Origin of the sequence: Roseateles agri, assembly GCF_034043675.1 — a bacterium.
GTDB lineage: Bacteria > Pseudomonadota > Gammaproteobacteria > Burkholderiales > Burkholderiaceae_C > KK5.
In genome coordinates this window covers 218,793-272,487 of record NZ_JAXCLA010000010.1, presented here as the reverse complement: position 1 = coordinate 272,487, position 53,695 = coordinate 218,793, and the positions used below count along the sequence as shown (strand labels likewise).

General features: G+C 68.1%; 58 protein-coding genes (1 of these 58 running past the window's edge). 28 read left to right on the top strand and 30 right to left on the bottom strand.

From position 1 onward, the window contains the following. The 7 genes from SNE35_RS28490 to SNE35_RS28460 all read left to right on the top strand — a co-directional run. Positions 1–647 carry the 3' portion of an amidohydrolase family protein gene (locus SNE35_RS28490; protein ID WP_320426439.1) on the top strand. It extends 214 nt beyond the left edge of the window, so the window shows 647 of its 861 coding nt (coding positions 215–861); its start codon lies beyond the left edge, outside the window; the stop codon is at positions 645–647. Continuing rightward, positions 644–1,540 (top strand): substrate-binding domain-containing protein, encoded by an 897-nt coding sequence (locus tag SNE35_RS28485; protein ID WP_320426438.1) that lies wholly within the window; start codon positions 644–646, stop codon positions 1,538–1,540. The genes SNE35_RS28490 and SNE35_RS28485 overlap by 4 nt, the downstream gene beginning before the upstream one ends. 74 nt (positions 1,541–1,614) lie before the next feature. Then, positions 1,615–2,943: a C4-dicarboxylate transporter DctA gene (dctA, locus tag SNE35_RS28480; protein ID WP_431312800.1), complete on the top strand. Its 1,329-nt coding sequence runs from the start codon at positions 1,615–1,617 to the stop codon at positions 2,941–2,943. A 102-nt stretch (positions 2,944–3,045) separates the two neighbouring features. Then, complete coding sequence (locus tag SNE35_RS28475; protein WP_320426437.1) at positions 3,046–4,074, top strand: porin; 1,029 nt, start codon at positions 3,046–3,048, stop codon at positions 4,072–4,074. Positions 4,075–4,095: 21 nt separating this feature from the next. After that, positions 4,096–5,115, top strand: a complete 1,020-nt coding sequence (locus SNE35_RS28470) for an amidohydrolase family protein (RefSeq protein ID WP_320426436.1) — start codon at positions 4,096–4,098, stop codon at positions 5,113–5,115. Position 5,116: 1 nt separating this feature from the next. Then, on the top strand, positions 5,117–5,800 hold the full coding sequence (gene ligK / locus SNE35_RS28465; RefSeq protein WP_320426435.1) for a 4-carboxy-4-hydroxy-2-oxoadipate aldolase/oxaloacetate decarboxylase: 684 nt from the start codon (positions 5,117–5,119) through the stop codon (positions 5,798–5,800). 108 nt (positions 5,801–5,908) lie between these two features. After that, positions 5,909–7,177, top strand: coding sequence for an MFS transporter (locus tag SNE35_RS28460; RefSeq protein ID WP_320426434.1), 1,269 nt, complete (start codon positions 5,909–5,911; stop codon positions 7,175–7,177). A gap of 10 nt (positions 7,178–7,187) precedes the next feature. Here the strand turns inward: SNE35_RS28460 and SNE35_RS28455 are convergent, their stop codons facing one another. Continuing rightward, a complete protein-coding gene (locus tag SNE35_RS28455; RefSeq protein WP_320426433.1) occupies positions 7,188–8,189 on the bottom strand; it encodes an aldo/keto reductase in 1,002 nt (333 codons plus the stop codon). A gap of 135 nt (positions 8,190–8,324) precedes the next feature. Here SNE35_RS28455 and ssuE point away from each other — a divergent pair, with 135 nt between their 5' ends. The 9 genes from ssuE (at position 8,325) to SNE35_RS28410 (ending at position 16,704) form a co-directional block, all read left to right on the top strand. Next, positions 8,325–8,873: an NADPH-dependent FMN reductase gene (gene ssuE, locus SNE35_RS28450; RefSeq protein WP_320426432.1), complete on the top strand. Its 549-nt coding sequence runs from the start codon at positions 8,325–8,327 to the stop codon at positions 8,871–8,873. Positions 8,874–8,890: 17 nt separating this feature from the next. Further along, complete coding sequence (locus SNE35_RS28445; RefSeq protein ID WP_320426431.1) at positions 8,891–9,847, top strand: sulfonate ABC transporter substrate-binding protein; 957 nt, start codon at positions 8,891–8,893, stop codon at positions 9,845–9,847. Then, positions 9,844–11,019, top strand: a complete 1,176-nt coding sequence (gene ssuD, locus SNE35_RS28440) for an FMNH2-dependent alkanesulfonate monooxygenase (RefSeq protein WP_320426430.1) — start codon at positions 9,844–9,846, stop codon at positions 11,017–11,019. The genes SNE35_RS28445 and ssuD overlap by 4 nt, the downstream gene beginning before the upstream one ends. Positions 11,020–11,027: 8 nt before the next feature. Beyond that, positions 11,028–11,786 (top strand): aliphatic sulfonate ABC transporter permease SsuC, encoded by a 759-nt coding sequence (gene ssuC / locus SNE35_RS28435; RefSeq protein WP_320426429.1) that lies wholly within the window; start codon positions 11,028–11,030, stop codon positions 11,784–11,786. Between the two features lie 163 nt (positions 11,787–11,949). After that, the gene (locus SNE35_RS28430) at positions 11,950–12,738 is read left to right on the top strand and encodes an ATP-binding cassette domain-containing protein (RefSeq protein ID WP_320426428.1); all 789 of its coding nucleotides are present in this window, start codon (positions 11,950–11,952) and stop codon (positions 12,736–12,738) included. 93 nt (positions 12,739–12,831) lie between these two features. Then, the gene (locus SNE35_RS28425; protein WP_320426427.1) at positions 12,832–13,884 is read left to right on the top strand and encodes a UDP-glucose--hexose-1-phosphate uridylyltransferase; all 1,053 of its coding nucleotides are present in this window, start codon (positions 12,832–12,834) and stop codon (positions 13,882–13,884) included. Next, positions 13,881–15,053 carry a galactokinase gene (gene galK / locus SNE35_RS28420; RefSeq protein ID WP_320426426.1) on the top strand — a complete coding sequence of 391 codons (1,173 nt, stop codon included), beginning with the start codon at positions 13,881–13,883 and terminating at the stop codon, positions 15,051–15,053. Before SNE35_RS28425 ends, galK begins: the two co-directional genes overlap by 4 nt. Continuing rightward, positions 15,050–16,069 (top strand): aldo/keto reductase, encoded by a 1,020-nt coding sequence (locus tag SNE35_RS28415; RefSeq protein ID WP_348539330.1) that lies wholly within the window; start codon positions 15,050–15,052, stop codon positions 16,067–16,069. Before galK ends, SNE35_RS28415 begins: the two co-directional genes overlap by 4 nt. Before the next feature lie 119 nt (positions 16,070–16,188). After that, entirely contained in the window at positions 16,189–16,704 is a 516-nt protein-coding gene (locus SNE35_RS28410; protein ID WP_320426425.1) for a GAF domain-containing protein, read from the top strand. On the opposite strand, the gene SNE35_RS28405 is transcribed toward SNE35_RS28410, so the two are convergent. From SNE35_RS28405 to SNE35_RS28395, 3 genes are all read right to left on the bottom strand, one after another. After that, positions 16,701–16,859, bottom strand: a complete 159-nt coding sequence (locus SNE35_RS28405; RefSeq protein ID WP_320426424.1) for a hypothetical protein — start codon at positions 16,857–16,859, stop codon at positions 16,701–16,703. The genes SNE35_RS28410 and SNE35_RS28405 overlap by 4 nt on opposite strands. Before the next feature lie 111 nt (positions 16,860–16,970). Beyond that, positions 16,971–18,098: a GGDEF domain-containing protein gene (locus tag SNE35_RS28400; RefSeq protein ID WP_320426423.1), complete on the bottom strand. Its 1,128-nt coding sequence runs from the start codon at positions 18,096–18,098 to the stop codon at positions 16,971–16,973. A 37-nt stretch (positions 18,099–18,135) separates the two neighbouring features. After that, positions 18,136–19,101, bottom strand: a complete 966-nt coding sequence (locus SNE35_RS28395) for a GlxA family transcriptional regulator (protein WP_320426422.1) — start codon at positions 19,099–19,101, stop codon at positions 18,136–18,138. A 121-nt stretch (positions 19,102–19,222) separates the two neighbouring features. Here SNE35_RS28395 and SNE35_RS28390 point away from each other — a divergent pair, with 121 nt between their 5' ends. Together SNE35_RS28390 and SNE35_RS28385 are read left to right on the top strand one after the other, a co-directional pair. Next, positions 19,223–19,516 (top strand): hypothetical protein, encoded by a 294-nt coding sequence (locus tag SNE35_RS28390; protein ID WP_320426421.1) that lies wholly within the window; start codon positions 19,223–19,225, stop codon positions 19,514–19,516. Positions 19,517–19,523: 7 nt separating this feature from the next. Further along, on the top strand, positions 19,524–19,925 hold the full coding sequence (locus tag SNE35_RS28385; RefSeq protein ID WP_320426420.1) for an MAPEG family protein: 402 nt from the start codon (positions 19,524–19,526) through the stop codon (positions 19,923–19,925). A 19-nt stretch (positions 19,926–19,944) separates the two neighbouring features. On the opposite strand, the gene SNE35_RS28380 is transcribed toward SNE35_RS28385, so the two are convergent. The 9 genes from SNE35_RS28380 to SNE35_RS28340 form a co-directional block, all read right to left on the bottom strand. Continuing rightward, positions 19,945–20,250 carry a DUF5056 domain-containing protein gene (locus SNE35_RS28380; protein WP_320426419.1) on the bottom strand — a complete coding sequence of 102 codons (306 nt, stop codon included), beginning with the start codon at positions 20,248–20,250 and terminating at the stop codon, positions 19,945–19,947. Beyond that, complete coding sequence (locus tag SNE35_RS28375; protein ID WP_320426418.1) at positions 20,247–20,819, bottom strand: RNA polymerase sigma factor; 573 nt, start codon at positions 20,817–20,819, stop codon at positions 20,247–20,249. Before SNE35_RS28375 ends, SNE35_RS28380 begins: the two co-directional genes overlap by 4 nt. Further along, a complete protein-coding gene (locus SNE35_RS28370; protein WP_320426417.1) occupies positions 20,812–21,186 on the bottom strand; it encodes a DUF6249 domain-containing protein in 375 nt (124 codons plus the stop codon). The genes SNE35_RS28375 and SNE35_RS28370 overlap by 8 nt, the downstream gene beginning before the upstream one ends. Beyond that, on the bottom strand, positions 21,183–22,697 hold the full coding sequence (locus SNE35_RS28365) for a serine hydrolase domain-containing protein (protein ID WP_320426416.1): 1,515 nt from the start codon (positions 22,695–22,697) through the stop codon (positions 21,183–21,185). Before SNE35_RS28365 ends, SNE35_RS28370 begins: the two co-directional genes overlap by 4 nt. 370 nt (positions 22,698–23,067) lie before the next feature. Continuing rightward, complete coding sequence (locus SNE35_RS28360) at positions 23,068–23,628, bottom strand: NUDIX hydrolase (RefSeq protein WP_320426415.1); 561 nt, start codon at positions 23,626–23,628, stop codon at positions 23,068–23,070. A 40-nt stretch (positions 23,629–23,668) separates the two neighbouring features. Continuing rightward, a complete protein-coding gene (locus SNE35_RS28355) occupies positions 23,669–25,036 on the bottom strand; it encodes a sigma 54-interacting transcriptional regulator (protein ID WP_320426414.1) in 1,368 nt (455 codons plus the stop codon). Then, positions 25,033–25,611 (bottom strand): hypothetical protein, encoded by a 579-nt coding sequence (locus SNE35_RS28350; protein ID WP_320426413.1) that lies wholly within the window; start codon positions 25,609–25,611, stop codon positions 25,033–25,035. Before SNE35_RS28350 ends, SNE35_RS28355 begins: the two co-directional genes overlap by 4 nt. Then, positions 25,572–27,026, bottom strand: a complete 1,455-nt coding sequence (locus tag SNE35_RS28345) for a sensor histidine kinase (RefSeq protein ID WP_320426412.1) — start codon at positions 27,024–27,026, stop codon at positions 25,572–25,574. Before SNE35_RS28345 ends, SNE35_RS28350 begins: the two co-directional genes overlap by 40 nt. 55 nt (positions 27,027–27,081) lie before the next feature. Beyond that, positions 27,082–27,417 carry a BON domain-containing protein gene (locus tag SNE35_RS28340; protein WP_320426411.1) on the bottom strand — a complete coding sequence of 112 codons (336 nt, stop codon included), beginning with the start codon at positions 27,415–27,417 and terminating at the stop codon, positions 27,082–27,084. An 18-nt stretch (positions 27,418–27,435) separates the two neighbouring features. Here SNE35_RS28340 and SNE35_RS28335 point away from each other — a divergent pair, with 18 nt between their 5' ends. Continuing rightward, positions 27,436–27,681 (top strand): hypothetical protein, encoded by a 246-nt coding sequence (locus tag SNE35_RS28335; protein WP_320426410.1) that lies wholly within the window; start codon positions 27,436–27,438, stop codon positions 27,679–27,681. 390 nt (positions 27,682–28,071) lie between these two features. On the opposite strand, the gene SNE35_RS28330 is transcribed toward SNE35_RS28335, so the two are convergent. From SNE35_RS28330 to SNE35_RS28310, 5 genes are read right to left on the bottom strand one after another with little or no spacing between them, the layout of a single operon-like run. Next, positions 28,072–28,335: a hypothetical protein gene (locus SNE35_RS28330; RefSeq protein WP_320426409.1), complete on the bottom strand. Its 264-nt coding sequence runs from the start codon at positions 28,333–28,335 to the stop codon at positions 28,072–28,074. Positions 28,336–28,385: 50 nt separating this feature from the next. Then, positions 28,386–29,618 (bottom strand): cytosine permease, encoded by a 1,233-nt coding sequence (locus tag SNE35_RS28325; protein ID WP_320426408.1) that lies wholly within the window; start codon positions 29,616–29,618, stop codon positions 28,386–28,388. Between the two features lie 6 nt (positions 29,619–29,624). Next, on the bottom strand, positions 29,625–30,719 hold the full coding sequence (locus SNE35_RS28320; protein WP_320426407.1) for an S-methyl thiohydantoin desulfurase family protein: 1,095 nt from the start codon (positions 30,717–30,719) through the stop codon (positions 29,625–29,627). Then, positions 30,716–32,272, bottom strand: coding sequence for a hydantoinase/oxoprolinase family protein (locus SNE35_RS28315; RefSeq protein ID WP_320426406.1), 1,557 nt, complete (start codon positions 32,270–32,272; stop codon positions 30,716–30,718). The genes SNE35_RS28320 and SNE35_RS28315 overlap by 4 nt, the downstream gene beginning before the upstream one ends. 29 nt (positions 32,273–32,301) lie before the next feature. After that, entirely contained in the window at positions 32,302–34,455 is a 2,154-nt protein-coding gene (locus SNE35_RS28310; protein ID WP_320426405.1) for a TonB-dependent receptor, read from the bottom strand. Positions 34,456–34,627: 172 nt separating this feature from the next. Between SNE35_RS28310 and SNE35_RS28305 the strand changes: the two genes are divergently transcribed. Further along, on the top strand, positions 34,628–37,291 hold the full coding sequence (locus tag SNE35_RS28305) for a LuxR C-terminal-related transcriptional regulator (protein WP_320426404.1): 2,664 nt from the start codon (positions 34,628–34,630) through the stop codon (positions 37,289–37,291). A gap of 201 nt (positions 37,292–37,492) precedes the next feature. On the opposite strand, the gene SNE35_RS28300 is transcribed toward SNE35_RS28305, so the two are convergent. From SNE35_RS28300 to SNE35_RS28290, 3 genes are all read right to left on the bottom strand, one after another. Continuing rightward, positions 37,493–38,827, bottom strand: a complete 1,335-nt coding sequence (locus SNE35_RS28300) for an Lcl C-terminal domain-containing protein (RefSeq protein WP_320426403.1) — start codon at positions 38,825–38,827, stop codon at positions 37,493–37,495. A gap of 241 nt (positions 38,828–39,068) precedes the next feature. Next, entirely contained in the window at positions 39,069–39,419 is a 351-nt protein-coding gene (rbp, locus tag SNE35_RS28295; RefSeq protein WP_320426402.1) for an RNA-binding regulator, read from the bottom strand. Positions 39,420–39,524: 105 nt separating this feature from the next. Further along, positions 39,525–39,734, bottom strand: coding sequence for a hypothetical protein (locus tag SNE35_RS28290; protein ID WP_320426401.1), 210 nt, complete (start codon positions 39,732–39,734; stop codon positions 39,525–39,527). Positions 39,735–39,793: 59 nt separating this feature from the next. Between SNE35_RS28290 and SNE35_RS28285 the strand changes: the two genes are divergently transcribed. The 5 genes from SNE35_RS28285 to SNE35_RS28265 are packed head-to-tail and all read left to right on the top strand — an operon-like array spanning position 39,794 to position 43,199. Further along, a complete protein-coding gene (locus tag SNE35_RS28285; RefSeq protein WP_320426400.1) occupies positions 39,794–40,213 on the top strand; it encodes a hypothetical protein in 420 nt (139 codons plus the stop codon). Positions 40,214–40,257: 44 nt separating this feature from the next. Continuing rightward, complete coding sequence (locus SNE35_RS28280) at positions 40,258–40,440, top strand: helix-turn-helix domain-containing protein (RefSeq protein WP_320426399.1); 183 nt, start codon at positions 40,258–40,260, stop codon at positions 40,438–40,440. A 22-nt stretch (positions 40,441–40,462) separates the two neighbouring features. Next, entirely contained in the window at positions 40,463–40,642 is a 180-nt protein-coding gene (locus tag SNE35_RS28275) for a hypothetical protein (RefSeq protein ID WP_320426398.1), read from the top strand. Positions 40,643–40,648: 6 nt separating this feature from the next. Further along, entirely contained in the window at positions 40,649–42,592 is a 1,944-nt protein-coding gene (locus SNE35_RS28270; RefSeq protein ID WP_320426397.1) for a helix-hairpin-helix domain-containing protein, read from the top strand. 16 nt (positions 42,593–42,608) lie between these two features. After that, positions 42,609–43,199 carry a hypothetical protein gene (locus SNE35_RS28265; RefSeq protein ID WP_320426396.1) on the top strand — a complete coding sequence of 197 codons (591 nt, stop codon included), beginning with the start codon at positions 42,609–42,611 and terminating at the stop codon, positions 43,197–43,199. Between the two features lie 48 nt (positions 43,200–43,247). On the opposite strand, the gene SNE35_RS28260 is transcribed toward SNE35_RS28265, so the two are convergent. Beyond that, positions 43,248–43,760 carry a GGDEF domain-containing protein gene (locus SNE35_RS28260; protein WP_320426395.1) on the bottom strand — a complete coding sequence of 171 codons (513 nt, stop codon included), beginning with the start codon at positions 43,758–43,760 and terminating at the stop codon, positions 43,248–43,250. A gap of 260 nt (positions 43,761–44,020) precedes the next feature. Between SNE35_RS28260 and SNE35_RS28255 the strand changes: the two genes are divergently transcribed. From SNE35_RS28255 to SNE35_RS28245, 3 genes are all read left to right on the top strand, one after another. Then, the gene (locus SNE35_RS28255) at positions 44,021–44,566 is read left to right on the top strand and encodes an ECF-type sigma factor (RefSeq protein ID WP_320426394.1); all 546 of its coding nucleotides are present in this window, start codon (positions 44,021–44,023) and stop codon (positions 44,564–44,566) included. Next, the gene (locus SNE35_RS28250) at positions 44,563–47,166 is read left to right on the top strand and encodes a protein kinase domain-containing protein (RefSeq protein WP_320426393.1); all 2,604 of its coding nucleotides are present in this window, start codon (positions 44,563–44,565) and stop codon (positions 47,164–47,166) included. The genes SNE35_RS28255 and SNE35_RS28250 overlap by 4 nt, the downstream gene beginning before the upstream one ends. Positions 47,167–47,245: 79 nt before the next feature. Beyond that, on the top strand, positions 47,246–47,626 hold the full coding sequence (locus tag SNE35_RS28245) for a hypothetical protein (RefSeq protein ID WP_320426392.1): 381 nt from the start codon (positions 47,246–47,248) through the stop codon (positions 47,624–47,626). Positions 47,627–47,646: 20 nt separating this feature from the next. Here SNE35_RS28245 and SNE35_RS28240 read toward each other — a convergent pair whose 3' ends face one another. Genes SNE35_RS28240 through SNE35_RS28205 form a run of 8 tightly spaced genes read right to left on the bottom strand, consistent with a single transcriptional unit; the run spans position 47,647 to position 53,615 of the window. Next, entirely contained in the window at positions 47,647–49,347 is a 1,701-nt protein-coding gene (locus SNE35_RS28240; protein ID WP_320426391.1) for a hypothetical protein, read from the bottom strand. 11 nt (positions 49,348–49,358) lie between these two features. Continuing rightward, on the bottom strand, positions 49,359–50,123 hold the full coding sequence (gene fliR, locus SNE35_RS28235; RefSeq protein ID WP_320426390.1) for a flagellar biosynthetic protein FliR: 765 nt from the start codon (positions 50,121–50,123) through the stop codon (positions 49,359–49,361). Positions 50,124–50,142: 19 nt separating this feature from the next. After that, positions 50,143–50,412: a flagellar biosynthesis protein FliQ gene (fliQ, locus tag SNE35_RS28230; RefSeq protein WP_320426389.1), complete on the bottom strand. Its 270-nt coding sequence runs from the start codon at positions 50,410–50,412 to the stop codon at positions 50,143–50,145. A gap of 8 nt (positions 50,413–50,420) precedes the next feature. Continuing rightward, a complete protein-coding gene (fliP, locus tag SNE35_RS28225) occupies positions 50,421–51,182 on the bottom strand; it encodes a flagellar type III secretion system pore protein FliP (RefSeq protein WP_431312799.1) in 762 nt (253 codons plus the stop codon). Continuing rightward, positions 51,172–51,522: a FliO/MopB family protein gene (locus SNE35_RS28220; protein ID WP_320426388.1), complete on the bottom strand. Its 351-nt coding sequence runs from the start codon at positions 51,520–51,522 to the stop codon at positions 51,172–51,174. The genes fliP and SNE35_RS28220 overlap by 11 nt, the downstream gene beginning before the upstream one ends. Before the next feature lie 30 nt (positions 51,523–51,552). Next, complete coding sequence (fliN, locus tag SNE35_RS28215) at positions 51,553–51,999, bottom strand: flagellar motor switch protein FliN (RefSeq protein ID WP_320426387.1); 447 nt, start codon at positions 51,997–51,999, stop codon at positions 51,553–51,555. Next, positions 51,989–52,993 (bottom strand): flagellar motor switch protein FliM, encoded by a 1,005-nt coding sequence (fliM, locus tag SNE35_RS28210; RefSeq protein ID WP_320426386.1) that lies wholly within the window; start codon positions 52,991–52,993, stop codon positions 51,989–51,991. The genes fliN and fliM overlap by 11 nt, the downstream gene beginning before the upstream one ends. Positions 52,994–53,015: 22 nt before the next feature. Continuing rightward, complete coding sequence (locus SNE35_RS28205) at positions 53,016–53,615, bottom strand: flagellar basal body-associated FliL family protein (RefSeq protein WP_320426385.1); 600 nt, start codon at positions 53,613–53,615, stop codon at positions 53,016–53,018. Positions 53,616–53,695: the final 80 nt, after the last annotated feature.

Below are 53,695 nucleotides of genomic sequence, written 5' to 3'. Positions count from 1 at the left end.
TGAAGGCTTACCCTGACCGCTTCTGCGGCGTGTTCTCGATCGACGTGCTGGCGCCCGATGCGGTCGAGCGTTTCAAGTACTGGCTGGGCGAGGGCCTGAGCGGCCTGCGCCTCTTCCTCACCGGCACGACGATGCCCGGCCAGGCCCAGTGGCTGGACGACGAACGCTCCTACCCGGTGTGGGAGTACGCGCAGTCCAACAACATCTCCATCTGCCTGCAGATGACCGCCGCCGGCATCCCGGCGCTGCGCCGCATGCTGGGCCTGTTCCCGCGCAGCCGCGTGCTGCTGGACCACCTGGCCCGCCCGGACCTTGCCGACGGCCCACCCTACGCATCGGCCAAGACGCTGTTCGACCTGGCCGACCATCCGGGCGTCTACCTGAAGCTGACGAACCGCACGATCGCCGAGGCCTCGCGCGGCGCGTCCACGCCGCAGGCCTTCATGCCCGCCGTGCTTGCCGCCTTCGGCGCCAGGCGCATTGCCTGGGGCTCCAACTACCCGTCGGCCGAGGGCTCGCTGAAATCGCTGCTGGCCGAGGCGCAGGCGGGCCTGGCGATGCTGTCCGACGAAGACCGCGCCTGGATCTTCGGCGACACCGCACGTTCCATCTATCCAGAGCTGAACCGCATGGGAGCGCCGGCATGAGCACGCCGCTCAATGCGGTGGTGAAGCGCTACGCGCACACCGAGAAGCTGATCAGCGGCGAGCTGAGCGAGCCGGGCCTGCAGCTGAACTGGCTGGACGTCGAGCCGATCTACCGCGCCTTCGCCCCGATGGCGCGCCAGCAGGTCTACGACGTCAGCGAGCTGGCCATTGCCACCCTGCTGCAGGCCAAGGCCTACGACAAGCCGCTCTTGATGCTGCCCGTCGTGCTGGCGGCGCGGCTGCAGCAGGGCTGCCTGATCTACAACCGCCGCCATCGTCCGGGCCTGAGCGTGAAGGACCTGGTCGGCGCCCGCGTCGGCGTGCGTGCCTACACGCAGACCACCGGCATGTGGCTGCGCGGCATCCTCGACGAGACCTACGGCATCGCGCCGGAGCAGATCCGCTGGACCACCTTCGAGGGCGGCCACCTGGAGGAGTACCAGGATCCCGCCTTCGTCGAGCACGCGCCGGCCGGCAAGGGCATGCTGCAGATGCTGATGGACGGCGAGCTGGACGCGGCCATCTTCGGCAACGACCTGCCCAAGCACGAGGACATCCTGCCGGTCATCGCCGACCACGCCGAGGCCGACCGTCGCTGGCAGGCCGAGCATGGCTTCGTGCCGATCAACCATGTGCTCACGATGCCGCTGGCGGTGGCCCGCGCCCAGCCCGACAGCGTGCGCGCGATCTACCGCCTGTTCAAGCAGGGCAAGGCCGCGGTGGCCGATCCGGCGGCGGTGCACAAGCGCCTGCCCGACGGCATCGACGCGCTGCGCGGGCCGCTGGCCAAGACGCTGGCCTTCTGCGAGCGACAGGGCCTGATGCCCCGCGCGCTGAGCGTCGACGAACTGCTGGCGGACAGCATCGAATTCCTCGGCGACGAGGCGAGGTGAACGTCGCCGCGAGAGCGATGAAACCGGACGAGCCCGAGAGGGCTAGCGCAGGGAATCCCGAAGGAGACAATCACGTGAACATGAAAGACCTGCCTGTCCCCCGACAGCCAGCCAGGAAGAAGCCCTTCTACCGGGACATCTCGTTCCAGGTGTTCGTGGGCATCGTGCTCGGCGTGGCCGTGGGCCACTGGTGGCCCGATGCCGGCAAGGCCTCGCAGCCGCTGGGCGATGCCTTCATCCGGCTGATCCAGATGGTGGTTGGGCCGATCATCTTCTGCTCGGTCGTCAGCGGCATCGCGAACGCCGGCGACATGAAGAAGGTCGGCCGCGTGGCGATCAAGGCGCTGATCTACTTCGAGGTGATCACCTCGTTCGCGCTGCTGATCGGCCTGGTCACGATCAACCTGCTGCAGCCCGGCGCGGGCATGAACATCGACGTCAGTTCGCTCGATGCCGGCGCGGCCGACAGCTACATCAGCCAGGCCAAGCACTTCGAGTCCACCAGCATCTTCCTGCTGAACCTGATCCCGAAGACCATGGTCTCCGGCTTCGCCAGCGGCGACATCCTGCAGATCCTGTTCGTCTCGGTGCTGTTCGGCTTCGGCCTGGCTGCGGCCGGCCCGCGGGCCAAGCCGATGCTCACTGTGCTGGAGAGCTTCTCGCAGGGCGTGTACTGGATCATCGGCCTGGCGATGAAGGTCTCGCCGATCGCCGCCTACGGCGCCATCGCCTTCACCGTCAGCAAGTTCGGCGTGGGCTCGCTGGTGGCCCTGGGCAAGCTGGTTGGCGAGTTTTACCTGACCTGCCTGCTGTTCTTCGTGCTGGTGCTCTGGCCGGTGGCGCGCATGGCCGGTTTCAGCCTGCTCAAGCTGATGCGCTACATCCGCTCCGAGCTGCTGCTGGTGATCGGCACCAGTTCGTCGGAGAGCGTGTTCCCGCAGCTGCTGACGAAGCTGGAGCAGCTCGGCTGCCAGCGCTCGGTCGTGGGCCTGGTGCTGCCCGGCGGCTACGCCTTCAACCATGACGGCACCTGCCTGTACTTCGCCGCGGTCTCGGTTTTCCTGGCGCAGGCCACCAACACGGCGCTGGGTTGGGAACACCAGTTGGCCCTGCTGCTGGTGCTGCTGATCACGTCCAAGGGCGGTGCGGGCGTGGCAGGTTCGGCGATCGCCGTGCTGGCAGCCACCTTGGGTGCCACGAACACGATCCCGGTGTCCTCGATCGCGCTGGTCCTCGGCGTGCATCGGCTGCTGTCCTCCGCCTTCGTGTTCGTCAACATCACCGGCAATGCCGTCGCCACCGTCGTCGTGGCCCGCTGGGAAAAGGCGCTGGACACGAACCGCCTGCGGATGGAGCTGGACACCGGCTACATCGAGCCCGAGACGGCGCTCGCCACGCACTGACACCCGCACACACCTGTTTGCCTGCGGTCCATGCGGCACCGCTGGCCTTGCTCGCCCTTTTTTTGCAACCATGCCGGCAAAGACCGGCGCACGGAGACATCGATGAATCACCAATCTGCCCGATCCCTTGCGGTACTGGCCCTGATCGCATCCGCCACCGCGGCCCAGGCCCAGACCGAAGTCAAGATCTTCGGCACCGCGGACGGCGGCGTGCGCCACCTGACGCACGTCAACCCTGCCGGCGACAGCAAGACCTTCATGGGCTCGAACGGCTGGAACAGCTCCAACAAGCTCGACATTGGGGGCGCTGAGCAGCTCGGCGGCGGCCTGGATGCGCACTTCCTGCTGGAGCACGGCTTCAACCTGGCCACCGGCGCGCTGGACAACACCACCAACACGTTCTGGCAGCGCCAGGCCTTCGTCGGCCTGAAGGGCTCCTGGGGCTCGATCGACGCGGGCCGGCAGTACACGATCTCGCACGACTTCATCCTCGACTACGACCCCTTCCACTTCAACTACACGCCGTTGATCCCGCTGACCCAGGCCTCCAGCGGCACGCGCTTCAGCAACGACCTCAAGTACGTGGGCGAGTTCGGCGGCTTCAAGCTCGAGCTGGAGAATGCCTTCGGCGAGGTTGCCGGCAGCAACAGCAATGGCTCGGCCCACGGCGTCGGTCTGCAGTACTACGGCGAGGGCTTCACCACCGGCGCCTCCTACAACCGCCGCAGCGTGCTGGTGGGCAGCGTCTACCGCGACGAGGACTACTACCTCGTCGGCGCCGCCTTCAAGTACGGCGACTGGGCCGTATCCGGCGGATACATGCTCGACACGATCGACCTCGAAGGCACGGCCCCCAACACCGCGACGCGCAATACCTTCGGCGGCGGCGGCTACTCATTCACCCAGAACCTGAAGCTGACGGCCGGCTTCTACCGCACCACCTCCACCACCGACAAGGCGCGCGGCAAGGACATGACCATCGCCGGCCTCGACTACCTGCTGTCCAAGCGCACCAAGCTCTACGTCGAGCTCGACCGCACCAAGTACAAGACCGCCGTGGTGACGGCGCTCAACACCGCCGGCGCGTCCAACCAGATGGGCTGCACGGTGGGCATCAACCACCGCTTCTGATTCGTTCCCGGAGAGTTCCCGATGATCATCGACGTCCACGGCCACTACACGACGGCACCGGCAGCGCTGGGCGCCTGGCGCGACAAGCAGATCGCCGCCTTGCCCGGCCGCGGCCCCTCGGCCTCCGAGCTGCGGATCAGCGACGACGAACTGTGCGAGTCCATCGAGCTGAACCAGCTGGCCAAGATGCGCGAGCGCGGCAGCGACCTCACCATCTTCAGCCCCCGCGCCAGCTTCATGGCCCATCACATCGGCGACTTCGAGACCTCCGCCACCTGGGCCGCCATCTGCAACGAGCTGTGCTTCCGCGTCAGCCAGCTCTTCCCGGACCACTTCGTGCCCGCCGCCATGCTCCCCCAGAGCCCCGGCGTCGACCCGGCCACGTGCATCCCCGAACTGCTGCGCTGCGTCGAACAGTACGGCAACGTCGGCCTCAACCTGAACCCCGACCCTTCCGGCGGCCACTGGACCAGCCCGCCGCTGACCGACCGCCACTGGTACCCGATCTACGAAAAGATGGTCGAACTGGACATCCCCGCGATGATCCACGTGAGCACCAGCTGCAACGCCTGCTTCCACACCACCGGCGCCCACTACCTGAACGCCGACACCACCGCCTTCATGCAGTGCCTGCAGGGCGATCTCTTCAAGGACTTCCCCACGCTGAAGTTCCTGATCCCCCACGGCGGCGGCGCCGTGCCCTACCACTGGGGCCGCTTCAGGGGCCTCGCGCAAGAGATGAAGAAGCCCCTGCTCAGCGAACACCTGCTGAACAACCTCTTCTTCGATACCTGCGTCTACCACCAGCCCGGCATCGACCTGCTCACCCAGGTCATCCCGGTGAAGAACGTGCTCTTCGCCTCCGAGATGATCGGCGCCGTGCGCGGCATCGACCCCGAGACCGGCCACGCCTACGACGACACCCGGCGCTACATCCAGGCCGCCGCCATCAGCGCAGAAGACCGCCATGCGATCTTCGAAGGCAATGCCCGCCGCGTCTTCAGCCGCCTGGACGCACAACTGAAAGCCAAAGGACTCTGAGATGTACGAACTCGGCGTTGTCTACCGCCACATCCAACGCGCTGATGCTACGGCCACCGAACAGCTCGCCGCCCTCGGCACCGCGACCGTGCACGAAGCCATGGGCCGCGTCGGTCTGCTCCAACCCTATATGCGACCGATCTACGCCGGCGCCCAGATCTCCGGCACCGCCGTGACCGTGCTGCTGCAACCCGGCGACAACTGGATGCTGCACGTCGCCGCCGAGCAGATCCGGCCCGGCGACATCGTCGTCGCCGCCGTCACCGCCGAATGCACCGACGGCTACTTCGGCGACCTGCTGGCCACCAGCTTCCAGGCAAGAGGAGCGAAGGCGCTGATCATCGACGCCGGCGTGCGCGACGTGAAGACGCTCACCGAGATGGGCTTCCCGGTGTGGAGCAAGGCCATCAGCGCCAAGGGCACGGTCAAGGCCACGCTCGGCTCGGTCAACGTGCCCATCGTCTGCGCCGGCATGCTGGTGACGCCCGGCGACGCGGTTGTGGCGGACGACGACGGCATCGTCTGCGTGCCGGCTGCGCGGGTCGCCGAAGTGGCCGTGGCCGCAGCGAAGCGCGAAGCCTTCGAGGGCGAGAAGCGCGCGAAGCTGGCCTCGGGGGTGCTGGGCCTGGACATGTATGCGATGCGCGAGCCGCTGGCGAAAGCTGGGCTCCGTTATGTCGACTGACATTCGCTGCTCAATAGTCGGGCGATCTGCGCACGACGCTGCGTTGCAGCCACGCCCGAATTGACCCCAGGTGCCCGCAGGAATGCTGCTATGCAGCAAAATTGAGGGATGGACCCCATCATCAGCAAGCCCCTGGCGCCGGCTTTGGCGAGCGCCGCCGCTCCGATCAGCCAGTCTTTCGCGCGTCGCCGGGCGCAGCAGCGCGAGCTGTTCTGGCCGGCGGTGCTGGCGCTGGGCGTCGGTGGCTTCGCGATTGGTACCGGTGAGTTCGTCATCATGGGCCTGCTGCCCGAGGTGGCGCGCGACCTGGGTGTTTCCATCCCCGAGGCGGGCCATGTGATCAGCGCCTATGCGCTGGGCGTCGTCGTCGGTGCGCCGGTGCTGGCGGTGGCGACGGCCAACTGGTCGCGCCGCACCTTGCTGATCGCGCTGATGGCGCTGTTCGCGCTGGGCAATGTGGCCAGCGCGATGGCGCCGGGCTACCTCTCACTGAATCTGCTGCGCCTGCTGACCGGCCTGCCGCACGGCACGTACTTCGGCGTCAGCGCGCTGGTGGCTGCGGCCCTGGCGCCGCCCGACCGGCGCGCGAGCGCGGTGGGCCTGGTGATGCTGGGGCTGACCACCGCCACCCTGGTGGGTGTGCCGCTGGCCGCCTGGCTGGGGCAGCACTGGGGCTGGCGTTCGGCCTTCCTCCTCGTCGGCGCGATCGCAATGCTGGCCGCTGTGCTGGTGTACCGCTGGGTGCCCGACCTGAAGGCGGCGCCGGGCGCGAGCCCCTGGCGGGAGCTGGGCGCGCTGGCCAAGGCCCAGGTCTGGCTGACCTTGGGCATCGGCGCGATCGGCTTTGGCGGCATGTTCGCCGTGTTCAGCTACGTGAAGCCGATCCTCACTGAAGTGGCGGGCCTGTCGGTGGGCGCCGTGCCGCTGGTGCTGGCGCTGTTCGGCGTCGGCATGGTGGCGGGCAACCTGGTCGGCTCACGGCTAGCCGACAAGGCGCTGATGAAGACGATCGGCGGCGTGCTGGCCTGGAGCGCGCTGGTGCTCGGCTCGCTGGTGTTCACCGCCCAGCACCCGGCCACGGCGGCGCTGTCGGTCTTCCTGCTGGGCACGGTCGTCGCGGTGGGCCCGGCGCTGCAGATCCGGCTGATGGACGTGGCCGGCGACGCGCAGACGCTCGCCGCCGCGCTGAACCATTCGGCCTTCAACATCGCCAACGCGCTGGGCGCCTGGCTCGGCGGCGCGACGATCGCGGCCGGCCTGGGCTGGACCTCGACCGGCTGGGTCGGCGCGCTGCTGTCGCTGGCTGGCATGGGCGTGTTCGCCGCCTCGCTGTGGCACGCAAGAGTGCACGGCGAGTCGATCGAACACAAGCACTGAGCTGAGCTGATCAGGCCCGGCGCGGATACAGCGGATAGGCCGGGTCGGTGTAGCCCGGCGTGGACGGGTGCCCCGGCGGCACCAGCGAGTCGACCAGGGTCTCGTCGTCCTCGGTGATCTTCAGGTCCAGCGCACCCAGGTAGTCCTGCCACTGCGCCAGCGTGCGCGGGCCGGCGATCACGCTGCTGATGGCTTGGTGCGCCAGTACCCAGGCGGTGGCGAAATGGGCCAGCGAGATGTCCTTGCCCTCGCAGTGGCCCTTCAAGGTTTGCGCGATCTGCAGCGATTCCTCGCGGAACTCGGTTTCCAGGATGCGCTTGTCGCCGCGGCCGGCGCGCGTGTCGGCCGCCGGCGGCTGGCCGGGTGCGTACTTGCCGGTCAGCACGCCGCGGGCGATCGGGCTGTAGGGCACGACGCCGATGCCGTGGTGCTGGCAGGCCGGCAGGATCTCGACCTCGGGCATGCGGTTCAGCAGGTTGTAGTAGGGCTGGCAGACGACTGGGCCGGGCATGTTGAGCTGCCGCGCCAGGTGGACGGCCTCGGCGATGCGCCAGCCGCGGAAGTTCGAGAGGCCCCAGTAGCGGATCTTGCCGGCCTGCAGCAGGTGCTGGATCGCGCGCAGCGGCTCCTCCAGGTCCATGCCGGTGAAATCGCGGTGCAGGTAGTAGATGTCGATGTGCTCGGCCTGCAGGCGCCGCAGGCTGGCCTCGCATTCGCGGATCACCCAGGCGCGCGAATACTGCGATTCGTTCGGCCGCTCGCTCATCTTGTTGCCGAGCTTGGTGGCGAGCACCCAGTCGTGGCGGCGCGGCTTGATCAGCTCCCCGACCATGATCTCGGACTGGCCGGTCGTGTAGACGTCGGCGGTGTCGATGAAGTTCACGCCGTGGTCTTGCGCGTGTTCGACGATGCGGCGCGCCTCGGCGATGTCGGTCGGGCCGGCGAACATCATCGTGCCCAGGCACAGGGTGGAGACTCTCAGCGGGCTCTTGCCCAGGTTGCGGTATTGCATGGCGGTCGTGCTCCTAGCTTGCTGGCGAAGGAGCCTAGCAGCGACCGACTAAGCACATGCGAAGTTCTTCGTTCACGGTGCGAACTGCGCTTTCTAGAGTGCGTCCATCGCATCCCGGAAGAACGAAGAACAACCATGAGCATCCTGCTGATCGCTGCCAGCCCGAGCGCCCGTTCGCGCTCCGGCGCCTTGCTCGCCGCCGCCAGCGAGCGCCTGCAGCACCTGGGCCTGACCTCGCAGACCTTGCGCCTGCGCGAGCTGCCGCCTGCGGCGCTGCTGCATGCCGATTTCGAGCATGGCGGCATCCAGCAGGCCGTGCAGACCGTGGCCCAGGCGCAGGTCATCGTGCTGGCCACGCCGATCTACAAGGCGGCCTACAGCGGCCTGCTGAAGGTCTTCCTCGACCTGCTGCCGCAGGACGGCCTGAAGGGCAAGACCATCTGGCCGCTGGCCACCGGCGGCAGCCTGGCCCACCTGCTGGCGCTGGACTACGCGCTGCAGCCGGTGCTGTCCTCGCTGGGCGCGCGCTCGCCGCTGGACCCGGTCTTCGCGACCGACGCGCAACTGCCACGCGCCGATGACGGCAGCTACCAGGTCGGCGACGAGATCGCGCGGCGGCTGTCCGTCGGCGCCGCCGCCGTCTTCGAACGTCTGCCGCGCACCGAACCCGCGCTTGCCCAGTGACCCCGGAGCCCCATTCGATGCTGAACCGCCGCCACACCCTCTCGCTGATCCTCACCGCCGCGCTGGCGAGCACCGGCGCCCAGGCGCAGGGCAACCCGTCCGAACTGCGCATCGGCTTTCAGAAGTACGGCACGCTGACCTTGCTGAAGGCCAAGGGCGACCTGGAGAAGCGCCTCGCCCCCTTGGGCATCAGCGTGCGATGGATCGAGTTCCCGGCCGGTCCGCAACTGCTGGAAGGGCTCAACGTCGGCTCGGTCGACTTCGGCACCGTCGGCGAAGCGCCGCCGATCTTCGCGCAGGCCGCCGGTGCGGACCTGGTCTACGTCGCCAACCAGCCGCCCGCACCGAGCTCGGAGGCCATCGTCGTGCCCAAGGACTCGGTGCTGAAGAGCGTGGCCGAGCTGAAGGGCAAGCGCATCGCGCTGAATAAGGGCTCCAACGTCCACTACCTGCTCGTCAAACTGCTGGAAAAGCACGGCGTGAAGTACAGCGACGTGCAGACCGTCTACCTGGCACCGGCCGATGCGCGCGCCGCCTTCGAGCGGGGCGCGGTGGACGCCTGGGTGATCTGGGATCCGTTCCTGGCGGCAGCCGAGCGGCAACTGAACGCCCGCGTGCTGGCCGATGGCCGCGGCGTGGTCGCCAACACGCAGTTCTACCTGGCCGCCCGCGGCTACGCGGAGAAGAACCCGCAGACCATCCAGGCCATCGTCGATGAACTCGCCAAGCTCGATCGCTGGGCCCAGGGCAACGACAAGGCCGTGGCCGCCGTGCTGGCGCCGCAGATCGGGCTCGACCCGTCCACCACCGAGCTGGCCGCCGGCCGCTTCGCCTACGGCATCCAGCCGATCACCACGGGCGTTGCCGCCGAGCAGCAGAAGATCGCCGATGCCTTCTACGAGCTGAAGCTGATCCCCAAGCCCATCCGCATCGTCGACGCGCTGCCGACCTCGCTCAAGACTGCACAGAAATGAAGATCTTCTGGTTCATCCCCACCCACGGCGATTCGCGCTACTTGGGTACCTCGCACGGCGCCCGCGTGGCCGACGTCAACTACTACCGGCAGGTGGCGATCGCTGCCGATTCTCTCGGCTACGAGGGCGTGCTGCTGCCCACCGGCCGCAGTTGCGAGGACAGCTGGATCGTCGCCGCCAGCCTGATCGAGGCGACGCGGCGGTTGAAGTTCCTGGTCGCGCTGCGGCCGGGCCTCGTGCAGCCGGTGCAGTCCGCCCGCATGGCGGCCACGCTGGATCGCCTCTCGGGCGGCCGGCTGCTGGTCAACCTCGTCACCGGCGGCGATCCGGAGGAACTGGCCGGCGACGGGCTGTTCCTCTCGCACGCCGAGCGCTACGAGCTGTCGCGCGAGTTCCTGCAGATCTGGCGCGAGGTGCTGGCCGCCAGCCATGAGGGCGAGGCGGTGGACTTCGACGGCGAGCAACTGCGCGTGAAGGGCGGCAAGCTGCTGTACCCGCCGATCGCCAAGCCCTATCCGCCGGTCTTCTTCGGCGGATCGTCCGAAGAGGCGCACGACCTGGCCGCCGAGCAGGTGGACACCTACCTGACCTGGGGCGAGCCGCCGGCCGCCGTCGCCGCCAAGCTGGCCGACGTGGGCGCCCGCGCGGCTGCCAAGGGCAGGGCGCTCAGCTACGGCATCCGCCTGCACGTGATCGTGCGCGAGACCGAGGACGAGGCCTGGGCCGCCGCGGCCAAGCTGGTGAGCCATCTCGACGAGAGCGTGATCGCCACCGCGCAGGCCAAGTTCTCGCAGATGGACTCGGTCGGCCAGCGCCGCATGGCCGAGCTGAACAAGGGCAAGCTGAACAAGGCCAATGTGCGCGAGGGCCTGGAGATTGCGCCGAACCTGTGGGCCGGCGTGGGCCTGGTGCGCGGCGGTGCCGGCACAGCCCTGGTCGGCAACCCGCAGCAGGTGGCCGATCGCATCAAGGAATACGCGGCGCTGGGCCTGGACAACTTCGTGCTCTCGGGCTACCCGCACCTGGAGGAGGCCTACCGCTTCGCCGAGCTGGTGTTCCCGCTGCTGCCGCTGCAGTTGCAGGAGAAGCTGCAGTCGCCCAAGCTCACCGGCCCGTTCGGCGAGATCGTCGCCAACCACCACGTGCCCGGCAAGCTGGCCGCGGCGAGCTGAGCACGGCGATGAAGCTCGAAAGACTGGTTCCCTGGCTGCTGCCCATCGCGACGATCGTGCTGTGGCAGGCCGCCGCGCAGCTCGGCTGGCTTTCCACCCGCGTGTTGCCGGCGCCCTGGGCCGTGCTGCAGGCGGCGGTCTCGCTGGCCGAATCGGGCGAGTTGTGGCGGCATCTGTGGGTCAGCACCGTGCGGGCGTCCACGGGCTTCGCGATCGGTGCAGGCCTGGGCTTGGCGCTGGGCTTGCTGACCGGCTCGTTGCGCTGGGCCGAGACGGCGCTGGACACCTCGCTGCAGATGCTGCGCAACATCCCGCCGCTGGCGCTGATCCCGCTAGTGATCCTGTGGTTCGGCATCGACGAGACGGCCAAGCTCTTCCTGGTGGCGCTGGGCGTGTTCTTCCCGGTCTACCTGAACACCTTCCACGGCATCCGCAACGTGGACCGCGACCTGATCGAGATGGCGCGTTCCTACGGCCTCTCGGGCTGGAAGCTCTACGCCCAGGTGATCCTGCCGGGCGCCACGGCCTCCATCCTCGTCGGGCTGCGCTTCTCGTTGGGCCTGATGTGGGTGCTGCTGATCGTGGCCGAGACGATCTCGGCGCAGTCCGGCATCGGCTACATGACGATGAACGCCCGCGAGTTCCTGCAGACGGACGTGGTGCTCGTCGGCATCCTCGTCTACGCACTGCTGGGCAAGGCCGCCGACGTGCTGGCGCGCGCTCTCGAGCGTTCCTGGCTTCGCTGGCACCCGGGGTATCAGACATGAAGCCCCTCGTCCAACGAGTACGTTGGCCGGTCCCCCGAGGGGACGGCGGCACTCGCGGCATCGAGCCGCGAGCATGCCGCCAGACGGGCCGGCTTGGGAGCGGCCCGGCGCTCGGCCCGGAATACCGAGCAGCCTGTTCATCGGGACATCCTGGAAAACCGACATGACTGTCTTCACCGAAATCGACCTGCTCGGCGCAGCCGCCCGCGCCCCCAACGCCACCGAGCGCTCGCCGCTGACCCCGGCGCGTGGCGGCGTGCCGCTGAAGCTGCGCGGGCTCGCCAAGTCCTTCGGCGAGCGGCAGGTGCTGCAGGGGCTGGATCTGGACGTGCGGCCCGGCGAATTCCTCGCGGTGATCGGCCGCAGCGGCTGCGGCAAGAGCACGCTGCTGCGCCTGCTGGCGGGGCTGGATGAGCCCAGCGCCGGCACGCTGGACGGCGCCGCCCGTGCGCACACCCGCTTCATGTTCCAGGACGCGCGGCTGCTGCCCTGGGCCCGCGTGCTCGACAACGTGGCGCTCGGGCTCGTGGGCGACGACGCGCGCGAGCGCGCTCGCCAGGCGCTCGCCCAGGTGGGCCTGGCCGAGCGTGCGGACGACTGGCCGGCGCGCCTTTCCGGCGGGCAGCGTCAGCGCGTGGCACTGGCCCGGGCGCTGGTCCACTCGCCGCGCCTGCTGCTGCTGGACGAGCCGCTCGGCGCGCTGGACGCGCTGACCCGCATCGAGATGCAGCGGCTGATCGAACGCCTGTGGTTACGGCATGGTTTCACCGCCGTGCTGGTGACGCACGAGGTGGGCGAGGCGCTGACGCTGGCGGACCGCGTCTTGCTGGTGGAGGAGGGCCGCATCGCGCTGGACGAGGCGGTGGACCTGCCGCGGCCGCGCCGGCGCGATGCCGCTTTCGGCGCGCTGGAGCAGCGCCTGCTGGACCGCGTGCTGGGCGACGCGCTGTAACCCGACCGTAGCGAATTACCCTCGCTGCCCGCGGGCGCGAGGTCGATTTGCGCCGACACTTGCGGGTGGCATCACCGACCCACCCGCAGGACCATGACAGCCTTCGACCCGACCGAACATTCGCACCGCCGCCGCAACCCGCTCAGCGGCCAATGGGTGCTGGTCTCCCCGCACCGAGCCAAGCGCCCCTGGCAAGGCCAGCAGGACAAGCCCGAGACCGGCGAGAACCCGCGCTACGACCCCACCTGCTATCTCTGCGCCGGCAACAAGCGCGTCACCGGCGAGCAGAACCCGGCCTACACCGGCACCTTCGTCTTCACCAACGACTTCGCCGCGCTCCAGCAGGACGCACCGGCCGCGCCGCCGGCCGCCGACCCGCTCTTCACCACGGTGGATGCACGCGGCACCAGCCGCGTCATCTGCTTCTCGCCTGACCACGGCAGGACCTTGCCCGAACTCGCGCCGGCGCAGATCGTCGGCGTGATCGACACCTGGTGCGAGCAGACCGCCGACTTGGCCCAGCGCTACCCCTGGGTGCAGGTGTTCGAGAACAAGGGCACGATGATGGGCTGCTCCAACCCGCACCCGCACGGCCAGGTCTGGGCCACCAGCTATGTGCCCAACGAGCCCGCCGCCGAAGACGTGCAGCAGCGCGCCTACTTCGCGGAGCACGGCCGCCCGCTGCTGATGGACATCGTGGAGCGCGAGCTGGCGGCGCAGGAGCGCATCGTCGTGCAGACCGAGCACTGGCTCGCCGTCGTGCCTTTCTGGGCGACGTGGCCCTTCGAGACCCTGCTGCTGCCGCGCTTCCCGGTCTCGCGCCTGCCCGAGCTGAACGCCGAACAGCGCGCCGATTTGGCCCTCGCGCTTAAGCGATTAACCTCGCGCTACGACAACCTCTTCAAGTGCTCGTTCCCGTATTCGATGGGCTGGCACGGCGCGCCGTTCGATGGCTCGGAAACCACGCCGTGGCAGCTCCATGCTCACTTCTATCCGCCGCTGCTGCGCTCGGCCTCGGTGCGCAAGTTCATGGTCGGCTTCGAGATGCTGGCCGAGGCCCAGCGAGACCTGACCCCCGAGCAGGCGGCCGCGCAGCTGCGCGCCGTCAGCGATGTGCACTACCGTGAAGAACAAGCATCCGCATGAATAACTCGTTAGCTGAGCGCGCTTCCGCCGCGTTCCAGACCGCCTTCGGCGCCGCGCCGGCCACCTTCGTCCAGGCCCCCGGCCGGGTCAACCTGATCGGCGAGCACACCGACTACAACGACGGTTTCGTGCTGCCCTGCGCGATCGACTACGGCACCGTGATCGCCGGCAGCCGTCGCGACGACCTGACCGTGCGCGTCTGCGCCGCCGACTACAGCAACGCCGTGGACGAGTTCAGGCTCGATCAGCCGATCGTCCCGCGCGACGATGCACTGTGGGCCAACTACGTGCGCGGCGTCGTCAAGATGCTGCTGCAGCGCGGCTACCCGCTGCGCGGCGTGGAGCTGGCCGTGGCCGGCAATGTGCCGCAGGGTGCGGGCCTGTCCTCGTCGGCCTCGCTGGAGGTCTGCGTCTCGCAGGCCTTCAAGACCTTGGCAGGCCTGACCGACGAAGCGCTGAGCCCCAACGAGATGGCGCTGCTGAGCCAGGAGGCCGAGAACAAGTTCGTCGGCTGCAACTGCGGCATCATGGACCAGCTCATCTCCGCGCGCGGCCAGGACGGGCACTCGCTGCTGATCGACTGCCGCAGCCTCGACGCGAAGCCGGTGCCGATGCCCTCGCAGCTCGACGTGATGATCATCAACTCCAACGTCAAGCGCGGCCTGGTCGAGAGCGAATACAACACGCGCCGCCAGCAGTGCGAGGCCGCGGCCGCGCACTACGGCGTCAAGGCGCTACGCGACCTGAACGAAGCGGCGCTGCTGGCCGGCCGGGCCGGGCTCGATGAAGTCACCTTCCGCCGCGCCCGCCATGTCGTCACCGAGAACCAGCGCACCTTGGACGCCGCCGCCGCGCTGGCCGCGAACGACGTGTCGATGCTGGCGCGGCTGATGGCCGAGTCACACGCCTCGATGCGCGACGACTTCGAGATCACGGTTCCGCCGATCGACCGGCTGGTCGAGATCGTCAAGGCCGTCATCGGCGAGAGCGGCGGCGCGCGCATGACCGGCGGCGGCTTCGGCGGCTGCGTCGTCGCGCTGCTGCCGCGCGAGCAGGTCGAGGCCGCGCGCGCCGCCATCGCCGCTCAGTACCGCGCGCCGAATGGCGAGCCGGCCACCGTCTACGTCTGCCACGCGAGCGTTGGCGCCTCCGAACTCAAAAAAGCATGAGCACGATCGATCCGACCTTCACGCCCTACGTCGCCGCCGAGAGCCGCTACGACGGCACGATGCCCTACCGCCGCAGCGGCCGCAGCGGCCTGCAACTGCCCGCCGTCTCGCTGGGCCTGTGGCACAACTTCGGCTTCGTCGACCGCTTCGACACGGCCGAGCAACTGGTGCGCCACGCCTTCGACCGCGGCATCACCCACTTCGACCTCGCCAACAACTACGGCCCGCCACCCGGCTCGGCCGAGACGGTGTTCGGCCGCATCCTGCAGCGCGGCCTGGCGGCCTACCGCGACGAGATCATCGTCTCCACAAAGGCCGGCTACGTGATGGGCCCCGGCCCCTACGGCGACGGCGGCTCGCGCAAGTACCTGGTCTCGAGCCTGGACCAGAGCCTCAAGCGCATGGGCCTGGACTACGTGGACATCTTCTATCACCACCGGCCCGACCCGAACACGCCGCTGGAGGAGACGATGGCCGCGCTGGACTACACGGTGCGCAGCGGCCGCGCGCTGTACGTCGGCGTGTCCAACTATCCGGCGCCGCTGCTGCGCGAAGCCACGGCCATCCTGCGTCGCCTGGGCACGCCCTGCGTGATCCACCAGCCGCGCTACAACATGTTCGACCGCAAGATCGAGCCCGAGCTGCTGCCGGCGCTGGCGGACGAAGGCGTCGGCTGCATCGCCTTCTCGCCGCTGGCCCAGGGCATGCTCACCGACAAGTATCTGTCTGGTGACATCCCGGCCGATTCGCGCGCCGCACGCGGGCACTTCCTGAAGGCCGGCGATGTGACGGCGGAGAAGCTCGCCGTCATCCGCAAGCTCGACGCCATCGCCCGCGAGCGCGGCCAGAAGCTGGCGCAGATGGCGCTGAGCTGGGTGCTGCGCCATCCGGGCATGACTTCGGTGCTGATAGGCGCCAGCCGCGTCGGACAGATCGAGGACGCCGTCGGCGCGCTGGCGAAGCTGGATTTCTCCGCGGAGCAGCTCTGGGCCATCGAATCGGCGCTGGCGGCGTGAAATAGGGCCGGAAATAGGCCCATTGCCACTGTCGGAACAGGCTTCCCATTTGCCCCGAGAGGTCGGAACATCCGACCTTGACGCCGTCAGAGCGTCTTTCTTCAGGGAGAAGAGAAGCCATGAAAGAAGACGACACCGCCACCGCCTTTGCGGCCGAGCCCAGCCCGCTGAAGTCATGGACGCCGCCGGAACTGCTCATCCAGTGCCTGCGGCGCATTCGCCAGCACCTCGGCATGGAACTCGCGTTCATCGCCGAGTTCACCGAGGGCCGCCGCGTATTCCGCTACGTCGACTCCGGCGCCAGCGACTTGAAGATCCTCGCCGGCGATTCCGACCCGCTGGAAGAGAGCTACTGCGCCCGCGTGGCAGACGGCCGCCTGCCGGAGCTGATGCACAACGCCTGCCTCAACGCCGAGGCCCTGACCCTGCCGGCCACGCTCGCGCTACCGGTAGGCGCCCACCTCAGCGTGCCGATCCGGCTGGCCGACGGCCGCGTCTTCGGCACCCTGTGCTGCTTCAGCCGGCGCCCGGACGAGTCGCTGCAGGATCACGACGTGGCCACGATGCGCGTGCTGGCGGACGTGATGGCAGACTACTTCGAGCACGAACTGGCCATCCGGCAAACCGACACTTAGGCAAATGCCTGGGCGATGTGAACCGATAGCCAGATGACCAACGCGCCGCCCGTGGCAATGACTGCCACGTAGGCCAGGCCGGCAGCGAGGACCAGGGCTGCGAAGGTGCCGATCAGGCGGATGGCAGGTCGGGTGGCGGGTGGAAGTCCGAACATGGCGGTGACAGCGCTGAATTTCAGTGCTGCATGGATACCACCTGATCGCGCCGCCGCCGGCTCGGTCCGGCGCCTGAAGTAGGGATGGACTTCGCCCTCTGCGACTGACCCTCAGGCCGTCTCGACCCGATCCCGCCCCTGCGCCTTGGCGCGGTACAGCGCCTGGTCGGCGCGGCCCAGCAGGTGGTCGGCCGTATCGCCCGGCTGCCAGACGGCCACGCCCAGGCTGGCGGTCTGTGCGGGCATGCCCTCCTGCGCGGCCAGCGCGACCTGCTGGTGCAGGCGCTCGGCCATCGTCCTGGCGCCGGTGGCGTCGGTGGCGGGGAGCAGCACGCAGAACTCCTCGCCGCCGTAGCGGAAGCCCAGGTCCTGCGCCCGCAGGCCGCGGCGCAGGCGCTGCGCGAAGGCGGCGAGCGAGGCATCGCCCGCGCGGTGGCCGAAGCGGTCGTTGATCGACTTGAAGTGGTCCACGTCGACCATCACCACCGAGAAAGGCTGGCCGCTGCGTGCGCCCTGGGCCAGTGCGGCGTCCAGCGAACTGTCCAGCGCACGGCGGTTCGCCAGGCCGGTCAGGCCGTCCGTCATCGCCTGCTGCATCACCTCGGCCTCCGCGCGCATCTTGCACATCTGCATGAAGCCCATGTTCGTGATGACGATGTAGAGGAAGCCGAACACGTAGATCGGCTGCTGCCAGGTCAGCGGCATGTTCAGGTAGTCGGCATCGCCGTGCGCCAGGGCCAGCACCAGCGCGCGCGCCGGCAGCACAATGCCCATAAGCAGGAAGGTGGCCGCGACGACGCGCTGCAGGCGCGCCGTGCCGATCCGCGGTGCGCGCCAGAGGGCCAGGCCGTTCAGCAGTTCCATGCTGGCGTAGGCAAAGCCGTTGAAGATCGTCGCGCCCACGTACTTGTCGCCCGCCGCCGCGCCCACGGCTGTGACGACGGCGACCATCGCCGCCAGCCGCGGCACGCTGTAGGGCCGGCCGAGGAACTGCCGGATCGCCACGAAGAACAGCGCCACGCTGAGCGCGCCCAGCAGGTTGCCGAGCAGGGCGCTCATCAGCACCGGCAGCCGGCCCGCGCCGGCCAGCAGCAGGTAGGCGATGCCCTGGCTGGTGACTCCCAGCATCCAGGTGCGCAGGCCGTTGTGCCGGTCGGCATCGCTGCGCGCGATCCACAGCATGGCGGCGGTGGCGACCAGCAGGCAGGTCTGGGCGATGAGAAGGGTACGTAGATCCATGGAGGGGCAGACTGTACGTTGCCGCGGCCGACCACTCTCAGCGCAGGTCGTCGCGCAGCTCCCGCACGCCGCGGCCGAGCCGCTTGCGCAGCAGCGTGCGCAGTGTGGCGCCGTCGGCGTAGCCGACCTCGGCGGCGACGGCTTCGACGTCGCGCCGGCCGCCCTGCAGCAGGGCGCGCGCCCGTTCGACGCGCAGGTCCTGGAAGTAAGCCAGTGGTGACTTGCCCAGCACCGCCTCGCAGCGCCGTTGCAAGGTGCGCGGGCTGGTGGCCAGCGCGTCGGCCACGGCCTGCAGCGAGAAGCCCGCGCTGAGGTGCTCGCGCGACCAGCGCTCGAACTTCTCGACCAGCGGGTCCGCCTGGGCCAGGTGGTTCGGGATGATGTACGCGGCCTGCGACGAACGCAGGTCTGCCAGCAGGTAGCGCGAGACCAGCGCGGCCAGCTCCGGGCTCGACTGCCGGATCAACCACAGCGCGAGATCGAGGTGCCCCATCGCGGCCCCAGCGGTGATGCCGATGGCCGAGGGCACCAGCATCCGCGACTCGTCCAGGCGGACACCTGGATAGCGCTGGCGGAACAGCGGCGAGAGCGACCAGGTCGTCGTCGCCTCCTGCCCGTCGAGCAGCCCGGTCTCGGCCACGACGAAGGTGCCGATGCAGGCCGCCGCGATCTTCACGCCTTCGTCGTGCCAGGCCGCCAGCTGCGCGATGCCGTCCTTCACGTCGGCGCGGTCCAGTGCAGGGATCAGCGTCTGGGCCACGGTGGCGCCCAGTGCGGGGACGATCACCCAATCCGGCTTCAGCTTCGGCGTGATCGGTTGCACGGGAATCGACATGCCCTGGGCGCTGCGCACGCGCCGGCGCACGCCGACGAGGGAGACCTCGAAACGCGATCGCTCGCCCTTCAGCGTGGCCGCGAGGTTGTTGGCCGTGCGCAGTGGATCTAGCGTGACGGAGAGGCCTGTGTCGAACAGACCGTCGAAGGCGAGTACGGCAATGCGCATGGCGTGAATGATGCTAAAGATGTCGTTTGCGACGATACCAAAGGCGACGTCCGATCCCTAGAGTTCGATCTCGTTGTGCATCCATCGCAACGCTTCACTGATCGAACGACAAGGAGTCCCTATGAAAGTTCTCGCCATCGGCAACATCGTCAAGCCCATCACCGACGAACAGCGCGCGCAGGTCATGCCGCAAGAGGTGCCCGCCACGCTGAAGCTCTATCTCGATGCCCGGATCGAACAGTTCTGGTTCCGCACCGACAAGCCCGGCGTCGTCTTCCTGATGAACGTCGATTCGATCGAGCAGGCGAAGGCCTCGGTCGAGGCCCTGCCGCTGACGGCCGGCGGCTTCATTCAGTACGAGCTGATGCCGCTGGGCCCGCTGGCGCCGCTGGGCATGCTTCTGCAGGCCCGGTGAGCCCAGGATGCCGTTTCCCTACATCACGGCGCTGACGACCGCCCTCGTCCTGCTGCTGCAGATCGTGCTCGCATTCGCCGTCAGCGGCGGCCGCGGCAAGCTCGGCACCTGGATCGGCGACGGCGGGCATGCCAGCCTGCAGCGTGCCACCCGCCGCCACGCCAACCTGGCGGAAAACGCCGGCCTCTTCATGGTGGGCTTCGCGCTGCTGGAGCTGTCGCGCTTCAGCCCGCGATTGCTGGTCGTGCTGTGCGCTGCCTTCGTCGTCGCGCGGCTGCTCCATGCAGCAGGGCTGTCGCGCGAGAACACCGGCAATCTGCTGCGCATCGCAGGCGGCGTCGGCACTTACCTGATCGGCTTCGTGCTGGCTGGTGCGCTGGGGTGGGCGGCGATCGCCGCAGGCGCCTAGGCGCAGGGGCGGGTGGACGTCAGCGATCATCCGCCTCGGCAATGCCCCACCACCCGATCAGCAAGGTCAGGGCGGCCATCGCTCCCGTCAGCGCGAGGGTGCCCGCCGAATGCCACTGCTCAAGGTTCAAGGCCGGCCACCGCAGCAGGCTTGCGAAGCAACCGGCGGCGCCCGCGAGCAGGCCGATCAAGATCGGTTGAACCTTGCGGCGCCTGCGCGGGATGCGCTGCATGACGCGGGCGCTGAATCCCTCATCTGGGACCGGGCCGTCGAACTGCTCACGCAGCAGCGCTTCGAGGGGATCGTCGGGAACTTCTTGCGTCATGTCTGCTCCTCGGTGCCAGCTTCATTCCAGGCCGCGAGCCAGGCCCGCAACTTCGCCTTGCCCCGCAGGGCATGGGTCTTGACCGTGCCCAGCGGCATCGCCAGCACGTAGGCGGCCTCATCGTGGCTGAGGCCCAACTGGACGCAGTGCAGCAGCACGGCCTGCTCCGCGTCCGATAGCTTGCGCATCGCGCGCTCGACATCCAGCCGCAGGTCGACATGCTGAGGCGGTGCGGGCAGGCGTTCCAGGTCCTGCTCCATCGGCTCGCAGGGCAGGGCCGGCGATCTGCGGACCGTGTCGATGAAGCAGGTGTAGGCGATGCGGTAGAGCCAGGTGGAGAAGCGCGCGTCGCCACGGAACTGGTCGAGCTTGCGCCAGGCTGTCAGGAAGGTCTCCTGCGCCAGGTCATCGGCAAGCGCGTCATTGCCTTGCAGGAGCCGCCGCAGCTGTGCGCGCACCATGCCCTGGTGCCGGCGCAGTAGCTGTTCGAAGGCGCCCCGATCGCCGTCCGCGACGGCGCGTGCGACGAGTGTCCGGTCAAGGCGCGCTTCGGCCGCGCTGTCAGTCACGTGCGCGCTCGCGCTGGTTCAGCCACCAGCTGGCCAGGTATCCCAGGCCTGTGAACAGAGGCAGCAGGCCGATGCCCCACAGCGAGCCGACACCCTGGCCGTCGTTGAGCCGGATCGGCAGCGCCAGCAGCATGGCCATCAGGCCCAGCGCGCCACCGATCAGCACGAGCGCGCGGCGTCGCTCGTAGTGCTCGCCGGGCGATTCCGTGACCAGTTGCACCGGCAGCTCGACGCCTTTGTCGGCGAGCTGCGTCAGCAACTGGTAGCGCGCCCGGGCGCGCCGCAGGCGGTACTGCATGACGATCAGCACGATGAGCACCGGCGCCATCATCACGACGAGGGGGATGAAGAACAGTTCTGGCGTCATTTCGTCCTCGCGGCTTCGGGTTCGTTGGCTGGGGGCATGGAGGCGGCCAGCAGGTCGGCGATGTGTTCCGCCAGCATCAGCGCCGCCCGCGAATCGCCTTCATTGCTGGTCACGGCGACGGCGGTCTTGGCCTCCCAGACGATCGCGAGATCCGCGCTCATGCCGGGCGCGCCGCCGGCATGGCCGCGGATGTGCTGGCCATGCGAAGTCCGGTCGCCGAATCCCGCCGCATAGCCGCCGGGGCCGGCGGGCACTTCGTCGTCGAACATCCTGGCCAGCGTCTGCGCGTTGACCAGCTTGCCGGCCTGCAAGGCGGCGGCGAAGCGCAGCAGGTCGGCATTGGTGGAGAAGCCGCCGCCGGCGGGGCTGCCCTTGAAGGGCAGGGTCATCCAGTTGGCTTTCCAGTCAGAGGCAAAAGGCCCTTCCCGGAAGTAGCCGACGGCCAGCTTCGGCGTCACGTCTTCCAGGCTGTCGAAGCCGCTCGAATCCATGCCCGGCGGGGCGAACACGTGCCGCTGGATGTAGTCGAAATAGCCCTCGCCGGAGACCTTCTCGACGATGCGCCCGAGGACGACATAGCCGGCATTGCTGTAGCTCCAGCCCGCTCCCGGCTCGCCGGTCCTGGGCTGCCGGGCGATCAGCTCGATGTAGTCCGCCGGGTCGACGAAGCGCTCGCGATGCGCGAAGAACTCGGCGACGAAGAAATCGCCCAGGCCCGCGGTGTGGTGAAGCAACTGCCAGACGGTCATCTTCGCGGCCGCGGCGCGGTCGGGGTACTCGGGCAGCAGGTCGGCGACGGTGGCATCCCACTTCAGCTTGCCGGCCTCCACGAGCTGGGCGATGGCCACCGCGGTGAACATCTTGTTCATCGATCCGATGCGGAACTTGGTCTGGTGATCGTTTGCCGTGCCCTGGTTGCGATCGGCCAGCCCGCGACAGGCGTCGTAAACCGTCTTGCTGGCGTCCGAAACGCTCACGCAGCCGGAGAAGTCGCTGCGTTGCACCAGCTGCTGCAGGACGGGCTCGATGACCTGGGGCAAGTCCTTCAGGGAGGCGATGGTCTTGGGCCAGTCGGCATACAGCGCGGGGTCTTCCAGCCCCACCAGGTCGGCGCTCTTGAGCTTGCCGGGTTGGGCATCGTCCGGGGTGAGGACCAGCATCGCCTGTTGGCCGGTGCGGTGTCCTTTCACTCTGAGGAACACGAGGCCGGGTTGCCGCTCGTCCGCTCGCGTATTGACGACGTCCAGACCGCCGCTGTCGCGCGCCGTCGATACCAGGCTCCGGATGAAATCCGCCTGGTCGGCGTCGTCGAAGGCGGTCGAGAGGATCGACGGTGCCCAGCGGCGGATCTGATCGGCCGTGTCGGCATTGATGTGCTGGACGATGGCGGTGCCGAGCTTGCCGGCTGGCGTGGTCATCGCTTCGTCGGCGGCTACCGCTGCGAACGAAGACAGCGCGAGAAGCGAGGCGAGGCCGTATCGGCTGAGGATCGGCGGGAGTCTGCGGGTCATCGGGTGGGCTCCTGGAAGGCATGGGCTGAGCGCTCATGTCCTTGCTTAGACGTGCCAGCCCACGCCAATGGATTCAGCGGCTGCAGAAAATCGTAGGGCCTGTTCACACTACGGCAAGGGGTCGCGAAGGCCCGCCAAAGGGCGCCAATCTAGGCGCAGCGCGCCGCCCGCACTCGCGTGCGGGTCGCGTGCGGGCAAGGGCGGCAACGACGAGTGGCGCCCTTTGGCGGGCCTTCCCGAAGGGTTGTGGCCATAAAGGCCGCATTCAGCGTTGCAAATCCTCGCCGGGCGCGAGCCCGGCTTGCGGTTTGCGCCTTGTCTGCGGCCTTTCTGGTCACAACGCGACCCCTTGCCGTAGTGTGAACAGGCCCTAGACCAGCCCTTTCAAGCGCAGCATGCCGAAGGCTGCGACCGTCGTGACGTCGACGATCTGGCCCTCGACGATCATCCGCTGCACCTCGGCGATGTCGAAGGCTCGTGCGATCAGGCCTTGCTCCTCGGCGTCCAGGTCCGTCTCGCCCTGCGTGAGATCGCTCGCCAGGAAGAGGTTGAAGGCCTGGGTCGAGTAGCCGTAAGCCTGGAACAGCCGCGCGACGTGGATCATCGTGCTGGCGGCCAGGCCGGTCTCTTCCTGCAGCTCGGCGCGGGCCAGCACCAGCGGGTCGACGTCGGGCTTGTCCTCCCACGAGCCCTGCGGCAGTTCCCAGAAGCGCCGGCCGACCGGGTAGCGGTACTGCTCGACGAGCCAGATCTTGCCGCCGTGCATGGCGGCGATGCAGGCGAAGTCCGCCTTCTCGACCACGCCGTAGATGCCGGGCTGGCCGTCGGGGCGGACGATGCTGTCCTCGCGCACGCTCATCCAGCGGTTGCGGTAGACGAGCTTGCTGGCGGTCGTGCGGATCTCGGGCGGGGTGGTGTTGTCGTCTGACATGGGGCGGCGCGCTCTCGGGGGAACAAACGCCGGTTTTAACTCACTCCGCGCGGAACAGACCCGGATCCAGCCCATTGCGCTGCAACAGCCGGTAGAACTCCGTGCGGTTGCGCTCGGCCAGGCGCGCGGCGTCGGCCACGTTGCCGTCGGTCAGCTTCAGCAGGCTCACGAGATAGTCGCGCTCGAAGCGCAGGCGGGCCTGGGCGTAGCTGAGCACCTCCATGCTGGGCACGCGCAGCGCGCGCTGCACCAGCGAGAGCGGCACCAGCGGCGAGGTCGAGAGCGCGCAGGCCTGTTCGACCACGTTGTGAAGCTGCCGTACGTTGCCGGGCCAGGCGGCCGTGCCCAGCGCCTTCAGTGCATCGGGCGCGAAGCCGTTGACCCGCTTGCCGTACTTCAGCGCCAGCCGGGCGAGGAAGTGCTGGGCCAGCAGCGGGATGTCCTCGCGCCGCTCGGCCAGCCGCGGCAGATGCAGGCTGACGACGTTGAGGCGGTAGTAGAGGTCTTCGCGGAATTGGCCCTCGGCCATGGCCGCGTCCAGGTCGCGATGGGTGGCGGAGAGGATGCGCACGTCCACCGGCACGGCGGCAGTAGCGCCCACCGGCCGCACCTGACCCTCCTGCAGCACGCGCAGCAGCTTGACCTGCAGTGGCAGCGGCATGTCGCCGATTTCGTCGAGCATCAGGGTGCCGCCGTGGGCGGCCTGGAACAGGCCCTGGTGGTTGCCCAAAGCACCGGTGAAGGCGCCCTTGACATGGCCGAACAGCTCCGACTCCAGCAGCGCCTCCGGAATGGCGCCGCAGTTCACCGCCACGAAGGGCTTGCGGGCCCGGGGGCTGGCCGCATGGATGGCCCGGGCCAGCACCTCCTTGCCGGTGCCGCTCTCGCCGTGGATCAGCACGCTGGCCTGGGTGGCGGCCACCAGCTTGGCCTCGGCCAGCATCTCGGCCATCACGCTGGAGCGGCTGACGAGCTGCTGCCGCCAGGCCTCGTCGTGGTCCGCCGCCTCGGCGCCCTGCGGCGCGGCCAGCGCGAGCGCCTGGGCGATCGTGTCGAGCAGCGCACGGCCGTCGAAGGGCTTGGTCAGGTAGGTGTAGACGCCGCGCGCCGTGGCGGCCACCGCGTCGGGGATGGTGCCGTGCGCGGTCAGCAGGATCACCGGCAGGGCCGGATGACGCTCGCGCACGATGTCGAACAGGGCCAGGCCGTCCATGCCCGGCAGGCGCACGTCGCTGAGCAACAGGGCGGGGCGGTGGATGGCCAGTTCCGTCAGCGCGGCCTCGGCGCTGGAGACGGCCGTGACCTCGTAGCCGGCGGCATCCAGCCGCATCGACAGCAGCTTCAGCAGATCGGCGTCGTCGTCGACGATCAGCAGGCCGGGACCGCGCCGTGCGGTGCTGCTGCTCATCGCCGCTCCCCTTGCGGATTGCGCGGCGCGCCGAGGCTGCGTTCGATGGCCTTGAGCGCTTCGAGCTTCTCGTTCGCCGCATCGAGCCGGCGCTGCAGGTCGCGCAGCTGCTGGCCCTGGCGCTCCGCCTGATCGTCGAGCCGGCGCTGCTCGGCGAGCGAATCGGCCAGCAGGCGGGCCAGTGGCTTCCACGCGGCGGCCTCGGGTGTCGGGTCGCGCAGCACCTGGTCGAGCAGGGCTTGCGCGCGCACCAGCTCGCCGGTGGCATGGCTGGTCATCAGGGCCAGCGCGAGCCGCGTGGCCGCACCGGGAGTGGACTCGTCGCGCGGGCGCAGCTCGGCTGCCAGCTCGGCGGGAGGCAGGGCGCGCAGACGGGCGTGATAGGCCAGCAGCTCGCGCGCGGCGGCGTCGGCCGGCAGCACCTCGGGCGTGGGCTGGGGCACGGGAACCTCGACGCGCACCTCGCGCACGATGGTCTTCTCCGGCATCGCGCAGCCGCCCACGAGCAGGGCCGGCAGAAGAGCCAGGGCTGCGATCAGGCCGCGATGGCGGTGGGGGCGGGGGTGTCGGCGCATGGCAGGCTGATCCGGAAATGGGCGCCGCTTTCGCTCGGCAGCAGTTCGACCTGCCCGCCGTGCGCGGCGATGTACTCCTTCACGATGGACAGGCCGATGCCCGTGCCGCGCAGCCCGTCCTGGGGCTGGCGTTCACCGCGGTAGAAGGGTTCGAAGACGTGACCGCGGTCGGCCGGCGCGATGCCCGGGCCGTCGTCCTGCAGGTCGATGCACAGCTGCCGGCGCTGGCGCGAGAGCGCGAAGCGGATACGACCGTGCACGGGGGCGAAGCGTATCGCATTGGAAAGCAGGTTCCCCAGCGCCACGCCCAGCCGCGCCGGATCGACCTCCGCCTCCAGCGGCCCGCCGTCCACGCTCACCGCCAGCTCGCGGCCCTGCCACTGCAGGCGCTGGCCATCGATCACGGCGGCGATCAGCGCGCCCAGCTCGGTGGGCTGGCGCTCCAGGTGGCCGGCGGCGAAGGCCGCGGCATTGAAGCCCAGCAGGTCCTCGATCTGGCGCTGCAGCAGGGCGGTGTTGTCGCGCAGGATGCGCGCCACCTCGCGCTGCTTGGCATTGAGCGTGCCGGCCACCTCGTCCTCCAGCAGCGCCACGCCTTCGCGCAGCGCCGCCAGCGGCGTCTTCAGCTCGTGCGACACATGGCGCAGGAAGCGCGCCTTGTCGGCATCCAGCTCGGCCAGGCGCAGGCGCAGCCAGTCCAGGCGCCGGCCCAGCGCCTGCAGGTCGGCCGGGCCGCGCACGTCGATCGGGGCGGCAAGCTGGTTCTGGCCCAGGCCCACGATGGCCTGCTCCAGCCGGCGCAGCGGCCGCGTGAGCCACAGGCCGATGGCCAACGTGATCGCCGCCGCCAGGCCCAGCGCGCCCAGCACCTGCTTGCCCACCTGCACGCGGGCCGCTTCGAGCTGGCCCTGCAAGGTGCCGTTGCTGGCCTGCACCTGGCGGCGCACGCCGTCCGCCAGGCTGGCCGACAGCGTGGACAGCTCGCTGAAGTGCGCGGCCAGCACCTGCTCGCGCCGGTGCCGCGTGCTGCCCTTGGCGGGTTCATCGAGCAGGCGGCGGATGTCGTCCAGCCGTGCCTGCCAGGACTGCAGCTGCTGCGCATCGACCTCGTGGCCGCGCAGCAGCTCCAGCAGGCGCTCGCACTCGTCGGCATCGGCCTCGAAGCGCTGGCGCAGGCTGCGGTCTTCCAGCACCAGGTACTGGCGCGCCGCTCGCTCCAGGCCCACGCTGCGCTCGCCGAGCTGGCGCACGGCGGCGCTCATGCGCGTGGATTCGAGCACCGTCTCGCGGCCGTGGTCGGCCAGGCGCTCCAAAGTCAAAAGGCCGCCGATCGAAGCGGCGGCCAGCAGACCTGCCACCGACACGAAGCCGAACAGCAGGATCTGGCGGAAGGAAATGCGGGGGAAACGGATCATCGGGCGGCGCGCCCCGGGCGGCGCCGCCGCAGTTTAGGTGCGCGCGATGCGCCGATCAGCCCGCCTTCAATTCGTTACGGATTTCCTTGATGCCGCCGACGGTGGCGACCGTCTTCAGCACCGGCTCGATGGCCGCGGCGGGCACGGTGCCGGCCACGGTCACGACGCCGTCCTTGACGCCCACTTCCACCGGCAGGGCGGCCAGATCCGGCGAGGCCTTCAGCGCGGCCTTGGCCTTGTCGGCGATGGCGGCATCGCTCTGCGCGGGCTGCTGTGCCTGGGCCGCCGGCTGCGCGGCCTGCTCGGCGGTGACGTCCGCAGCGTGAGCGGCGAAGGCGAAGCTCGAGACCAGGGTGGCGGCGAAGAGGCGGGCGATCGTGCTGTTTTGCATGGGGTTCTCCAAATCAGGATGAAAAAGGTTTCCAACGAATTTGAGATGCCGGATGGCACCGCACCCTCTTCATTGCAACGCCCGTGCCAGTTGAAAAACTCCTTTGGTATGAAGCACTTGCGTGCGTCTTGGGCGGTCGAGCCGGTCATCGGCGCCGATCGAGCGCCGAATGTGTCGCCGCTCGGCGACAGCTCTTGGCACTGCCGAGCTAAACCGTTGATGCGCCGCGTGTTTTTCTGTCGCCGGATGACGACGGCCCCGTAGGTTGGAGTGAGCACAGCGAACTCCAACAATGCGCCCGACCACCGGGCTTTAGAGGATCGGTTTTCAATGGCGCGTTGCGCCGTCCGCGGCCCATACAACACCACTACCTCATCGGCTCCGCGAGGGCCTCGGGCTGCGGGCGGAGGCGTCCACTCCATGTCCCCCGCCCGCTGCGCGGGCTCCTCCTTTACTTCCGTGGCCGCCCCCACCCACAGCCCGAGGCAAACGACCAATGGTGTTCCTCGGCGAAGCGGGGTGGCGGGGTGCCCCAAAGCGCAGGTAAAGGAGGAGCCCGCGAAGCGGGCGGGGGACACGGAGCTTTGGGGCACGCCGTCGCCCTGCGTTCGTAGCGTCAGCCGAACTGCCTACACGGATCGAAGACGTTTCGCTTCAGACGGCGTTGTCGCTGGGCTTCGCACGTTTGAAGAGGACGGTACCGATCTTGACGCGCTTGCCCGGCGGCAGGGTCTTGATCACCCTGGAACTGCCGTCGGCTCTGCGCTCGACCAGCAGGCCCCTGCTTGTCTTCACCATCACGCCGCCGGTAGCCGCAAGTGCCTGCCTGTAGGCTTCACGGCCCGACCTGGCGGCAAGTTCGGGAATGCACCGCTCGGCGGCGCGCATGGCGGCTTCGGAAAGTTGGCGGCGTGTCATGGTGATGCGAGGGACAGTCGCGTCAATCTACCAGCCATCGTTCCGATGGCTCACGCCGCTTTCAGCCGAGCCCGTCGCCTCGTCATCGCCAGCAGCGCATACGCCCCTGCAGCGACACCGATCGCATCGATCGCCGCCACCGGCGTCAATGCCCAACCCCAGCGCGGGGCCAGCGCGGCCCAGGCGCTGCCCAGGGCCCACGCTGCGAGCGCCTCGGGCCGCCAAGCCGTGGTGCTGCGGTCCGGTCCGGCCAGCGCGACGTGGACCAGGTAGATGCCGCCGATCGGTGGGATCGTGATGCTGAGCCACAGCAGGTAGGGCAGCAGCAGTTCGCTGATGCCGCCGAGGCCCGCCGCGGTGCCGATCGCGCCGGCGGCCAGCGCCAGGCGCCAGCTGCGCGTGCGGGGAGCGAGGGTCTGGCCGATCAGGGTGGCGGAGTACAGGTTGAAGGTGTTGGTGGACCAGGCGGTCAGCACGACGGTGAGCATCGCCGGCAGGCCGAGGCCCAGCGTGAGCATGATCTTGATCATGTCCTTCTCGCCGCTGGCGAGGCTGGGCAGGCCCGCGAGGATCAGCACCAGCGGGAAGCCCAGGCCGTATGCGAGCCCCGCGCCGAGCGCCGCGCGGCGGGGCGAGAGGGCGAAGCGGCAGACGTCCGGCGACAGCACCGCGCCGACGATCAGCCCGCCGACGACCATCGACACGCCGGTGCCCAGCGGTGCCGCCACAGCGGGGACATAACGCCACATCGCAGCGATGTCGCCACCGCTCAATGCAGCGGCGCAGGTCCAGGCCAGCAGCGCGATCTTCAGCGGCGTGGTCAGGGTGGACAGCCAGTTCAGTGCGCGGGAGCCCACCATCGCCGTACCGGTGGTGAGCACGCAGCCGGCCAGCGAGAGCAGCCACAGCGGTTGCGCGGCAAGACCTGGCCCCATCGAGGCCAGCGCATGGCCCAGCATCGTCGCCATCACGCCATACCAGCCCAGCACGCTGATGCCCAGCACGCCGTTGGCGATCTTTGCGCCCTGCAGGCCGAAGGCCTCGCCGATCAGCTCGTAGGTGGTGCAGCGGCGCTGCGCACCGGCGGCGCCGGTCAGCGCGGCCAGCAGGCCCAGCAGCCCGCCGCCGGCCAGGCAGACGAAGAGCGCCGGCCCGGCGCCGAAGGCATGGCCGATCTCCGCGCCCATCACGAAGGCGGGTAGGGCGATCATCGCGGCCAGCAGGATCAGGATGATCCGCCAGGCGCCGACCGGTTTCTGTTGATGAGCGGTGTCGGTGGGCATGACCACTCAGCTCCGGTCCATCGCGAGCTGCTCGACGGCGCGGTAGTCCACGTCGTAGCCGAAGGCTCGCGGGCCCACCAGCGCGATGGCCGCCGGCGAGCGCCACTCGGGCACGCTGGGCAGGCCCAGCACCGCCACTCTCAGGCCGTAGCGCACCTGTTCGGCGGTGATCGGCTCGCCGGTTTCCATGTCCACGGTGCAGATCAGGTCCGGCGTGCTGGCCAGCACGCGATCGCCGGTGCGCGCCATCAGGAACTCGTTCTGGTACAGCAGCGTGGCGGTCTGGCCGGCGTGTTCGTCCAGGCCCGCGATGGTGGCCTCGCCCTTGCTCCAGCGGCCGTCGATCTTGCGCTGCAGGTCGGTCACCTTGCCCTTGAACAGGCAGTGCCCGCCGGTCACGCGCACCAGCGCGGCGACCGGGTCCAGGTGCCGCGCACGCGCCTCGAACAGCGCCTTGCCGGCCCGCTGCGTCATCGAGATCGAACCCTGCACCAGGCTCTTCTTCGCCTGCGCCACCGTCATCGAATACAGCGCCGAGTAGCAGGAGCCGCCCATGTCCATCGTGATCGAGCGGACATAACGCTCCAGGTGAGCGTTGTCTATCGTGTCCATCAGCAGCCGATTGCCCTTCTCGTCGGCCAGCGCCAGCGGCACCGGCACGATGCCCTGTAGCGTGCACAAGGTCATCTCCAGATTCGGGAAGGCGCGGCCCATCGTGTCGGCATCCACCAGCGGCAGGCCCAGCTCGGTCGCCACGCTGAACGGGATCACCGAGTTCAGCCCGCCCACCTCGGCGGAGAACAGCGCCGTGGCCCGGCGGCCGAGCTTGGCTTCCAGCTCACGCAGCGCGGCGATCAGCGGTGCCGTCTCGGCCAGGCGCTCCAGCATCACGGCGGGCGCGCCGATCATCGCCACCGAGATGATCAGGTCGTCGTCGTTCAGCTCGTCCAGCGTGATCAGCTTCGTCGGCCCGTGCTCGCGGATCGAGCGCTGCGCCAGCAGCTTGCCGATGTGCGGATCGCCGCCGCCGCCGGTGCCGTACAGCGCCGCGCCGATCGCGATCGCGTCCAGGTCCTTCACGTCGATCATCGTGATGCTCATGCCTTCGATTCCTTCTTCTCGTTCAGGTCACCCACCACGCGTACGCGCAGCCGCGTGGCGTTGCCGCCGATATAGGCCAGCGCCACGTCCTCGATGTCGATGACGGCCAGCGTCTCTGGATCAGCACCGGCGTCCACGGCCTTCTGCTCGGCGGCGGCCCGCACCTGGGCGATGGCCTCGTCGCGCGGGATGTCGTCCAGGCGCACGACGCGGTCCACCTCGCCGCTGACCTGGGCCATCGCCGCGCCCACCGCGTTGGCGCAGCCGAAGTGCGGCGGGATCGTCAGCGGCTGGCCCTTCAGCTCGTCGCGCAGCAGGATGGAACCGCCGCCCACGACGATCACCGGCAGCGGCTCGGCCGAGGTGCGCATCCGCTCCACCGCGTTGAACACCATCTGCTGGAGCCGCTCGTAGCCGGCCTTGACGCCCTCGGCGGGCAGGTGAGCCACCTTCGATGCGTCGCCGAGCTTCGCCACGCCGGCCGCCACCGCGATGTCGGTGGCCGTCATCGTCTTGCCGCCGAACACCAGCGCCTCGGTGTGGATCGCGTAGCCCACGCTCTGCGGGCCCAGCGCCGCGTAGTCGGTCGCCACGCGCGAGCCGCCGCCCAGGCCCATGCTGTAGACGTCGGGCATGCGGAAGTTCGTCCGTACGCCGCCCACTTCCACCGCCACGCCGGCCTGGCGCGGGAAGCCGGCCTGCAGCACACCGACGTCGGAGGTGGTGCCGCCGATGTCGACGACGATCGCGTCCTTCAGCCCCGAGAGGAAGGCCGCGCCGCGCATCGAGTTGGTCGGGCCCGAGGCCACGGTCAGGATCGGGAAGCGCGCCGCGTGCTCGGCGGACATCAGCGTGCCGTCGTTCTGCGTCAGGTAGAAGGGCGCGGTGATGCCGCTCTCGGCCAGCGCGTTGCGGAAGGCCGCGATCACCTCCAGGCCCAGCGGGCCCAGGCAGGCGTTCAGGATCGCCGCGTTCTCCCGCTCCAGCAGGCCCAGCCGGCCGATCTGCGACGACAGCGTGATCCGCGCATCGGGGATCGCCTCGCGCACCAGCGCGGCGGCCTCCCGCTCCTGCTCGTCGTTGAGGATCGAGAAGGCGCAGGAGATGGCGATGTCCTTGAGCCCGGCCTCGGCGAACTCGCGGGCGTGGCGGCGGATCTCGTCGGCATCCGGCGTGCCGAGCAGCTTGCCGTCGTATTCGTAGCCGCCCTGGGCCAGGCGAGCATGCAGCTTGACGGCGGCGATCATGTCGTCCGGCCAGTCGCAGCCCGGCGGCAGGCCGCGCGTGGCGGGCAGCCCCAGGCGGATGATGCCCACCGGGCTCAGCTTGCGGCGCTCCACGATGGCATTGGTGAACTGCGTCGTGCCGATCATCACCGCGCCGATCTCGGCCTTGTCCACACGGGCGCCGGCGATCACCTCGCGCAGCGCCGTGACGACGCCGCCCATCACGTCCGCCGTGGTGGCGGTCTTCAATCCATGCAGGACCTCGCGGCCTCGCATCACGACGGCGTCGGTGTTGGTGCCGCCGACGTCAATGCCCACTCGAATCATTGCTGCTGCTCCCTCTGTATTCACTCTCTTCACTCGAACCGCCACTTCGCCTCGATGCCGTACGTCCGCGGCGCGGCGAGCGAGCCGATGTCGTAGGGCAGCCCGCCGTACTTGCCGGCGTTGTAGTCCGCGTGGTAGCGCTTGTTCCCCAGGTTCTTGCCCACCAGCGAGACGCTCCATTTGTCCTTCGCGCCGTGCAGGCCCATCCGCAGGCCCCACAGGTCCAGCGCGGGCGAGACGTTGACGTTGTCCGGGTGCCAGTACTTCTTGTCGCGGTGCTCGTAGTCCAGGCGGATCGAGCCCTCAATGCCGGCCGCCACCGATTGCGAGTACTGCACGCCGAGGTTGACCTTGAAGGGCACCGTCTTCGGCGTGTGGTTGCCCACGGCACCGGGCTCGGCCGTGTCCTTCTTGATCGTGCTGTCGGTGATGCCCAGGCCGCCGTCGAACTCCAGGCCCTTCATCGGCAGGAAGCGGAAGTCCAGGTCCAGGCCCTTCAGGTCCACCTTGTCGATGTTGGAGATCACCTGCGCGCCCTGCGACACGTCCACGTAGAAGAACTGGAAGTTCTTCGAGCGCGAGGCGAACACGGCGGCGTTCAGCTGCAGCCGGTTGTCCAGCAGCATGGTCTTCATGCCCAGCTCGGCATTGGTCAGCGTCTCGGGCTTGAAGTCGGCCTGGCCCGGCGCATTGAAGCCGCCGGAGCGGAAGCCGGTGCTCACGGTGCCGTACACCAGCTCGTCGCTGTTCAGCTTGTGCGTCAGCGTCACCTTGGGCTGCCACTTGCTGTAGCTGGCTTCGCGGCTGCCGCCGTTGATCAGGTCGTCCTGGTGGCGCTCGTCGCGGTCGTAGCGCAGCGCGGTGGAGAGGGTCAGGTCTTTCCTGAAGTCGTAGTCGAGCTGGCCGAACACGGCCGAGGCCTTGTTGTGGTTGCTCTCCTTGTTGTCGATGATGACCTTGCTCATGTCGTCGTACTGCGCGAGCGAGTTGTCGGTGTCGACGAAGGCGCGGGTTTCCAGGTCACGCTTGGTGTCCAGGTAGTAGACGCCAGCGATCCAGCGCAGCGGCTGGCTGGCCTTGGAGGTCAGGCGCAGCTCCTGGCTCGCCATGCGCACGTTCAGGTCCTGGCCCTGGCCGGCCTGGAAGCCCAGGCCCAGGAAGCCGCCGGGCAGGGCGCTCGGGTTGCTGAAGTCCAGGTCGCCGCGGTAGCTCTCCTTGAGCTTTGTGTAGCCGGTGATCGCGGTCAGCGTGCCGAAGGCGAAATCCGCCTCCACCTTGGCGCTGAAGTCGTTCGTCGTGCCGGTGGTCTTGCCGAACAGGTTCTCGGCCGGGTTGACGATGTCGGCCGGCTTGCCGCTGGCGACGACGCTGTCCCAGGTGGCGCCGGCCTTGTAGTCGACCGTGCTAGCGCGCAGGTCGATCTGCACGTCGCTGCTGGGGCGCAGCAGCAGCTTGGCGCGCAGCGAGTTGTCGTGGTCGACACCGTCGATCTTGCGGTTCAGGTAGGTGTTGTCGATCAGGCCGTCGCTCTGCAGCGTCTGGCCGACGATGCGGAACAGCGCCACGTCCTCCTTCAGCGCGCCGCTGACGCCGGCCGACAGCTCGCGCTTGCCGCCGTTGCCCAGCTCCATGCCGACGAAGCCCTGCAGGTCATTGCTGGGCGGCTTGGTCTCGATGTTGATCGCGCCGCCGATGGCGTTGCGGCCGTACAGCGCACCCTGCGGGCCCTTCAGCACCTCGATCCGTTCGATGTCGAACAGGTTCATCTTGAGCTGCTTCTGGTTGTTCTGCGGCACGCCGTCGATGACCACGGCCACCGGCGAGTCGGCGTTGTTGATCTGCGTCACGCCGCGCAACACGACGAAGGAATTGCCGTAGGTGAAGCTGTTGTCGAAGGACATGTTCGGCGTCAGGTTCACGAAGTCCTGCGTGCTCGTGATGCCCATCGCGTCGATCTGCTTGGCGGAGAAGGCCTTCACGGCCACCGGCACGTCCTGCAGCAGCTCGACGCGGCGCTGCGAGGTGACGACGACGGTCTCCAGCTTGGTGCCCGAGGCGTCGTCGGCCGGGGCGGTGGCTTGCACGGCGGCCGGCTGCTCTTGGGCCAGGGCCAAGGCCGGCACCGCGGCCAGCAGTGCCAGGGCCAGCGGGCGGAGACGAGGTGCTGCGTAGGAAGACGGCATTGCGAAGGCTCCGGTGCGGGTTGCGTTTGGGTTGCCTTGCAGTCTGGATTCACGACCCGTTCGCGACAACGGAGGCGGCGGGGGATGCGGCCGGAAAAGTCGGGTGATGGGGCAAACCCGCTCCCGGGAAACTGGGCGTTAGGTCGTGGGGCGCCATGCACAATGACCCGCCATGACAGCCCCCGCCGCGTCGTCCAGCCTGCGTTTTGCGCCCATCGTCGACGTGGACGAGGCGCTCTGGCGCCAGCGGGTGATGGACCAGCTGCTGGCCACACCGCCGGCCTCCGCGCGGCTCACCCTGCTGAGCGCGCCGGCCGGCTTCGGCAAGACCACGGTGCTGGCCCAACTGGCCGCCCAGGCCCGCGCCGGCGGCGAGCAGGTGGCCTGGCTGAACTGCGACGAGCGCGACAAGGAGCCGGCCATGTTCGCCGACAACCTGGCCGCGGCGCTGGCCCGCTGCGAGCTGGGGCCGCAGGGCGCGGCGGGGCAGGCGGTGCTGGTCGAGCGGCTGGCCGCGCTGGCGGCGCCGCTGCTGGTGTGCATCGACGATTTCGAGCGCGCCTCCGGGCCCGAGGTGGACGGCATCGTCGAGCAGCTCGCCCGCGTGGCGCCCGCATCCCTGCGCATCGTGCTGGCCAGCCGCGAGATGCCGCATCACCACCTCACCCGGCTGCAGCTCGCCGGCAAGCTGCGGCTGGTGGATGCCGAGCTGCTGCGCTTCAACCGCGAGGAGGCGATGAGCCTGCTGGCCGGCGCGCTGAGCGAGCAGGCTGCCGCTCAAATGACGGCTTATGCCGACGGATGGCCCTTCGCGCTGCAGCTCGCGCGGCTGCGCGCCGACGGCGCCCCGGTGCCGGCCCCGACCCTGGGCCGCGAGGCCATCAAGATCCCGCGCCGCCAGATCTTCGACTACCTCGCCAACGAGGTGCTCGCCACCTTGCCGGCGCCGCTGCTGGAGTTCCTCGGCGAAGTCTCGGTGCTGGAGCGGGTGGACGTGGCCGCGGCCAATGCGCTGCGCCAGCGCGAGGACAGCCTGGCGCTGATCCGCCAGCTCGCGCGCATCCGGCCGGTGGTGGTCGTGGACGAGCAGAACTGGTCGGCCCGCCTGCACCCGCTGCTGCGCGACTACCTGACCGATGCGCTGGAGCTGAGCGCGCCCGGCCAGGCCGCGGCCCTGCACCTGCGCGCCGCTCGCCACCTGGCCGCCCGCGGCGAGCTGCACGAGGCTGTGGCCCACGCGGTGGCCGGCGGCCGGCTCGACCTGGGCGCCGACCTGATCGAAGAGGCCGGCGCCTTCCGCCTCGTCGCCACCGAAGGTGCGGTGCGCCTGCGCCTGATGCTGGAGCAATTGCCCGACGCGGTGATCCGCCGCCGCCCGCGGCTGCGCCTGATCCAGATGATGCAGCTCGCGCTGGAGGGCGGCACGGCGGGCCTGCTGCCCGAGTTCGAGCGGCTGGAGCAGCAGATCCGCGAGGCCGACACCGGCCCCGAGGACCCGGCTCGCTTCGACCTGGAGATCGTCCGCTGCACGATGCAGATCCACGCGTCCGCACAGAGCCTGCGCTTCTCGCCGTGGTCGGTGCTGGACCAGGGCGTGGGCCTGGCGCGCGCACACAGCGCCGACGACGAACGCCTGCTCGCCTGCACGGTGCCGATCGAGATCTACTTCCTGCACCGCTACGGCCCGATCGACCGCTGCGAGCGCCGCGTGCGCGAGATGGAAGCCATCTTCGCCCACGGCGCCTACGGCGGTAACAGCCCCTGGATCTCGCTGTATCACGCGCGCACGGCGCTGGCGCAGGGCGAGCTGGCCAAGGCCGACCGGCACATCCGCCTCTCGCTGCAGCAGGACGCCAACTTCCTCAACTTCCGCCAGGGCTCGCTGAACCAGCTCGTGCTGGTGCTGCTGGGCCACGTGGCCTACCTGCGCGGCGAACTGACGGCCGCACGCGAGCACTTCAGCACCGTGCCGGCTTCGCCGATCCGGCTGCTGGAGGTGCTGCAGGGCAGCCAGGTGGAAGCCGCGCTGTGCGAGTTCGCGCTGGGCCATGCGGAGCGCGCGATGGCCCAGCTCCAGGAAGCGCGGCAGCTCGCCTTCGAGGAAAACCTGCCGCCGCTGGAAGCGCTCGCCGGCGCCGCGCAGGTGGAACTGCTGGGCCGGCTGGGCGACTTGGCCGGCATGCAGGCGATGGCCGAGCGCATCAAGCTCGATGTGCCGTGGCAACTGGCCCGCGAGCCCTTCGCGCTGCCCTGGGTGCTGGTCGAAGGCATCGCGCGGGCGACCTTCGGGCTGCTGATGGCGCGCAGCGAGGCGGCGCAGGCGGCCGATGTCGCGCGCTCGCTGCAGGCCCTGGCGCAGGGCAGCGGTCACCGCATCTCGGAGCTTGTCGCCGCCCTGATGCTGGCGCGCGCCGCGCAGGACGAGGCCGCGCTGGCGCAGGCCCTGACTATCGGCGAGCAGGCCGGCGTCGTGCAGGTGTTCATCGACTTCGGCGCCGAGCTGATGGCGCAGTTGCGCGGCTGGCTGCAGCAGCAGCCGCAGGGCGACTTGACCGCTTCGTCATCACAGGCCCGCTGGGCGATGCGCCTGCTGCAGACCTGGGAAGAGCGCTTCCGCCAGCGCGCGCAAGGCGCTGTGGCCAGCGTGCTCACGCCGCGCGAGGTCGACGTGCTATGCGAACTCGCCAAGGATCACGCCACCAAGCAGATCGCCAAGAACCTCCTACTGTCGCCGGAGACCGTCAAGCACCACCTGAAGGCGATCTTCGCGAAGCTGGATGTGAAGAGCCGCGAGGAGGCGATTCTGGAGGCGAGGCGGAGGGCGTTGATGCCGTGAGGGGCGGGCTGGGAGACCGGTTCAGGCTGAAAGCCGACTTGCGTTGGGCGATGAATTTTGGCTGTTTGAAGAGGCGCCGGGCGTTTCCTTTCGTCGGTATGCGTCGAGGAAACATCTGCCCTGGCTATCGCGTTCGCTGGACAAGAAGGCCCCGTGCGGGCAAGCGCGCTCACCATGCGATCGTTTACCGCGCAGTTCCCATCACTTGTCGCAGTGGGTGTAACTGTGAAGCAGCGACCTCCATGTGCTCTCCGCATCAAAGCCGGGCACCAGCGCGTTGTCCATTGGATTGGCCGCAGTGAGGGCTTTCAAACCGTGCAGCACAAGGTAGCGTGGCGAGTAGGTGGGCGGCCCGATTCGTCCCAGGATCACGCAGATGGCCTGAGTGGTCTCAGGCTTATCCAATCGTCCCTGAACCTCACCGACGAAGAACTCGCGCTGCTGCGGCGTGAAGCGCGAGCTGGTGTTGATGATCAAGACCTGAGGCCCGGCACGCACGCTTGGGTCATCGACGCGCTGCGCGTCATATCGCGAGTAGGCGCCGGCGACGACAAACATCTGCACTGCGTCGTCAGCACGACGTTCGTCTAGGCACTTCAGGAAGCCTGTGTGCAGATCGGGCGGCGTGAGCGATGAGTCGATCTGATCGCCGCGCAAGCATGGCAAGTCTCGTGTAGGCGCCAAGCTTCCCGGCAACTTGATACGGGTGACCGTACCGTCCTGCTGCGAAAGCAGCGGCGCACTTTTAGCCGCCCCGGCAAGGACGGCAGCCGCGCGCGTGTATGCATCTTGGCCAGAGGCGACTCGTGCCCGACGTTCCGCCTCAAGCCGGTCTTGAATCTCCCTGCGCTTGGCAGTGAAAGTGCTTTCGTCTGCGGTGACAAGCAGGAAGGGCGCTCGGACGGAAATGGGCTCCGCCTGAACATCACCGGTACAAGCTATCGGCATCAACACTCCGGAGGCGCCTGCATCGCGGGAGGAAGACAGCACTCTTTGCCCGCGTATGGCGACCGCGATGACCTGGCGGAACCAAAAATCAATACCCGGCGGGCAGACCGAGGGCAAGATAGCCTGGAGTTCTTCGGAGGTCGGCACGCGCCAGCCTCCTTGCTGCGCCGCCGCGTAACTTTGCGCTTCGACCAAGGTCATGAGCGAGGCCTCGCCCGTGCACTTCACATTGCCGTACTCGAGCCTCTGGCCAACCAAGCAGCGAGTCCAAACCAGCTTGGACTTACCGTCCCGCGCCATGTCGCCGGCGCCCTGAATATGGGAATTGCTGAACACCCATTCCGAGAATGGCGTGCTGGGTGGTTGCACGGCGCGCAAATTCCCCAAGTCCGTCCGCGACGAAGTTGGAGCAGGCACGGCGCTCGACGGGGAAGTCTGCGCTGTGCTGGGTGCGGCAATCGCTAACGCCAGGACGAGGACCACGGCAAGCGACGACAGAGAATGCATAAGGCGGTCCGGGTTGCGCGTGCGGGCTGATTCATCTCGCCGTCTGGCGCGGAATTTCAGAGGCGTCAGAGTATCGGACATGGCGCCGGGAGTTTGCGCTTGCAGCGATTTGCAGAGTCTGCTTACGCTGGGCAGAAGCCATGCGGCCGTGGCCGGTTCGTGTTTGTGTGCATCAATCAGTCGCCCCGGATATCGGATGCTTCTGGGCGTTCGTTGTGTATTGGAACTTCCGACGACCGTCCCCGGTAGCTTTCAGGAAGACCTCAGCGGACGAAAAAAGCCGGCTCAGGTGAGCCGGCTTTCGCAACACGCTGCTGACCGCTCAGTAGCGGCCGCCGCCGAAGCCGCCCGTGCCGTAGCCGACGTCCGGGCGATTGCTTGCGCGGTAGCCCGTGGCGCTATACGCGCCAGGCGCGGCGCGGTCCTCGCGGGGCCGTGCCAGGCTCACGACGATGCTGCGGCCATCGACGGACATGCCGTGCAATGCCGTGATCGCCGCCTGGGCGAACTCGGCCGTTGCCATCTCCACAAAGCCGAAGCCCTTCGATTGGCCGGTCTCGCGGTCCATCATGACCTTGGCCGAGGTCACGCCGCCGAACTCGGCGAAGTTGCTCTTGAGGCTGGCATCGGTAACGGAATAGGGCAGGTTGCCCACGTAGATCTTGGTGCTCATGGATGAGTCTTTCAGTGATTCAGAGCGCATCGTCGCGATGCGTGCGTGCGAACCGGGGTCCGCCGAGGATCGGAAATCTGGACGGGGTCTGCTGCGAGCAGATCGTCAGCACGAAGGGGGATTCGGCATGGAGGTCTGCAGCCAGCCCTGGGTGACGGCAAACAGTCGGGCGGCATCGCGCGATGCAAACGTCGTGTCGAACCTGAACACGCGGCAGTAGCTGCCTTCTCCCTGGGAGCGCCGGACTGCAAACGAGGCGCGGAAACGGCCGCAGTCGGTCGGGTGTGTCGCGGGCGAAACGACGTATCGGCCCATGGGAATGGAGGTGTTTGAAATCGTGATCAATCAAGATCGCAGGCGGGGATCACGCCTGCATGAGCATGGTGACTCGGTTGGCTGCAGCTCAGCAGGCCAAAAGGGCGACGGGCGTCGCGAAGGTCGGACAGCGCTGGCGGGTTTGCCGCGATGGGAAACCGCTGGCTGTCGCGAAACGTGGGTTGGATTATATGCTTTTTGTAATTTTGAACGAATTTATTATTATTTTTAGTTTTAATTCCGCAAAAATTGCTTGGCAACCGGATGGACAGCCGAGGCAAGCACCGGTCCTCGATGCCTGCACCGCCGCGCTGATCAGCTCGGTCTCTCTGATCGGTGTCCCGGAGCGGCAAGCACTTCGGCGTGGTATCGACTTCGGCGCCGAGCTGATGGCGCAGCTGGGTTGCCGGCTTCAGCAGCAGGCCGATCCGTCGACTTCGCCACAGGTCCGCTGGGCGATGCGCCTACTGCAGGCCTGAGAGGAGTACTTCCGCGAGCGCCCGCAGGGCGCGCCGCAGCCTGCGTGCTCACGCCGCGCGAGGCCGACGTGCTGAGTGAACTCGCCGAGGATCACGCCACCAAGCAGATCGCGAAAAACCTTCTGCTGTCACCGGAGACCGTCAAACACCACCTGAAGGCGATCTTCGCGCAGCTGGATGTGAAGAGCCGGAGGAAGCGATTCAGGAGGCGAGGCGAAGGGCGTTGATGCCGCTACGAGGGCACTCAACATGGCGACAAACACCGCACACGAGCCATTCTTTGCACCGTTCTTCAAGGTGCTGGCCGCCGCAGCCGCGACACAGGAGGACGAGCTTCAGTCAGCACTCGTGAGATTCTTGGGCAGCCCCGCGGTCAACGAGCGTACAGACGACGACAAGACACTGGCACTCGCCGTACAAGTGGCGTAGTCGAGGATGGCCAAGACCCTCGTTACCTCGAAGGGCGCGGCACTTCAGCTTGCGCGAGAGTTGGGTAAGGGCGGAGAAGGCTCCGTGTATGAAGTTATCGGTTTGTCAGACCAAGTCGCCAAGCTCTACCACAAGCCTCCCGACGCAAAGAAGCAGTCCAAGTTGACCTTCATGGCCGCAACGGCAGATGCGCAGTTGGTCAGTTACGCGGCTTGGCCGCAGGAGACGCTGCACGCGAGCAAAGGCGGCCCCGTTGTCGGATTTTTGATGCCTAAGGTGGTGGGTCGCGAACCTATCCACATGGTCTACAGTCCCGCGCACCGTAGACAGGAGCGGCCGAAGGCCGCATGGGACTACCTGCTGTTTGTGGCAAGGAACACGGCCTCCGCGTTCGAGACTGTCCATGACCATGGCCATGTGCTCGGTGACGTCAATCAGGGCAACGTCATGGTGGGTGGCGACAGCAAGGTCATCCTGATTGACTGCGACTCGTGCCAGGTGGATGCCCGAGGGACTTTGCACCTTTGCGAGGTGGGCGTGTCGCACTACACGCCGCCAGAGTTGCAAGGCCTGTCTTCATTTGACGGTGTTGTCCGCAAGGCTAACCACGACAATTTCGGATTGGCATTGCTGATCTTCCACCTGCTCTTCGGCGGCCGGCATCCGTACTCAGGGGTTCCATTGCGTAACGGCGTCGGGGATGCACTGGAAGCCGACATCAAGGCATTCCGCTATGCATACGCGCGCGATGCGAAGCAACGTGGCTTCTCGCCTCCGCCTCGTTCAATTCCCTTGGATATCGTGCCGGACGCTGTGCAAAGCATGTTCCATGCGGCGTTCACAGAGGTTGGCTCTCAGGGCGGCCGCCCAACCGCCAAGCAATGGGTGTCCGCTTTGGACGGCGTTCGTGCCAACCTGAAGAGGTGCGGCACGAGCGGTGCGATGCACGTGTATCCGAAGCACCTGCTTTCATGCCCCTGGTGCGCTCTAGAAAGACAGGGGGTCGTGTACTTCCTCGATCTGGGGGCCACTTACACACCAACCTCGACCGGTTTCATCCTTGCCAAGGCCTGGGCACTGATCGAGGCAGTGCCGCCGCCGCCGGTGGCAAGCATTCCGAGTGTTGGTCACTTGTCGATCAAACCCAACCCGTTGCCAGTCGATGTTCCAGGCAAGAGTACGGTCACGGCCTATCGCGTCTTGGCCGTTGGTCTCGCCGTCTTCGTCGCGGTCATCGCGCCGAAGCTGTGGTTTTGGTGTTTGGCGGCCGGCTTTGTCGGATGGAACATGTTGAGTTCGATTGGCTCCGGACCTAGAAGCAACGAGTGGCGCAGGCGCAAGGATGCCAAGGCGGCGGCTCAACAAGAGTACGACCGTCTCGTCAAGCAACTCCAGGAGGACACTGGTCCTCAGGGATTCAGTTTGCGTCGACAGGAACTCATAAGAGCACGGGATGAGTATCAAGGCCTGCCTCAACGAGAAAAGCAGGAGCTAGACAAGCTTCATGCGACAGCAGAAGAGAGACAGAAGCAGAAGTTTCTTGACGGCATCTTCATCGACAGCGCGGACATCACGGGTGTGGGCCCTGCGCGAAAGGCCGCGCTGCGTTCGTTCGGAATAGAGACTGCTGCAGACGTTGATTGGGCGCGTATCCGGCAAGTGCGTGGCTTTGGCGAGAGTCTCACTAGAGCGGTCGTCGACTGGCGCGCCAGCTGTGAACGCCGCTTCCGCTTCAATCCTAGTGCTGGTGTCGCTCCCGCTGACATCGCGGCGATTAAATCGAGGCTCGGTGCGCGACGGGTAGCCCTTGAAGCAGTCCTTGGCTCGGGTGCCGCTGATCTCCAACGGTTCCGTCAAACCGCCGAGTCCCGAGCGGCTGCGCTACAGCCCGCGCTTCAACAGGCCGTACAGGCGCTGGCTCAAGCCACCGCTGACCTCGCTGCGATGTAGTCCACTGAGCGAGCCCATGGCAAAGACTCTTCGAAGCCAGAACAAGTGCAACGATTGCCGGTACACGTGGTATCCGCGCGGCAAGAATTTGTCTCGGGTGTGTCCAAGCTGCGGTAGCGAGAACGTTGCCATCGTCGTGAACTGGACGCCCATCATCACAGCTGCGGCGATAGTGCTGTACCTCGTGTTCGGAAACAAGGGGAGCAATGCTCCGGCAACAGATGGTCAGCCGGCGGCGCCCATTGAAGTTTCAGCACCTACGGCAAGCAAACCTCAGGACGGCATAGCTCCTGAACCGCTTCCTGCGCCGGTTAAGCAGCGCACTGAAAAGAAGGACGAGGGGATCGAGCTTTCGGCGCCGGCCAGCTCGACTGAGCAGGACGCCATACCCGCTTGGGTCGTCGAGCCTGCCCGAGCACCGAGCACGCCTATCGAGCCTGCGGCCGCCGCGTCCCAGCCCGCGGCGAAGGCGGGCGAATTCGAACGTGTCTATTCAGATGAGGAAATCGCAGCGCTCGAGGACCAGAAGCAGTACCACGGTAGCGATCCCATTGTCCGATCGCGACTTGGACTTCCGTCGCGGGAAACGCACAAGTTGGCTCGGTGAACGAGCTGTCGTGTCAGTGACTGGTAGCCACAGGCTAGTGCAACCGCCTCAGCCCTCAATCCCCAGCGCCGCCGCACCCACCAACTCCACCCCACTCACCGCCGTCCCCGGATGCGTCGCCACCCCGAACCGCGGATGAATCCGCAGGCTCACATCCCCGAACCCGAACTCCTCCAGCAGCACCAGCTTCAGCCGCTCGTGGATCGCTTCCGTGTGCGAGGCGACGTCGCCGTCGAGGTAGACGCCGAAGCGGTCGGCGATCTGCACGACCAGGTCGGTGGAGCGGACCCGGCTGCGCACGCGGGCGCCCAGGGCGGCCAGCAGTTCGCTGCGCGCCACGCCACCGGCGGTCAGCGCCTCGGCGGCCAGCAGCATCACGGCGGGGCGTTTGCCGGCGCTGTGGCAGCTGATGATGCGGCGGTGGATGTGGACGCCGAAGGCCTCGATGCTCTGCAACTGGAGCACGGGCTGGAACTGCTGTCGTGACCGGGGAGTCTTCGAGAGGTCGGTGCGGATCCGGGTCTCGACGGGCTGATCGTCCAGGCGCTGGTTAAGATACATATCGGATGTGTTGCGGATGCTCGTTATGTGTCCAGGTGAGGACATCTGCGGTGCCGCTGCCCTTGACGGGCCTCCCTGTTCAACGGGTCAGCGCCGATGTCCTCATCTGATAGAACGGACTGCGCGAGCGGATCCCGACATCGACAAAAAATAAATCGTTCGTTGGGACCTCCTTCTTGATCAACACCGTTCCTCAGCCCCCGCCCCAGCCTCAGGAAGAGCCCGATCCACGGGCTTTCTCTTCTTCATCGGAGGTCACCTTGTTGCTGCGCGCCGCCCATGGCGGCGACCGGCAGGCGGCCGACCAGGTGATGAGCCTGCTGTATGCGGACCTGCGGCGCATCTCGCGCGCGCGCCTGTCCCGCTCCGGCGAGCTGAGCCTGAACCCCACGGACCTGGTGCACGAGTCCTGGCTGCGGCTGGTTGACGGCCAGGGGCAGGCCCAGGGTCAGGACTTTCCGGATCGCAAGCACTTCCTGGCCTATGCCGCGCGCGTGATGCGCTCGGTGGTGGTGGACCATGTGCGCGCCCGCCAGGCGGACCGGCGGGGCGGGCACCTGCAGTTCGTCACCTTGAACACGGTCGTGGCCGATCTCGCGCCGCAGCAGGACGACGAGATCCTTCGGGTGCACGAGGCGCTGCAGGCGCTGGCGGTCCACGACGAGCGGCTGGCCCAGGTGGTGGAGATGCGCTACTTCGGCGGGCTCACCGAGGCGGAAATCGCGCAGGCGCTCGACATCACCGAGCGCACGGTGCAGCGCGACTGGAGCAAGGCCCGAATCTTTCTTTCGATGGCGATGAAATGAACCGTTATGTGACGCAATCGCGCTGGCCGGTGTTGAGCCCGTATCTGGACGAACTGCTCGATCTGCCGCCACAGGACCGCGCGGCACGGCTGGCGCAATTGCGCGAGGAAGACGCGGCGCTGGCCGATGACCTGGCCGAGCTGCTGGCGCGCCAGGGCGAGCTGGAGGCCGCGGAGTTCCTGGACCGGCCGGCGCTGATGGGCTCGCAGCTCGAAGCCGGCCAGGTGATGGGCGCCTACACGTTGGTGCGCGAGCTGGGCCAGGGCGGCATGGGCACGGTGTGGCTGGCGCGGCGCACCGACGGGCGCTTCGACGGCGAAGTCGCCATCAAGTTCCTGACCACGAGCCTCATCGGCATGCGCGAGGGCGAGCCCGCGCAGGGCCGCTTCGCGCGGGAAGGGCAGATCCTCGCCCGCCTGGCCCATCCGCACATCGCGCGCATGCTTGATGCGGGCGTGGCGGGTGTGGCGGCCGGCTCGCAGCCCTACCTGGTGCTGGAGTACGTGGACGGCACGCCGATCACCGAGTACTGCAATGCCAAGGGCCTGGATGCGCGCCAGCGCGTCACGCTGTTCCTCGATGTGCTGGCGGCCGTGGCGCATGCGCATGTGCGGCTGATCCTGCACCGCGACCTGAAGCCCAGCAACATCCTCGTCACCGATGCCGGCGAGGTGAAGCTGCTGGACTTCGGCATCGCCAAGCTGCTGGACGACGCCACCGGCAGCGGCGAGGCCACCGAGCTGACCCGCCAGGCGGGCCATGCGTACACGCTCAACTACGCCGCGCCGGAGCAGGTGCAGCGCCAGGAAGTCACCACGGCCACCGACGTCTACGCGCTGGGCGTGCTGCTCTACCTGCTGCTGGGCGGCAAGCATCCGACCGATGTGGACACGCAGACGCACGTCGACCGGCTGCGCGCCATCGTCGAGCAGGAGCCACGCCGGCTGTCGGACGTCGTCCCGGCGCTGCGCGGCGATCTGGACACGATCCTGGCCAAGGCGCTGAAGAAGTCACCCGCGGAGCGCTATGCCAACGCCGAGCAACTGGCCGACGACCTGCGCCGCTGGCTGGCCTTCGAGCCCATCAGCGCGCGACGCGACAGCGCGCTCTATGTGTTGAGCCGCTTCGCGCGGCGGCACCGGCTGGCGGTGGGCATCGGCGGCCTGGGGCTGGTGACCCTGATCGCGCTGACGGGCCTCTCGGTGGCCGAGGCCGTGCGCGCCGATCGGGCCGAGCAGCAGGCGCTGGCCCGGCGGCAGCAGGCCGATGACCTGCTGAGCTACATGCTGGGCGACTTCGCCGACAAGCTGCGCCCGGTGGGCCGGCTGGAATTGCTGGACAGCGTGGGCAGCAAGGCGCTGGACTACTTGGCCCGCTACGACGGTGACGGCGAGGGCTCGAAGGACGTGGGCGCCCGCCTGCAGCGCGCGAAGGCCTTAACCGTGATCGGGGAGGTGCGGGTTTCCAAGCGCGAGCTGGATGCTGCTGTCGCGCCGCTGCAGGCCGCGCTGAAGATCCTGGCCGCCGACCCGACCGGCGACAACAAGCAGGTCGCCGCCTGGCGCAAGGCCCAGGGCGCCGCCGAGTTCTGGCTGGGCCACGTGGCCTACACGCAGCGCCGTTTCAGCGCCGCCCGCGAATCGATGGCGGCCTATCTGCAGCGCTGCGAGCAGTGGCTGGCCAGCGCACCCGATGACGCAGAGGCGCTGGCCGAACTCTCCTACGCCAACAACAGCCTGGGCTCGGCCCTGCTGGGCACGGGCGAACTGGCCGAGGCCGAGAAGCGCTTCCGCGTGTCGATGGATCTCAAGCAGCGCGCGCTGCAGGGCCAGGCGGGCGACAACACGCTGCGCGCCGAACTCGCCGACACCATGAGCTGGCTCGGTACGGTGCAGGCGCAGCGCGGCCAGTACGCGCAGGTTCGCGATGTGCTCGGGGAAGCCCGTACGCTGATCGAGCAGGTGCGCGCCGACGCGCCGAAGGACGCGCTGTGGGAGAGCCGCGAGGCGCTGGTCCATTTGTACCTGGGCGATGCGCTGCGCCATCTGGGTGAGCGCGACGCGGCCCAGGCCGAGCTGCGCCGCGCGGCCGAGCTCGCGCACGACCTGCTGCTGCACGACCCCGGCAACTCGCAGTGGAACAGCTCGCTGATGGCCACGGAGATCACCCAGGCCGAGCTGAACCCGCCGCCGATGCCGCGCCTGCAGGAGCTGCTCGCCCGCGTGGATGCGCTGGACGCCGCGGAGCAGGCGAAGAACCCCAGCGCCGCCTTGCGCCGCTTGCCCTATCGCAGCCGGCTGCTGCAGTTGATGCTGCCGCACATGAGCCCGGCCGAGTCGCTGGCCGCCCTGCAGCCTCTGCAGCAGCGGCTGGCTGATGCACTGGCCAAGCGCAGTGAAGACCTGGCCCTGCGCACGGCACTGGCCCGCACCGAGCTAAGTACCGCGCAAGCGTTGAAAGATACCGGCAAAGCCGCAGAAGCTCTTGCGCAGTGCCGCACGGTGAACCATATGCTTGAGCAAATGCCGCAGCTGCTGCACGTCCATGCAGAAGTCACGCAGGCCTGGGAGGAAGCGCAGCGCTGTATGAAATCCATATGAGCCTGCGCGCGCACTGATTGACGCGCTTCCGGTTGCGGCACACAAAAATGATCCACAACGAGGAAGAGGGCCGTCAACCATGACCGACAACACGTACTACGTCCGAGCCAAGATCGATGAGCTGGGCGTCTTCGCCAGCTGCGAGTACTTCAGCGACTACGCCGCCACGGAGCGGGTCACCCCGCCGCTGTGGGTACCCGCGGATGCCGGCTTCTGCTTCATCTCCCAGGCCGATGGTTCCGACCTCGCGCTGATGGGCACGGTGTTCAAGACGCTGGGCCAGGGACCGTCGCTGAACATCAGCAACTACTGCCCCGCGAGCGACGACGGCACGGTCGCGATCAGCATGCCGACCACGTCCACCGTGACCAAGGGCGCGGTGCTGCTGTTCGCCGACCCCAAGACGGTGACGATGCTGTACCCCAGCCAGGATCCGCAGATCACCAACACGCCGCCCTGAACGGCGTCGAGGGCACTACCTCAACGCGAGGCCAGCAGCGCACCGTCGGCCACCGGCCAGGCGCGCTGCAATGCGGCGCGTTCGGCGGTGGCATCGTGCCCCTGCGCCTGCAGCGCTTTCACGAGCCCCTGCAGCGCCCAGCCGCTGTTCGGATGCCGGGCCAGATCGGCGCGGTAGCTCTGCTCCGCGGCTGCATAGGCCTTGGCCCGCAGTTGCATGTCGCCCAGCGCCACGCGCGCGCCGGCGGCCAGCATCGGCGGTTCCATCTTGTCGTCGGCATCGGCGATGGCCGTGGCGGCCTCGGCCTGCAGCGACAGGGCCTCGTCGAAGCGGCCCGCGGCTAGCGCGAGTTCGGCGCGCAGCCGCAGCGCGCTGCCCTGCGCGATGCTGCGGGCGATCTTGTCCATCGATTCTTTGCCGGCATGGGCTTTCAGCAAGGCCGCGCTCGCCGGCTCCAGCCGCGCCAGCGCTTCGGCCGCGGCGGCCGCCTGCCCCTTGCGGGCCAGCGCCGTGCCGCGGGCCATCTCGCCCAGTACCGTGGCGACGCCGCGCTTGCCGGTCGGCATGGGCTCGTCCAGCACCGCGTCCCAGCGCTCCAGGCGCATCAGCGTCAGGATGGGCCGGCTGCGCACGTACTCGCCGTACTCGTTGTCGTAGCCGGCTTGGCGGGCGGCTTCCCGCGCCGTCTGCAGCGACAGATCGCCGCGGCCCTCCATCAGCGCGGCGTACCACTGGAAGGCACCGTCATGGCTGCGCCAGTCCTTGCTGATGTCGAAGCCCTGCTGCTTCAGCTCCGCGAACATCACCTCGTCGGCCGCGATGGCGGCCTGGTTCACCTGCGTGGCGTCGGCATAACGGCCGATCTGAGCGTAGGTATGCGAGGGCATGTGCAGCAGGTGCGGTGACTTCGGCGCCAGCGCGCCGAGCCGGTCGGCGGCGGCCTCGGCGCGGGCGGCGACCTGCACGTTGTCCACCGCGTGGATCATGTAGTGGTTGAGCCCGACGTGGTCGGGGTGGCGGGCCAGCCCGGCCTCCAGGCGGGCGGCGAGATCGGCGACGCGCGCGGTCGACTTGCCGGGCGCGGCATCCCACCATTCGTCCTCAGTCATCGCGATCAGCTCCGCCTCGGCGTAGAAGCTCAGCAGGTCGGGGTCGTCGGGATGGTGGTCGAGCAGGCCGCGCAGCCGCTCGGCATAGGCCATGTCCAGCGGATCGGCCGGCTTGCCCGAGCCCGGCGTGCCGCAGCGCGGCGCCTGCTTCACGGCGATGTCGCGCGCAGCGCTGCCCGTGGCATAGCGCAGGCGCATCGCCTCGATCAGCTCGCGCTCGCGCGCCGGCAGCGCCTGGCCGTGGGCCTGCGCGTAGTCGGCATAGCGCCGCGCTTCGGCAAGATCCCCACGCTCGCTGGCGTTGATGTTGGGGCCCAGTTGCCAGGCCACACCCCAGGCACACATCGCGCAGTCGGGATCCTGCGCCAACGCCGCCTTGAAGCTGCGCACGGCCTCCACCTCATTGAAGGCATAGGCCTGCTCCATGCCCTGGGCGAACCAGGCGCGGGCCGGCGCGGAAGGGCTGGCGATGGTCAACGTCGCCGTGCCGAAGCCATCGAGCCGCGGCGCGCGGGCGCTGCGGTCAGGCTCCATCGGCGCTACGCCGCAGGCGACGAGCAACGCGGCGATGAGGGTGGCCTGTGTGCCTTGCCGGATCGCCGCTCTGTTCATGCTTGCCCCTTCTAGGTAAATGCCGCCAGCAGTCGTTCGAGCGCCACCTGGAACGGCGTCTGCATCAGCGGCAGCGTCGCCACCATGCCGATCAGCCCGATGCTGACGGTGAGCGGGAAGCCCACCGAGAACACGCCGATCTGCGGCGCCACGCGCGAGATCACGCCCAGCACGATGTTGACGAACATCAGCATCGTGATCAAGGGCAGGGCGATCCACAGGCCGATGCTGAAGATCTCCGCACCCCAACGCTGCGGCTGCGCGACGCGCAGGAAGGCGAAGGGCTCGTCGCCCACCGGGAAGGCCTGGAAGCTCTGCACCAGCGCGTTGATCAGCAGCAGGTGACCGTTGATCGCGATGAACAGGAAGGCCACCATCGAGCCGAAGAACTGCGCGCTGGCCGTGCCCTGGCTGCCCGTCTGCGGATCGAAGAAACCGGCGAAATTCAGGCCCATCTGCAGGCCGATCAGCTCACCCGCGAATTCCAGCGAGGCGAACACCACGCGCACCGCGAAGCCCATCGCCAGGCCGATCAGCATCTGCTGCGCCAGCAGCAGGGTCAGCATCGGCAACGAATCGAGCGGCACCACCGGCATGCTCGGCAGCGAAGGCTGCGCGCAGACCGAGATGAACACCGCCAGCCCGATCCGCACCCGCAGCGGCACGGCGCGCTGGCTGAACGTGGGCATGCCCGCGAACAGCGACAGCGTGCGCAGGAACGGCCACAGCACTGGCGTCAGCCAGGCGAGCAGTTGGGTTTCGGTGACGGAGAACAAGGAACTGCCGGCCGCCGGCTCAGCCCACCGCCTGCGGAATCGCCATCAAGGTCCGCTGGATGTACTCCACCAGCGTGGTGATCATCCACGGCCCGGCGATGGCCAGCACCGCGATGGCGGCGAGGACCTTGGGCACGAAGCTGAGCGTCGATTCGTTGATCTGCGTGGCGGCCTGGAACACGCTGACCAGCACGCCGACGGCGAGCACGGCCAGCAGCACGGGCGCGGCCACCATCATCAGCACGTAGAGGCCTTGCTGGCCGAGGGTGAATACTTGTTGGGGATCCATGGCTTACCTCAAGTGGCGAACGAGGCGGCGAGCGAGCCGAGCAGCAGGTTCCAGCCATCGGCCAGCACGAACAGCATCAGCTTGAAGGGCAGGGCCACCAGCACCGGCGACAGCATCATCATCCCCAGACTCATCAGCACCGAGCTGACGATCATGTCGATGACGAGGAAGGGAATGAAGATCAGGAAGGCGATCTGGAAGGCGCTCTTCAGCTCGCTGGTGACGAAAGCCGGCACGAGCACCTTGAAGGGCACGTCTTCGGGCTTCACCGAGGCGTCGAGCTTGGCCAGACGCGTGAAGAGGGCAAGGTCGCTCTGGCGGGTCTGCTTGAGCATGAAGCCGCGCATCGGCGGCTCGGCGCGCTGCAGGGCCACCTCGAAGCCGATCGTGCCGGCGCTGTAGGGTGCCCACGCGTCGGTGTAGACCTTGTCCAAGGTCGGGCTCATCACGAAGAAGGTGAGGAACAGCGACAGGCCGACGATCACCTGGTTCGGCGGCGCGGCCTGCGTGCCCAGTGCCTGGCGCATCAGCGACAGCACGATCACGATGCGCGTGAAGCCGGTCATCATCAGCAGCACCGCGGGCAGGAAGCCCAGGGCGGTGAAGAACAGCAGCGTCTGGATCGGCACCGAGTAGCTGCTGCCGCCGGCGCCCTGGCCAACGAGCAGGGGCAGCGTGGCGGGCGGCGGGCTCTGCTGCGCCCAGGCCAGCGCCGGCAGCAGGGCGAGGGCCAGCAGCGTGCTCAGTCGGGATGCGAAGTTATGGCGCACGCTGGTCGCCCCGCTGTTCACCCTTCAGCTTGCTGGCCAGCAGTTGCGCGAACGAGGCCTGCTGCGCGGCGCCGGGCGTCTCGGCCTGCGGCGGCATCACGTGCAGGGTGTGGATCTGCTGGCCGGTGATGCCCAGCACCAGCCATTGGCGCGCTTCGCCCTGGCCCACCTCGACGATCTGCAGGCGCTGGCTCGGCGAGATCGGCAGCGTGGACACCACGCGCATCATCCCGCCTGCGCCCGCGCCACCCATCGGCGTGCGCTTGAGCAGCCACAGCGCCAGCGGGATCAGGCACAGGATGGCCAGGAACCAGAGGAAGGGGAGCAGGGAATTGGTCATCGCGGCATTGTCTGCCAGGAAACCGCGGGGTCAGGCCTTGCTCAACCGGCGCATGCGTTCCGAAGGGGTCACGATGTCGGTCAGCCGGATGCCGAACTTGTCGTTGACGACGACGACCTCGCCCTGGGCGATCAGGTAGCCGTTGACCAGCACGTCCATCGGTTCGCCGGCCAGCGCGTCCAGCTCGACGACCGAGCCTTGCGCGAGCTGCAGGATGTTCTTGATCGGGATGCGCGTGCGGCCCAGTTCAACGGTCAGCTGGACGGGGATGTCCAGGATCATGTTGATGTCGCCGCTGGGCATGTTGCCCGGCGTCGGCGAGAAGTTCGTGAACGCGGCGGGCGCCACCTGGTCGGCCGCGGGGCGCACCTCTTCGGCGACTTCCTGCGTGGCGGGCGGAGCGGCTTCGGCGAGTGCGGCAGCCCATTCGGCCGCCATCGCGTCCTGTTCTTCTTGGCTCGGTGAATCAGGTGGCATCTCGGGCTCCCAGCCAGCCGGAGTCCGGGCTGGTCAGCATCTTGTCGATCTTGATCGAATACTTGTTGTTGGACGTGCCGTAGTGGCAGTCGTAGATGGGCACGCCGTCGATCTTGGCCTTGATCAGCGGCTCCAGGTCCAGCTCGATGAAGTCACCCGGCTTGAAGGCCAGCAACTGCTCGACGGTGGCCGGTGCATGGCCCAGCTCTGCCACCAGCTCCACCTCGGCGGCCTGGATCTGGTGCTTCAGCAGGTTGACCCAGCGACGGTCGGGCTCGGCGGAGTCGCCCTGCGTGGTGCTGTAGAGCACGTCGCGGATGGGCTCCAGCGTGGAGTAGGGAATGCAGAAGTAGACGGTGCCACTGGTCTCGCCGATCTCCAGGGTGAACGAGGTCGAGACGACGATCTCGCTGGGCGTGGCGATGTTGGCGAACTGCGGCTGCATCTCCGAGCGCTGGTAGTCCAGCTCCAGCGGGTAGATGCCGGTCCAGGCCTTCTTGTATTCGGCGGTGATGACCTCCACCAGGCGCAGGATCACGCGCTGCTCGGTGGCGGAGAAGTCGCGGCCTTCGATGCGCGCGTGGAACTTGCCGATGCCGCCAAACAGCGAGTCGATGACGGCGAACACCAGGGTCGGGTCGCAGACGATCAGGCCCGAGCCGCGCAGCGGCTTGACCGAGACGATGTTGAAGTTCGTCGGCACGACGATCTCGCGCAGGAAGGCCGAGTACTTCTGCACCTTGATGCCGCCGATCGCGACCTCGGGGCTCTTGCGGATGAAGTTGAACAGCCCGACGCGGATGTTCCGCGCGAAGCGCTCGTTGATGATCTCCATCGTGGGCATGCGCCCACGGACGATCCGCTCCTGGCTGGCGAGGTTGTAGTCGCGTATGCCGCCGACCTGCTCCTCTTCCGCCTCGAGCTTCTGGCTTTCGCCGGTGATGCCTTGCAGCAGCGCATCGACTTCGTCTTGCGAGAGGATCTGCTGATTCATAGTGGGCCTGCTGGAGACGGCGTTACTGCACGATGAACTGCGAGAAGAGCACTTGGGTCACGGGGCTCTCGACGTTGCGGCGCTTTTTCTTTTTCTTCTTCTTCGGCGGCGCGTCGCCGGTGGCGGGCTGGGCGTCGTCGTCATCGTCGTCGTCCAGCTCGATGCCCATCGGCCGCACGGACTCGCGCATGATCTCGCGGGCCAGTTTTTCCTTGCCTTCCACCGTCAGCAACTCGGTCGAGGACTTGTGGGAGAGCACCATCAGCACATTGCTGCGGATCGCCGGCAGGTACTTCTTGATTTCCTCGGCGACCTTTTCGTCGTCCACCTGCAGCGTGACGCCGACCTGGGCGAAGCGGTCCACTTCCTTGTCCGTCAGGTTGACGGTGAACGGGTCCAGCGGCACGAAGACGGGCGGCTTGCCGCTTTCCTTCTTGGCATGGACGGCCGGCGCGGGCGCGGCATCGGCGTCATCGCCGTCCTCGGCGCTGGCCTTCTTCTTCATCAGCAGCAGGGCCGCACCGCCGGCCAGCACCAGCACCAGCACGGCGGCCAGGATGATGATCAGCTTTTTGTTACCGCCCGCCTTGGGGGCGGGGGCGCCAGCGGCGGCTGTGGCCATGAAGACTTCTCCTCGTCGAATCGGTTCGTCGGCACGCCGGCAGGCATGGCGACGCTAACGGCGATTATTGACGGACTGCT

Excerpts from the sequence above, each read along its gene's own strand:
- SNE35_RS28485 (WP_320426438.1), top strand. The coding sequence starts at position 644 with ATGAGCACGCCGCTCAATGCGGTGGTGAAGCGCTACGCGCACACCGAG.
- SNE35_RS28475 (WP_320426437.1), top strand. The coding sequence starts at position 3,046 with ATGAATCACCAATCTGCCCGATCCCTTGCGGTACTGGCCCTGATCGCA.
- SNE35_RS28470 (WP_320426436.1), top strand. The coding sequence starts at position 4,096 with ATGATCATCGACGTCCACGGCCACTACACGACGGCACCGGCAGCGCTG.
- ligK (WP_320426435.1), top strand. The coding sequence starts at position 5,117 with ATGTACGAACTCGGCGTTGTCTACCGCCACATCCAACGCGCTGATGCT.
- SNE35_RS28460 (WP_320426434.1), top strand. The coding sequence starts at position 5,909 with ATGGACCCCATCATCAGCAAGCCCCTGGCGCCGGCTTTGGCGAGCGCC.
- SNE35_RS28455 (WP_320426433.1), bottom strand. The coding sequence starts at position 8,189 with ATGCAATACCGCAACCTGGGCAAGAGCCCGCTGAGAGTCTCCACCCTG.
- ssuE (WP_320426432.1), top strand. The coding sequence starts at position 8,325 with ATGAGCATCCTGCTGATCGCTGCCAGCCCGAGCGCCCGTTCGCGCTCC.
- SNE35_RS28445 (WP_320426431.1), top strand. The coding sequence starts at position 8,891 with ATGCTGAACCGCCGCCACACCCTCTCGCTGATCCTCACCGCCGCGCTG.
- ssuD (WP_320426430.1), top strand. The coding sequence starts at position 9,844 with ATGAAGATCTTCTGGTTCATCCCCACCCACGGCGATTCGCGCTACTTG.
- ssuC (WP_320426429.1), top strand. The coding sequence starts at position 11,028 with ATGAAGCTCGAAAGACTGGTTCCCTGGCTGCTGCCCATCGCGACGATC.
- SNE35_RS28430 (WP_320426428.1), top strand. The coding sequence starts at position 11,950 with ATGACTGTCTTCACCGAAATCGACCTGCTCGGCGCAGCCGCCCGCGCC.
- SNE35_RS28425 (WP_320426427.1), top strand. The coding sequence starts at position 12,832 with ATGACAGCCTTCGACCCGACCGAACATTCGCACCGCCGCCGCAACCCG.
- galK (WP_320426426.1), top strand. The coding sequence starts at position 13,881 with ATGAATAACTCGTTAGCTGAGCGCGCTTCCGCCGCGTTCCAGACCGCC.
- SNE35_RS28415 (WP_348539330.1), top strand. The coding sequence starts at position 15,050 with ATGAGCACGATCGATCCGACCTTCACGCCCTACGTCGCCGCCGAGAGC.
- SNE35_RS28410 (WP_320426425.1), top strand. The coding sequence starts at position 16,189 with ATGAAAGAAGACGACACCGCCACCGCCTTTGCGGCCGAGCCCAGCCCG.
- SNE35_RS28405 (WP_320426424.1), bottom strand. The coding sequence starts at position 16,859 with ATGTTCGGACTTCCACCCGCCACCCGACCTGCCATCCGCCTGATCGGC.
- SNE35_RS28400 (WP_320426423.1), bottom strand. The coding sequence starts at position 18,098 with ATGGATCTACGTACCCTTCTCATCGCCCAGACCTGCCTGCTGGTCGCC.
- SNE35_RS28395 (WP_320426422.1), bottom strand. The coding sequence starts at position 19,101 with ATGCGCATTGCCGTACTCGCCTTCGACGGTCTGTTCGACACAGGCCTC.
- SNE35_RS28390 (WP_320426421.1), top strand. The coding sequence starts at position 19,223 with ATGAAAGTTCTCGCCATCGGCAACATCGTCAAGCCCATCACCGACGAA.
- SNE35_RS28385 (WP_320426420.1), top strand. The coding sequence starts at position 19,524 with ATGCCGTTTCCCTACATCACGGCGCTGACGACCGCCCTCGTCCTGCTG.
- SNE35_RS28380 (WP_320426419.1), bottom strand. The coding sequence starts at position 20,250 with ATGACGCAAGAAGTTCCCGACGATCCCCTCGAAGCGCTGCTGCGTGAG.
- SNE35_RS28370 (WP_320426417.1), bottom strand. The coding sequence starts at position 21,186 with ATGACGCCAGAACTGTTCTTCATCCCCCTCGTCGTGATGATGGCGCCG.
- SNE35_RS28365 (WP_320426416.1), bottom strand. The coding sequence starts at position 22,697 with ATGACCCGCAGACTCCCGCCGATCCTCAGCCGATACGGCCTCGCCTCG.
- SNE35_RS28360 (WP_320426415.1), bottom strand. The coding sequence starts at position 23,628 with ATGTCAGACGACAACACCACCCCGCCCGAGATCCGCACGACCGCCAGC.
- SNE35_RS28355 (WP_320426414.1), bottom strand. The coding sequence starts at position 25,036 with ATGAGCAGCAGCACCGCACGGCGCGGTCCCGGCCTGCTGATCGTCGAC.
- SNE35_RS28350 (WP_320426413.1), bottom strand. The coding sequence starts at position 25,611 with ATGCGCCGACACCCCCGCCCCCACCGCCATCGCGGCCTGATCGCAGCC.
- SNE35_RS28345 (WP_320426412.1), bottom strand. The coding sequence starts at position 27,026 with ATGATCCGTTTCCCCCGCATTTCCTTCCGCCAGATCCTGCTGTTCGGC.
- SNE35_RS28340 (WP_320426411.1), bottom strand. The coding sequence starts at position 27,417 with ATGCAAAACAGCACGATCGCCCGCCTCTTCGCCGCCACCCTGGTCTCG.
- SNE35_RS28335 (WP_320426410.1), top strand. The coding sequence starts at position 27,436 with ATGAAAAAGGTTTCCAACGAATTTGAGATGCCGGATGGCACCGCACCC.
- SNE35_RS28330 (WP_320426409.1), bottom strand. The coding sequence starts at position 28,335 with ATGACACGCCGCCAACTTTCCGAAGCCGCCATGCGCGCCGCCGAGCGG.
- SNE35_RS28325 (WP_320426408.1), bottom strand. The coding sequence starts at position 29,618 with ATGCCCACCGACACCGCTCATCAACAGAAACCGGTCGGCGCCTGGCGG.
- SNE35_RS28320 (WP_320426407.1), bottom strand. The coding sequence starts at position 30,719 with ATGAGCATCACGATGATCGACGTGAAGGACCTGGACGCGATCGCGATC.
- SNE35_RS28315 (WP_320426406.1), bottom strand. The coding sequence starts at position 32,272 with ATGATTCGAGTGGGCATTGACGTCGGCGGCACCAACACCGACGCCGTC.
- SNE35_RS28310 (WP_320426405.1), bottom strand. The coding sequence starts at position 34,455 with ATGCCGTCTTCCTACGCAGCACCTCGTCTCCGCCCGCTGGCCCTGGCA.
- SNE35_RS28305 (WP_320426404.1), top strand. The coding sequence starts at position 34,628 with ATGACAGCCCCCGCCGCGTCGTCCAGCCTGCGTTTTGCGCCCATCGTC.
- SNE35_RS28300 (WP_320426403.1), bottom strand. The coding sequence starts at position 38,827 with ATGTCCGATACTCTGACGCCTCTGAAATTCCGCGCCAGACGGCGAGAT.
- rbp (WP_320426402.1), bottom strand. The coding sequence starts at position 39,419 with ATGAGCACCAAGATCTACGTGGGCAACCTGCCCTATTCCGTTACCGAT.
- SNE35_RS28290 (WP_320426401.1), bottom strand. The coding sequence starts at position 39,734 with ATGGGCCGATACGTCGTTTCGCCCGCGACACACCCGACCGACTGCGGC.
- SNE35_RS28285 (WP_320426400.1), top strand. The coding sequence starts at position 39,794 with ATGAGCATGGTGACTCGGTTGGCTGCAGCTCAGCAGGCCAAAAGGGCG.
- SNE35_RS28275 (WP_320426398.1), top strand. The coding sequence starts at position 40,463 with ATGGCGACAAACACCGCACACGAGCCATTCTTTGCACCGTTCTTCAAG.
- SNE35_RS28270 (WP_320426397.1), top strand. The coding sequence starts at position 40,649 with ATGGCCAAGACCCTCGTTACCTCGAAGGGCGCGGCACTTCAGCTTGCG.
- SNE35_RS28265 (WP_320426396.1), top strand. The coding sequence starts at position 42,609 with ATGGCAAAGACTCTTCGAAGCCAGAACAAGTGCAACGATTGCCGGTAC.
- SNE35_RS28260 (WP_320426395.1), bottom strand. The coding sequence starts at position 43,760 with ATGTATCTTAACCAGCGCCTGGACGATCAGCCCGTCGAGACCCGGATC.
- SNE35_RS28250 (WP_320426393.1), top strand. The coding sequence starts at position 44,563 with ATGAACCGTTATGTGACGCAATCGCGCTGGCCGGTGTTGAGCCCGTAT.
- SNE35_RS28245 (WP_320426392.1), top strand. The coding sequence starts at position 47,246 with ATGACCGACAACACGTACTACGTCCGAGCCAAGATCGATGAGCTGGGC.
- SNE35_RS28240 (WP_320426391.1), bottom strand. The coding sequence starts at position 49,347 with ATGAACAGAGCGGCGATCCGGCAAGGCACACAGGCCACCCTCATCGCC.
- fliQ (WP_320426389.1), bottom strand. The coding sequence starts at position 50,412 with ATGGATCCCCAACAAGTATTCACCCTCGGCCAGCAAGGCCTCTACGTG.
- SNE35_RS28220 (WP_320426388.1), bottom strand. The coding sequence starts at position 51,522 with ATGACCAATTCCCTGCTCCCCTTCCTCTGGTTCCTGGCCATCCTGTGC.
- fliN (WP_320426387.1), bottom strand. The coding sequence starts at position 51,999 with ATGCCACCTGATTCACCGAGCCAAGAAGAACAGGACGCGATGGCGGCC.
- fliM (WP_320426386.1), bottom strand. The coding sequence starts at position 52,993 with ATGAATCAGCAGATCCTCTCGCAAGACGAAGTCGATGCGCTGCTGCAA.
- SNE35_RS28205 (WP_320426385.1), bottom strand. The coding sequence starts at position 53,615 with ATGGCCACAGCCGCCGCTGGCGCCCCCGCCCCCAAGGCGGGCGGTAAC.